Genomic DNA, 40,650 nt, shown 5'->3' with positions numbered 1-40,650 from the left:
CGCCGACCAAGCCCGCGATGCGGCGCTTGGGCGGGGGACCGCCGATTCCTCTGGCTGTGATGCTCGTCATGTTTATACCCACAATTGCGGCGACTAGACCGGCCCCTCCCCGCCTTGTGAGCGGGCGGAGCCGGCGCGGCCGCCATTTGCCACTCCGGCCTTCGCGCGAAAGCCGGTTCCTGCGTCCTCCCTCCAGCCGGGGCGGCGCAAGGCCGTCCCGGCATGGCGGAGTTACATCTTGTAGCTGGCCTTCACGAAGTAGGCTCGGCCCACCGCGTCGGTAAAGCGCGGGTCATAGCCCTGGGGCGTGGTTTCGCCCTGATTGCTCCACGGCGGCAGTTGGTCGAACAGGTTCTTGATGCCGGCGGTCACGGTCAGTTGCTTGTTCCAGGCGTAGGATCCGGACAGGTTCCAGGTGGAGTAAGGCTTGACCATGTGGCTGGGGTCGGAATCGGTGTAACCGGACTTGTAAGCCTGGGCCAAGATGCCGCTCCACGAGCCGCGCATCCAGTTCAGCGCCAGATTGTGCTGCCAGCGGAAGGTGGGGCTGCCGTTGACATAGGCGCCCAGATCGCTGTGGTAGTCTCCGCCCTTCTCGTACTGGAAGCTGTGCTTACTGATGTAAGTGCCGTCCAGATTCACCGTGAAATCGCCAACCGAGGTGCGCGGCAGACGGTAGGAGAAACCCAGGTCGACGCCGGCGGCGCTGGTGTTGCCCAGGTTGTCGGTGAGGTCGGTCACGTACAGCAGATTGTTCTTCGAATCCCGGACGAACAAATTGGCGTATTTGCCCGGGTTGGCGAAGATGGTCTGCTCGTTCAGCGAACCGATGGAGTTCTGGATATTGGTCCACCAGAAGTCCACGCTGGTGGTCAGGTCCTTGACCGGCTCCAGCACCATGCCGAAGGAGATGGACGAGGATTTTTCCGGCTGCAGGCTCTTGTTGCCGCCGGTCAGCAGATTTTGCTGCGTCTTGACGCAAGAGGACGAACCGGCGCCCGGCTGCGCCACGCCGCCCGGGCACAATACCGGGTCGGTGTAGTTCTTGGCGGTCAGCTGCTGCTGGGCGGGCTGATTGATGTCGTACAGCGACGGCGCGCGGAAGCCGGTGCTGGCCGAGCTGCGCAGCAGCAGCTGCGGCACCGGCTGGTACTTCAGCGACACCTTGGGATTCACCGAGCTGCCGGAATCGCTGTAGTGGTCGTAACGCACCGCCAGGTTGGCGTCCAGATGCTTGATCACCGGGATGTCCAGTTCGCCGTACAAGGCCTGGGCGCTGCGCTGGCCGCTGCCGTCGTTGGTTTTGGTCAGGCCGGTGCTCAGCGTGTCGGTGGACAGCGCATGGTTGTAGGTATGCTCGATGGTTTCGCGGCGCGCCTCGGCGCCGATGGCCACCGCCAGCATGCCGGCCGGCAGTTGCAGCACTTCCTTGCTGACCTTGAAATCCGCGAGATCGAGTTTGGACTTGGCCTGCTCGATGCGGCCGCTGGACGAGAACGGTTTCCAGGCGGCCGGATCGGAAGTCCCTGGATCGAAGCCGCTGTTCAACGCGTTCTGCAGCTTGCTCTGGCTCAGGTAGCCGCCGTCCAGATCGTGGGTGACCTTGCTTTCCGAGTGGCCGAGGCCGGCGCGGTAGTCCCAACCGGCGATCAAGCCCTCCAGATTCATCTGCAAACGCTGGGTGGTGGCGGTGGTGCTGTCCACGCGCGCGCCGGCCGGCACCGAGCGGCCATACACCGGGAACGGGCCGTCCGCCGGGTTCTGACCCGGCGCGGTCGGCGAAGTCACATCGCCGGAGAACGGCGTCGGCGCCACCCAGGTGGTGTTCTTGGTTTCGGTCACCAGATATTGCAAGGACAGCTCGTGGTCGCCGATGCGGGTGGTGCCCTTGAGCACGCCGGTCTGCTGCTCGACCTCGGGCTGGATGGACGGATACAGCGAATACAGCTGCGAACAGGCGCCGCTGCCGTCCGGCGTCGAATACGGCGGCGCGCAATTGGGCGAGCCGGTAATCAGGTCGCCGCTGGGCAACAGGTAGTTGGGGGGAAAGCTGTTGACGCTGCGCTTGGTGCTGCTGGTGATCTGGGACGCGAAATCACGCTGGGTGGCCATGATCTTGTTGGTCTTGTGATACTCGTAAGCGCCGTAGATATTGAAGCCGTCCTTGCCCAGATCGCCGTAGCCGTAGGACAGGTTGACGCTGCGCTCCTGGCCGCCGGAACGCTGCGGGGACAGAAACTCGCCGCCGATGGACAGGCCCTGCATGGTTTTCTTGGTGATGAAGTTGATCACGCCGCCGATGGCGTCGGTGCCGTAGATGGCGGAAGCGCCGTCGCGCACCACTTCGATGCGGTCTATCACCGTCAGCGGAATGGCGTTGAGGTCGACCGAGGTGCCGTCCATTGGCTGGTTCACGATGCGGCGGCCGTCCAGCAGGATCAAGGTGTACTGGTGACCCAGGCCTCGCAGGCTGGCGTAGGAAGCCCCCCCGGTGGAAGCGCCCACCGCGGCGTTGGCCCCCTGGGAGGACTGGTTGGCGGCTAGGCTGTTGACCACTTGCTCAACCGACGTCATGCCCTGTTTGATCAGGTCGTCGGTCTTGATGATGGTCATCGGGATCGCCTGCTCCTGCTTGATGGAGCGCTTGATGTTGGAGCCGGTGATCTCCACTCGGTCCAGGGTGCCGCTTGCGTCGTCCGCATGGGCCAGAGGCATGGCTCCGGCGCCGAGCATGGCGAGCGCCAGCGCGATTCTCTTCTTGCGATAGTTCATGATTCTCCAATCCCTTGTAAGTTCATCCGGCCACTGACCTCGTCGGGTTTATGGCTCTATTCAGAGCATCGTTGTGCTCATTTTTTGATCTGAACCGAAGGCGATCCGAGTGTGCGAATTAATCATGATCAGCGTCAATAAACTTTTCCGCGGCGGCCCCCCGCCATCTTCAGAGCGAGCAGGCACTATGTTTTAAGCAATGATTCTTAAGGGCTCAAAACCTTTATTAAACAAGCGTCTAACCGGTATTAGAAATCCAATATACAAAAACCCTCATCGCATACTTAGAGCAGAAACTACAAAAAAAAGGCATGCATCTATCCCGTAAGCATGTTGCTTTTTTGCAATTGCGTTAAAAACAGCGCAGCGTAAATACTTCTTATTCTGTGTTTTTAATACTTGTTACATGTAAAAAGCTGGTGGCTGCCATGCATTATTCAGATGCCACTTTCTAAATCTCCTCCGGCAGGCGGCGCGGCCGCGGATTACGCCACGCCGGCCAGCCGGCCGCCCTCGCCCCGCGCGCCGGCCCGGCATGAAGCGCGCTCATGCAAGACCCGCCGCCGGCGCCGCTCTCTCGGGCAAACGGCCCACGCGGCGCGACCGATCCGCCACAGTTCACCCCTGTCCTGATTGCCATTTTCAAAGTTTGTGATTGACCGGCTAAATGATAACGATTATCATTTCTAAAAATTCACCCAGGAGGGATGTCCAATGAATGCCATGCTTGTGGGAGCCGATACCCTCGGCAATATTCCGGATGTGCTGCGCGATTTCGGCATCAACATCCATCGTCACGTCAGCGGCCGCAACAGCTCGCACCAGCGCAAGGTGGACCGCCTGCCGGCCGGCACCGACCTCTTGATTCTGTTCACCGATTTTCTGGGCCACAACGTGATGCGCCATTTCCGCGAACTGGCCTCGGAAAACCAGATCCGCTTCATCGCCTGCCGCCGCTCGGTCTGTGCGCTCAAGCAATCGCTCACCGGAGCCGGCCTCAACGACAGCCAATGCGCCGCCTGCCCGCACCAGTGCGCGGCGGCCAAGAGCGGCGGCGGCAAGCGCAAGCGCTGATTTTTTCTTACCACCCTTGAAGTTAAAAGCCGGCTTGCGCCGGCTTCTTTTTATCCCGCGCCGCGGGCAAGAAAAAACCGGCCAGAAGGCCGGTTTCCCCTTGCGCTTTCAAATGGCTACTCCCCGCGCCCCGCCTTGCGCGCGGCCTCCCCCAACTGCTTCAGCTGTTGCGAGAAATTGCGGCAATTGCCGCACATGAACAGGTGTACGCGCAGACGCACGTGTTCCCACTGGCTCAAGGGACGATCCTGTGAGGCCGAGATCAAACGGCTGGCCTGACGACAACTCAACTTCATACGCTAGCCTCCCGGCTCCAGCGAATCGAAAAACATTCCCGCAAGCTCATGCGGGCGCGATACAGCAATACGGAACAGTTGGTCGCGCTGATCTCCAGATTCTTACAGATCTCCGCGATCTCCATTCCCATCACCTCGCGCATCACGAACACCATCGCGGTGCGGCGCGGCATCACTTCCGAACACTGCTCGAACACCTCCCAGAACTGGCGCGAGATCAAGGACTGCTCCGGCCCGCTCCAGGCCTTGACCGGCTCGCGCCAGTGGCCGTCCCGGCTGAACAGGCCGTCGAAATCGCCGTCGTCGGCCTCGTTCTCCAGCGATTCGAACAGCTTCTCCTTGCCCTTGCGGCGCAAGGCGTCGATCAGCTTGAAGCGCAGGATGGAGGTCAGCCAGGTGCGCAGCGTGGATTTGCCGCTAAAGGAGGCGCGGGACTCCAGCGCCGCCAGCAGCGTTTCCTGCACCGCCTCGTCGGCGGCGTCCTTCTCGCGCAATTGCGCCAGCGCGTAGCGGAACAGATAAGGGCGTTCCGCTTCTATGTCTCGGTCTTCTATCATTCGCTATCCGCTTTCTTAGAGTCTGTTTACGATCTCGCGAGCTAAAGCGAGACGCAGCAGATCGTAAACAGGCTCTTGCCGCTCACTCACGGCAGAATTCCACCGCCTGATCCAGGCGCTCCACCGCGATCACCCGCAGCCCTTCTATCGGCTGGCGCGGGCTGTTGGCCTGCGGCACGATGGCGCGGGTGAAGCCCAGCTTGGCCGCTTCCTTCAAGCGCTCCTGGCCGCGCGCCACCGGGCGCACCTCGCCGGCCAGACCCACTTCGCCGAACACCACCAGCTTTTCCGGCAAGGGCTTGTTGCGCAAGGAGGACACCATGGCCAGGATGATGGCCAGATCGGCCGCCGGTTCGTTGATCTTGACCCCGCCCACCGCGTTGAGGAACACGTCCTGGTCGAAGCAGGCGACGCCGCCGTGACGGTGCAGCACCGCCAGCAACATGGCCAGGCGGTTCTGCTCCAGGCCCACGGTCAGGCGCTTGGGCTGGAAGCCGTGGCAGTCGTCCACCAAGGCCTGGATTTCCACCAGCAAGGGCCGGCTGCCCTCCTGGGTGACCAGCACGCAGGAGCCGGACACATCGTCGCGGTAGGAGGACAGGAAGATGGCCGAGGGATTGGACACGCCCTTGAGGCCGCGGTCCGTCATCACGAACACGCCCAGCTCGTTGACCGCGCCAAAACGGTTCTTGATCGCGCGTATCATCCGGTAATTGGAGTGGGAATCGCCCTCGAAATACAGCACGGTGTCCACCATGTGCTCCAGCACGCGCGGGCCGGCCAGCGAACCTTCCTTGGTGACGTGTCCCACCAGCAGGATGGTGATGCCGGTCTGCTTGGCCATGCGCGTCAGCTGCGCCGCGCATTCTCGCACCTGGGACACCGAGCCGGGCGCCGAGGTCACCTGGTCGGTGTACAGGGTCTGGATGGAGTCGATCACCGCCACTTCCGGCTGCTCGCGCTTCAGCGTTTCCAGGATGGTTTCCAGCCGGATTTCCGCCAGCAGGTTGACGCGCTCGGTGGCCACCGCCAAACGGGTGGCGCGCAGCGCGATCTGCTGCGGCGATTCCTCGCCGGACACGTAGAGCACTTTGCGGCGCGCGCCGATTTCGGACAGCGCTTGCAGCAATAGCGTGGATTTCCCGATGCCGGGATCGCCGCCGATCAGGATCACCGCGCCGCGCACCACGCCGCCGCCCAGCACCCGGTCCAGCTCGTCGATGCCGGACGGGTCGCGCGGCACTTCCTCGGTTTGCACATCGGACAGCTTTTGCACCTGGGTGGCGCTGTCGCTCCAGGACTGGAAACGGGCGTTGGCCGCCGGCGCGGCCTGCACCGCCTCGGTCAGCGTGTTCCAGGCGTTGCAATGCGGGCATTGGCCCTGCCATTTGGGCGTTTGACCGCCGCACTCGGCGCAACTGAATACGGTTTTGATTTTTGCCATCAGGACAACGGAAAGAAGTGGGCGGGCTCAGCCGTGCGAACCAGGCGCAGGGCTGTTCTTATTGAGTTCATTGATGATGTTGAGCAGGCGTTTCTGCTCCGGCTCCGCGCCGGAGGCGGCCTTGGATTTTTCCCCGCCTTCGCCGGCGGGCTTGTTGCGGATGGCCGCCAGCACCGCCTCCACTTGCGGATCGGTGCGCGCGGCGCGTTCGGCTTCTTCGTTGCTCAGCGGCCTGGGGCCGGAGGGAGAGGTGTTGGCGCTGGATTTTTCCGCTGGGGCGGACGCGGCGCCGTGGCCGCTGGCGGTGGGCGCCGGCATGCCGGCGGAGGCGGACGCTTCCCGGGGCGGCTCCATGGTGTCCAGCTTGTTCTTGGCCATGTACTCGTTCATCTCGCGCCAGCCGGCGTAAATCGCCGCCTTGTCGGCTTCGGGATTGCGCAGATAGCACTCTTCCAGCGAACGGCCGGTCTGACGGCAGGCCGCGCCTATCGCCTTATTGGCGTCCTTGGTCAAGCCGGTGACGTTGCCCACCCAGTTGCAGCCGGTCAACGCCAGCAACAGCGGCAACCATAGCCATCGCCCTATGCTCATGCCTCCCCCTTCCCCTCAAGCGCGCCGGGCGCGCAAATCCAGTTCCACGATCTCGCCGCTGCGGCCCTGGCTGGCGGGCCCCAGCCAGTACAGCAAATGCGGCATCAGTTCGGACAGATTGCCGCGTTCGGACTTGTCCTCGCCCGGGTGGGTGCGGTTGCGCTGCGGCGAATTCACCGGCCCCGGGATCAGCTGGTTGACGCGCAACTGCGGGTAAACGTCCCATTCATTGGCCGCCACCTGGGTCAGGTAGTTGAGGCCGGCCTTGGACGCGCCGAAACCGCCCCAGTACGGCGCCGGGTGCAAGCCGTGGGTTTCGCCGACGAACAGCACCGCCGCGTCCGGCGAATCCTTCAACAGCGGCAGACAGGCCCGGGTCAGCGCGAACGGCGCCACGGTATTGATCCGGTACTGGTCCATCCACTCTTCCACCGTCTGATTGGACAGCGGCGACAACGCGTAAAAATGCGAGGCGCAGTGCAGAATGCCGTCCAGGCGGCCCAGCTCGCGCTTGATCATCATCGCCAGATTGTTGAAATCGCCCTCCGCCGCCTTCAGCAGGTCCAGCGGCACCGCCGCCGGCTCCGGCCCTCCGGCGGCCGCTATTTCATCGTAGACCTTCTCCAGGCCTTTGACGCTGCGCGCCAGCAACACCACGGTGGCGCCGTGACGCGCCAAAGTCAGCGCGGCCTCGCGGCCTATGCCCTGGGAGGCGCCGGTAATCAGCACCACGCGGTCCTTGAATGCGTTAGAGGCGATATCTGTCGTCATTTTTTTTCGCTATCTTGTAATCAGGGCCATCGGCGGCGCGCCCCTGCGGCCGCCGGATGGCTCACAGTCTTCCAATCACCGCGCGGGCGGCTGCGACGCCGCTTCGGACGGCCCCCTCCAAAGTGGCAGGATAATCAGCATGCGTCCAATCTCCCGCCAAATAAAGCGATTGTACCGGGCTTGGCTGCGCCGGTCGCCTCATATCGACCAAACTGGCAAAAGTGGCCCGCCGCTCCGCCAGCACCCGGAAATCAAGCCGCCGGCCGGCGCGCGGATCAAGCCGGCGCACGTCGGCCTCCACCAAAGCAGCCAGTTCCTCTTGCGCAAGCGCGTCCAGATGCTGCGGCGCGCTCATCACCGCGGCCACCCAGCCGGTCTCGCCCATCAGCGCGCCGCGGTCGAACAGCCAGTCGCCGACGCCGCCGCTGCAGGCGCACATCGGCGCCGGCAAACGGACCGCGCCTTCAAACTGCAGGTAGACGGTGTAGATGGGCCAATAACGATAAGCATCGGTCAGCTGGCGCAGCGCTGGATCCGCCGTCAGTTCCGCCGCGTGATACGGCGCCACCGCCAGCACGGCGGCGTCGAAGCGCTCGCCGTCCACGCTCACCCCCGTTGAATCCGCCGCCACGCCGCGCACGCGCCGGCCGGCGCGCAGATCCGCGCCACGCGCCGCCAGCCAGCGCCAGGCCGGCTCCGGGAACAGGGCGGACAAGTCCACTTTGGGCAGCAAGAGATCGCTGGCGGCGCGCTCCGCGCCCAGGCTGTCGCGCAGCACCGCGGCCAGCACCCGCATCGACGCCTGCTCCGGCGGCGTGTTGAGGCCGGACAACACCAGCGGCCGCCAGAATTCGCGGATCAGCGTTTCGGACTGACCTTGCTCCAGCAGCCATTGCGTCACCGCGCAATCCGGCTCCACCCGCCAGCCCTGCCCTTTCAAACGCTGCAAGGCCAGCGCCAGCCGCGCCTTGTCGCGCCAGCTTATGCCGCGCGCCGTCAGCAGGCCGGCCGCCAGATGCAAGGGCGCCGGCAGCCGCGGGCAGCTCAGGCTGATGCCGCCCTGGCGCCGCCAGTTCATCGGCAGGCGCAGCAAGGCCCGGCTCTCGTCCACGCCCACCGCGGCCATCAGCCGCAGGCATTCGCGATACGCGCCGATCAGGATGTGCTGGCCGTTGTCCAGCCGGCTGCCGGGCACGCCGATGCGGCGCGCGCGGCCGCCCGGCTCGCGGCCGGCCTCGAACACGGTCAGCTCCGCCCGCCCGGCCAGCTCCACCGCGGCGGCGAGGCCGGCCCAGCCGGCGCCGATCACGGCGACGCGCGGCCTGCTCATGCGCAGCTCACGGCCGGTAGCCGAAAGTCCAGGTTTTCCATGCCAGCCACAGCTTGCGGATGGGCGTCAGCGACAGCCGCTGATTGAGCACCTTGGCCGGGCCGTCCAGCTTGATCTCCTCCAGCGTGGCGCGGTAGATCGCGGCCATCAGCAGGCCGGGGCGCTGAGACTTGCGGTCCGCCGCCGGCAGCATTTCCCAGGCCTGACGGTAGTATTGCTGCGCGCGCTCGATCTGGAATTCCATCAAGTCCTTGAAGGCCGGGCTTTCCTCGTAGTGCAGGATGTCCATCGCCGGGCAATTGAAGCGCTGCAACTCCTCCATCGGCAGATAGATGCGGTCGCGGCGCGCGTCCTCGCCCACGTCCCGGATGATGTTGGTCAGCTGGAAGGCGATGCCCAGCTCGTGCGCGTACTCCAGCGTCTTCTCGTCGCCGTAGCCGAAGATGCGCGCCGCCAGTTGCCCCACCACGCCGGCCACGCGGTGGCAGTACAGCAGCAGGTCCTGGAAACGCTGGTAGCGCACCATGCTCAGGTCCATGGCCATGCCGTCTATGATTTCTTCCAGCTCGCTCTGCGGCAGGCCGAAAGCCCGCGCGTGCGGCTGCAGCGCCTGCATCACCGGGTGCTCCGGCGCGCCCTGGTAGAGCTTGGCGATTTCGCCGCGCCACCAGGCCAGCTTGGCGCTGGCCACGCCGGGGTCGTGGCATTCGTCCACCACATCGTCCACCTCGCGGCAGAAGGCGTACAGCGCGGTAATCGCGCGGCGGCGCGACTCCGGCAAGAAGCGGAAGCTGTAATAGAAGCTGGAGCCGCTGGCGGCGGCCTTGTCTTCGCAATACTGATCAGGCGTCACGCGCCACTCCTGTCCAAGCGGCGGCCGCGGCGGGCCGCCGTCCTTCAATCATATTCATCGTCGTCGCGCCGCGGCGCTCACTTGGCGCGCGCCGCGCGCCACAGCATGTAAATCCAGTCGCGCCATCCCAGCACCGGACGGCGGCGGAACACGTCGCCGCCGGAGTCGTGCAGCTTTTTCAGTATCCGTTCGCCGCCCAGGATGATCAGCCTCAGTTCCAGCCCCATCCGGCCCTTCAACACTTTGCCCAGCGGCGCGCCGGCCTGCAACATCTTGCGCGCGCGCTCGATCTGGGCGCGCATCATAGGCTGCCACAGGCCGCCGGCGTCGCGCGCGGCGATCTGCGCCTCGCTCACCCGGAAACGCTGCAAATCCTCCTGCGGCAAGTAGACCCGGCCCTTGCGCCAGTCCAGCTCGACATCCTGCAGGAAATTGATCAGCTGCAAGGCGGTGCAGATGCCGTCCGACATCGCCAGCGAGCGCCTATCGTTCTCGCCGTACAGCGCCAGCATCAGCCGGCCCACCGGATTGGCGGAACGGCGGCAGTAATCCGCCAGTTCCGCATAATCGCGGTAGCGGGTTTTCCCCACGTCCTGGCGGAAGGCCGCCAGCAGATCGTGAAACGGCTGCAAGTCCAGGCTGTGCTCGGCGATCGCCGCCGCCAGATTGCGCATCATGGCCGTGTCCGGCGTCTGGCCGGCGCCGATGCGCTCCAGCTCCGCGCCCAGGCGGTCCAGTTCGGCCAGCCTCAGCTCGGGGGCGTCGTCGCCCTCGTCCGCCACGTCGTCGGCGTAACGCGCGAAATGGTAGATGGCGTGCACGGCGCGGCGCATCCTGCGCGGCAGCAGGATGGAGCCCACCGGGAAATTCTCGTAATGCCCAACCGACATCGGCTTGCTTCCTGTTGTATGGCTGGCGAATGGGCGATTATAACCGAGCGCTCCGGACCCTCCTATGCCGGCGGCCGCGCCGCCGCCGGAAAATTATCCAAAAAAAGTGGCGGAGGCTATTTACACGCTCCTGCCGCTGCCATATACTGCGCAGCACTGTGAAACGCAGCCGGTGCGGGGGTATAGCTCAGTTGGGAGAGCGCTTGCATGGCATGCAAGAGGTCAGCGGTTCGATCCCGCTTACCTCCACCAAAAACTGCTTCACAGCGAGACGCCGCCCAGCGCGGCGCGCAGCAAAAGCCGATTCCGAGGAATCGGCTTTTTGCATTGTCCCCGCCCTTTTCCCGCTTGCCTTTTTTTGTTGCGGCGCAAATAACTAAAGCAAGTCCATCCCTTCCCGTCGCGGAGCTTCCGTATGCCGCGTGCCCGCCTGATCTTCCTGCTGCTGTCCCTGTGCGCCTTCGGCGCCGCGGCCGAGCCGCGCCCGGCCAGCCTGCGGCTGTGCACCGAAGACATGGACGCGCCGCCGTGGCGCAGCCAGAACGGCCCCAGCCTGAGCTTGCAGATACTGAAGTCCGCCGCCCAAAGAAGCAATATCAAGCTGGAAATCCGGGAGATGGCCTGGGTGCGCTGCCTGAACGAGGTGCAGAACAATCAGTTGGACGGCGTCTTCGAGATCAGCTTCAAGCCGGAACGGCTGCGCATCGGCGTCTATCCGATGAAAGGCGACGCCGCCGACCCGGCGATGCGCATGCATCTGGACAGCTACAGCCTGTACCGGCTCAAAGGCTCGCCATTGGAATGGGACGGGCAAAGCCTCAGCCACCTGGAAGGCGCCGTCGGCGCGCAGACCGGCTTCTCCGTCATCGCCCAGCTTCAGGCGCTGGGCGCGCAGGTGGACGACAGTTCGCGCAATCCGGAGCAGAATCTGAACAAGCTCTTGGCGCGCCGCATCGGCGCCCTGGCCTTGCCCACACTGACCGGCGACAGCCTGCTGGCGGGCAATCCGGCCTATAGGGACAGGATAGAAAAAGTGGGGCCGGACCTGGTCGCCAAGCCTTACTACCTGATTTTTTCCCACCGCTTCGCGGACGGCCACCCCAAGCTGACCCGCCAATTCTGGGAAGCCATCGCCCAGACGCGGGACACCCCCGAGTACCGCAAGGCCCTGCAAGACGCGCTGCGCCAGCTCAACCGCTGACGCCGCCGTGTTGCGCTCCCGCTATCCCAAATCGGCAAAACGCCGTCCGTCCGCTTGCCCCCAAACGCGAATCTTGCGAGCGTAAGCTCTGGTTCACCACTCGCCCGCCGGGGGAAACATGAGCGTTCGTCTGCCCGCCCACACCGTCGCGCCCGTCCGCGGCGGCGCCTTGATCGCCCTGATCGCCTTCGCCGCCGTCGCGCCGCTGGTGCTGATGACCGCGCCGGCGCTGGCCGGCCAATTGGCCAGCCAGTTCGGCCTGGGGCCGGAACGCATCGGCCGCCTGTTCGCGGTGGAGCTGGGCGCGATGAGCCTGGCGACGCTGCCGGCCTATTTCTGGCTGCCGCGCGTGGACTGGCGGCGCGCCGCCGCCTGCGCCGCCTGGCTGTTCATCGCCGCCAATCTCGCCTCCTGTTTCGCCGCCACTTACGCCGAGCTGCTGCCGCTGCGGCTGCTTAGCGCGCTGGCCGGCGGCTCGCTGATGATTTTATGCCTGTCCACCGCCGCGGCCAGCGCCAATCCCGAACGCGCCTACGGCCTGTGGGTGTGCGGCCAGCTGGCGCTGGGCGCCCTGGGCCTGCTGCTGTTTCCGGCCTGGTTCGCCCGTCACGGCGTCGCCGCCTGTTATCTGAGCCTGGCGGCGCTGATGGCCCTCTGCCTGCCGCTGGCCCGCTGTTTTCCGTCCGCGGCGGCCCGGCCCGCCGCGCCGTCCGGCGCGGGAGCGACGCCCTGGCGCCCGGCGCTGATCGGGGCGGCCGCCACCTTGTGCTTCTACGTCAGCCTGAGCGGCACCTGGACTTTCATCGGCAGCATCGCCGCCCAGGCGGGGCTGAGCCCGGAGCAAAGCGGAGACTGGCTGGCCCTCGCCACGCTGATGGGCATCGCCGGTTCGGTCTGCGCCGCGGCGATCGGCGGCCGCGGCGCGCGCCGCCGTCTGCTGATCGCCGGCTACGGGCTGATGCTGCTGGCGCTGGCCCTGCTGCTGGGCGCGCCGCGCGCCGGCCGCTTCGCCGCGGCGGCGCTCGTCTTCAAATACGCGTGGACCTTCATCCTGCCCTTCATTCTGGCCACGCTGGCCGCGCTGGATCACAGCGGCCGGCTGATGAACACCGTCAATCTGGCGATAGGCGGCGGCCTGGCGCTGGGACCGGCGCTGGCCGGCGAATTGATGGCCGCCCGCGGCCAAAACCCTCAAACCCTGCTGCTCGTCGCCATGGGACTCGCCGCCTTGTCGCTGGCCCTGTTGCTGACGCTGCGGCCCGCAAGCGTCAGGAGTCCGCAATGACCGCCCGCACCGCGTTTTTCTTCGACGAACTCTGCCTGTGGCACAGCGCCGGCCCCCACGCTCAGATCCTGCCGGTGGGCGGCTGGGTGCAACCGCCTTCCGGCGGCGGCCACGCCGAATCCCCGGACAGCAAGCGCAGGCTGAAAAGCCTGATGGACGTGTCCGGCCTCGGCGCCCGGCTGCAAGCGCGCGGCGCGCCGCCCCTGGACGAGGACGCGCTGCTGCGCGTGCACACGCCCGCCTATCTGCAGCGCTTCAAGGCGCTCAGCGACGCCGGCGGCGGCGAGCTGGGACCGCAGGCGCCGATAGGCCCCGGCAGCTATGAAATCGCCAAACTGTCCGCCGGCCTGGCCTGGGCCGCGGTGAACGCCGTGCTCGCCGGCGAGGCGGACAAGGCCTACGCGCTGTCGCGCCCGCCCGGCCATCATTGCTCGGCGGACGGCGCGATGGGCTTCTGTTTTCTGGCCAACGCCGCCCTCGCCGCGGAGCTGGCCATCGCCCGCCACGGCCTGAGCCGCGTCGCCATCGTCGATTGGGACGTGCACCACGGCAACGGCACCCAGTCCATTTTTTACCGGCGCGGCGATGTGCTGACCCTCTCCCTGCATCAGGACGGCTGTTATCCGCCCGGCTACGGCGGGGCCGAGGACCGCGGCGAGGGCGAGGGCCTGGACGCCAATCTGAACATCCCCTTGCTGCCCGGCGGCGGCCACCAGGCCTATCTGGACGCGATGCGGCTGCTGGTGCTGCCGGCGCTGCGGCGCTTCCGGCCCGAGTTGATCATCGTCGCCTGCGGCTACGACGCCAACGCCGTCGATCCCCTGGCCAGAATGCAGGCGCACAGCGACACCTTCCGCGAGATGACGCGGCAGCTGGCCGACTACGCCGACGCCGAGGCGGGCGGACGGCTGGTCCTGCTGCACGAGGGCGGCTATTCCGAAGCCTACGTGCCCTTTTGCGGCCTGGCCACGCTGGAGGCGCTGTCCGGCGTCCGCACCGAGGTGGAGGATCCGCTGCTGGAACTGATCATCGCTCAACAGCCCGGCGCGCCGCTGCGCGAGCTGCAAACGCGCCTGCTGGAAGCGCAGGCCGAGCGGCTCGGGTTTTGAGCGCCCGCCCCAAAACGAGCCGAGTCCGCCATTTAGCCATCGATAAGGAGCCGCCCATGTCCAATCCCACTCCCGAATTCATCCAGGTCGGCGCGCTGGCCGACGGCTTCGCGCCCGACAGCCTGACCCTGCCCCGCTGCGCCGAGCTGGACGGCCGCAGCCTGCGGCTGTGCTTCGACGACGACAGCGCCGCGGACTGCCGGCTGGACTCCGGCGGCGACGCCCGCGTCGTCCTTGACCGTCCGGGGCGAGCCTCGGCGCTGGCGGAGATAGACGGCTTCCACGCCAGTTCCTTGCGCGCCGGCGTCTATTTCATCGATTTCCGTCACCAGGGCCCGGCCGCGCAGTCTCTCAGCCTGATCCTGGACCTGGCGCAGCGCCGCTTCACCCTGGTTCTGGGCCGGCTGCCCGACGCCGACGCCGCGCGGATCTGCGCTTTCGACCGGGTGGAGCGCCAACTGGAATTGACCGGCGTAGACGTCGAGTTCCTCCACGGCGCCGTCGACCAGGCCGCCGCGAGCGTCCCGCCGCATCCGCCCAGCGCGGAGCTGATCGGCATGCGCAACCGCTACCGCTACAGCCCCACCGAGTGCTACGAGCACATTTATCTGAACGACAGCTTCTACGCCTGGCACTGCCTGGAAGGCGTGGAGCGCGGCCTGGCCGACGTCGACCGCTGCCACTGCCTGCAAGTGGCGGAGCGGCTGTATTTATTCGTCTGGCGCGAAAAAATCATCCCCACCCTGGGCGTGATCCTGATCGATCTGGAACGGATGCGCACCGACGGCAAGATCTTCGGCTATCAGGACGGCGGCTTCGGCGCCACCCGCAACTTCCGGGTGGGCGCGCGGGCCAGCGTCGTCAACCACGTTCGCGGCTGAGGAGCCGCGCCGGGCTTCAGTCCCGCTCCAGCCGGGAGTACGCCAGCGTCGGCACATCCACCGCCGTCGCGCCGCCGTCCGCCGTCAGGCAGGCGCCGCTGACCATGGCCGCCTCGTCGGACAAGAGGAAACGGCAGACCGCGGCGATGTCCTCCGGCGTCGCCGGCCGCCGCAACGGCACATCGGCGGTGACGCGCCGGTAGGCGGCGTCCAGGTCCTCGCCATAAGCCGCCATCAGCGGCAGCATCTCCTCGTCCGCCATCGGCGTGCGCACCCAGCCCGGACACAGCGCGTTGACCCGCACCGCCGGCCCGTAGTCGCGCGCCAGCGACCGGGCCAGGCCCAGCAAGGCGTGCTTGGCCGTCACATAGCCGCAGGCCGCAGGCCCGGCCGCCAGACCGGCGATGGAGGCCAGCAACACCATGCTGCCGCCCTGCCGGATCAGGTCCGGCAGGCAGGCGCGGGCGCTGACGAAGGCGGTGTCCAGATTGGCGCGCATCGCGGCGCGCCAGGCCGCGTCGTCGGTGTCCAGCGCCGCGCCCATGCCCAGGCCGCCGGCGCAAGCGGCCAAGCCGTCCACCCTGCCCCAGCGCGCGCGGATGCGCGCCAGGAAATCCTCCCAGGCCGCGGCGTCGGCGGCGTCGCCGGCCAAGGCCAGACCGCCGGTTTCCTCCGCCAGCGCCAGCAAGGGGCCGGCCCGCCGGCCCACCAGGGCCAGCCGCGCGCCTTCGGCGGCGAAGCGCCGCGCGCAAGCCGCGCCGATGCCGGAGCCCGCGCCGGTGATCACTATGGTTTTATCGCGCAAAGACATCTCAGCCTCCTTGTCGTTCGCCGTCTAAACCCGACGGCATTATGTTAATATATTCATTTAAAGTAAACAGGCCGCCCCCCTTACCCTACCGCGACTTTAAACCAAGGAGCCGCCATGGACCCTACGCAGCGTCCCTACCAATACCAACTGCCGCAACGCCTGCTGCGCGCGCGCGAAGCGGTGATGTCCTACTTCCGTCCGGTGCTGAGCCGTCACGGCCTGTCGGAACAGCAATGGCGCGTCCTGCGCCTGCTGGCGGAACGCGGAAACATGGAAGCCGGCGAGATCGCCCAGCGCGCCGGCATCCACCCGCCCAGCCTCAGCGGCATCCTGGCGCGCATGGAAAGGGACGATCTGGTTTACCGCCACCGCGCCCAAGCGGACAACCGTCGCTTGATCGTCACGCCGACGCAGCGCGCCAAGACGCTGACCCAGCGCATCATCCCGCTGTCCAACGACTGTTACCGCCAGATCGAAGCCCATTTTTCCCAGGCCAAGCTGCAAGCCTTGCTCGCCTTGCTGGATGAGTTGGAAAGCCTGCCCGCGCCGTCTTAGAACCTGTTCAAGAGCGGACCGCCCGCCAGACCTAGCCCCGCCCCGCCTCCGCCGCCAGCAAGACGCGGCGGCAGGCGGCCAGGCTGGCCAGCACCGCCAGGCCCTGCACGCCGCGCAGGCCGATGTAGCGCCGCAAGGGCGGCAGCCGGCACGCCACCTCGCTGGCGCCGTAAGGCTCCAGACACAGCAACCAGCCGTCCTGGCCGCCGTGCAGCTCGCAACGCTTGAAATCCAGCGGCGACAGCGCGGCGCGCACATCCGCGTCCGCGCGCAAGCGCTCCAGCAGCGGCGCCAGCGCCGTGGCGTCGCCGTCCAGCAAATCGACGACGATGCCGCGGCGACGCCAGAAGCCGCCGTGACGCAGACGGATGCGCGCGCGACCCGGCGCGCCCGGCACCGTCAGCCGGAACTCGCAAGCCACCATATAGGCCAGCCAGCCCGCCTCCACCCGCTCCCGCGCCGAAAAACTCCACTCCCCGTGCGGAAAGCGAAAACGCCGCTCCGCCTCCTCTTCGGCCTGGCAATCCAGCTCCGGCCAGTCCAGGCTCAGCCGCGCCAGCGTCGCGCCCGGACGATAGCCGCCCGGCCTGCGCCAGGCCTCAACCAGCCGCGGCCACACGTTCCAGCTCCCGCCGCAAGGCCTCGTCTTCGCCCTGGCACTGCGTGTCCAGAATCCGCTCCAGCGGCACCGGCCGGAACGGGTTGACCTTCTGCACCAGCAAGGTCCACAGCAGCGCGTACACCAGGGTCAGGCCCAGCATCCAGCCAAAGGGCAGGTAGATGTCGCGCGCCTGCATGCCGGGCGGAGTGATGAAACAGATCGCCAGCACGATGCCCAGCGCGGAGCCTATCTGCGGCAGCGGAAACCACGGCGAGCGGTAGGCGCGCGGGAAATCCGGCCGCGTCAGCCTCAGCCGCACCACGGACAGCGTCACCAGCAGATAGGCCACGCCCCAGGAACAGACCGCCGCCAGCACCAGGGGCATGATGCGGTCCAGATCGCCCTGGATCAACCAGGCGTGGACACAGGGGATGAGCACCGCCGCCGCGATGCCGCACCACGGCGTGTTGAAACGCGGATGCAGATAGGCGAAGCAGCGCGGCAAGGCGCCGTCCTGGGCCATGCCGTACAGGATGCGCGGCAGCGCCGCCATCAGGGTGTTGATCGTCGCCGCGCCGGCCAGCAGCAGGCCGACGCCCAGCCAGATCTTGCCGAAGGGCCCCATCACCCGCTCGGCGAAGGCCGGCAGCGCCATCGGCGTGTCCAGCAGCCGCGGGCCGTCCGCATGGGCCGGGTCCAGCGGCGTATTGGCCACCTGCCTCACCATGGCCGCGCCGTACAGCAGCATGGTGACGGCCACGCCGCTGAGCCCCATCTTCAAAGCCCGCGGAATGGCGCGGCCGGAATCGCGCAGCTCCGGCGCCAACGGCGTCACCAGCTCCGCGCCGACGAACATGAACATCGCCATGCCCACCAGGCTGAGCAGCAGGCCCGGATCATCCAAACGCAGCGGCGCGCCGAACCAGCCGCCCAGATCCACCGCCGGCGCGCGCAGCAGGCCGACCACGCCAAACACCGTCAGCGTCGCCCACATGCCGAAGGTCAGCGCCACCTCGGCCTTGCCGAACAGGGTCACGCCCAGCGCGTTGAGCGCGCCGAAAACGATGACCAGGCCCACGCCCACCATCCAGGCGCTGCCGCTCTTTTCCAGCATGGTGTTGAGATGGTCGAAATTCACCAGCGCCATGATGCCGGACAGTATGGTCTCGGCGGTGCCGGCGAACACATGCACCAATAGATAGGCCGACAAGGTGCCGGCGATGGCCAGGCCGCGGCCCAGGCCGGCGCTGATGTAGTCGTACACCGCGCCGGAAGTCGGCAGCATCGCCGCCGCTTCGGCGAAAGTGGTGGCCTGCGCCTGCATCATCAGATAGGCGATCAGCATGGCCAGCGCGAAAGTGCCGCCGGCCATGCCGAAGCCGCTGGTGGCGGTCAGTATCACCGGGCTGGCCATCACTACGCCCACCGAACTGGCCAACGCCACCGGAAAGCCCACCACGCCGCGGCTCAGGCTGCGGCTCAAACGTTCGCTAACAGACATGGTTCTCCTCCCTCTTCCATCCGCCGCCGCGCCGGCCGCCGCTCTCTGTCTTCCTGGCGGCGTGCCGGCGCGGCCGGCTGCTCCCCGTTCGGGCCGGGCCGTTCAGGCCTCGGCCAGCCCGGCTTCCAAGGCCGACGCGATCACATCGGCGTGCTCGCGCTGCAACACCAGCGGCGGCGACAGAATGATCTTGCTGCCCACCGGCCGCACCAGCGCGCCGGCCCGGCGCGCGATCTCCGCCACCTTGTCGGCGTAGCCGCTTTGCGGGTCTATCGGCTCCCGGCTGGCCTTGTCCTTGACCAGGTCCAGGGCCAGCATCAGGCCCTTGCCGCGCACCTCGCCCACCGCCGGATAACGCTCGGCCAGCGGCAGCAGCCGCCGCAGCAGGTAATCGCCCGTTTCCGCCGCGCGGGCCGGCAGGTCTTCCTCCTGCACGATGCGCAGATTGGCGAGGGCGGCGGCGCAGGCCACCGGGTGGCCGGCGTAGGTGTAGCCATGCATGATGACGCCGCCGAAATCGCCGTTGGCGGCGAAGGCGTCCGCCACGCGCTGATTGACCACGGTGGCGCCCAGCGGCAGATAGCCGGAGGAGATGCCCTTGGCCAGGCACATCATGTCCGGCTTCACCCCCCACAGCCGGCTGCCGAACATGGCGCCGGAGCGGCCGAAGCCGGTGACCACCTCGTCGGCGATCAGCAGCACGCCGTGGCGGTCGCACACCTCGCGTACCCGCGGCCAATAACTGGCCGGCGGCACGATGACGCCGCCGGCGCCCTGTATCGGCTCGGCGATGAAGGCCGCCACCGTGTCCGGGCTCTGGAACAGGATCTCGCGCTCCAGCATCCGCGCGCAGATTTCGGCCAGCTCCTCAGGGTCGTCGGTAAAGGGGTTGCGGTAGGGCCACGGGGTCTCCACATGGAAGCAGCCGGGCAGCAGCGGTTCGTAATTACGGCGGAACACCGTGTTGCCGTTGACCGAGCCGCCGCCGAAGTGGGTGCCGTGATAGCCCTGCTTCAAGGAGATGAACTTGACCCGGTCCGGCTGGCCCTTGAGCCGCCAGTATTGGCGCGCCAGCTTGAGCGCGGTTTCCACCGCGTCCGAGCCGCCGGAGCTGAACACCACCCGCGCCATGTCTTCCGGCCGCAGCATGTCGATCAGCAGCGCGGACAACTCCTCCGCCCGCGGATGGGAGATGCCGTCGAAAAGCTGGAAATACTCCAGTTCGTCCAGCTGCCGGGCGATGGCCTGCTTGATTTCGGCGCGGTTGTGGCCGACGTTGACGTTCCACAGCCCGGCCACGCCGTCCACCAGCTTGACGCCCTGGTCGTCGAACACATGGCAGCCGTCGCCGCGCACGATGCGGATGGGCGGCCGCTCTTTCATTGCGTTGGGATGCAGCATGGGGTGCCAGAAACGGGCCTTGTCGTAGGACATGTCTTTCTCCTGAATCTAAAGTGGAAGCGCGTCCGCGCTCAATGGGCGATGCAGACCGACTTGATCTCGGTGAAGCTCTCCACCGCGCCCTTGCCGAACTCGCGGCCGAGGCCGGATTCCTTGTAGCCGCCGAAGGGCATGCCCGGGTCCAGCGGTATATGGCTGTTGACCCAGACCGTGCCGGCCTGCAAGCGCGGCACGATGTCCAGCGCCGCCGACAAATCATTGGTCCACACGCTGGCGGCCAGGCCGTAGCGCGTGTCGTTGGCCAGCGCCACCGCCTCGTCCACCTCGTCGAAGGGCATCAGCGCCAGCACCGGGCCGAAGACTTCCTCGCGCGCCACCGGATTGTCCGGCGCCAGATCCGCCATCACCGTGGGCTGCACGAAATAGCCGGGCAAGTCGGCGGCGCCGCCGCCCGTCAGCACGCGGGCGCCGGCGGCGCGGCCGCGCTCGATCAGCCGGCACACCGCCTGCTGACGCCGCTGCGACACCAGCGGGTTGACCTGGGCGTCCAGATCCATGCCCGGCCCCAGCCGCATGCCGGCCACGGCGGCGGACAGCGCCTCGGCGAACAGATTGAACTTGCTGCGGTGCACGTACAGCCGCGAGGCGGCAGCGCAGACCTGGCCCTGATTGAGAAAGCCGCCCAGCAAAGCGCCCCGCACCGCCTGGTCGATGTCGGCGTCGCCCAGCACCAGCATCGGGTTCTTGCCGCCCAGCTCCAGCGCCAGCCGGGTCATATTGTCCAGCGCGGCGTGGCCGACGGCCTTGCCCACCTCGGTGGAGCCGGTGAAGCTGACCTTGCCGATCAGCGGATGCCCGGCCAGCGCGCGGCCCGCCGCCTCGCCGCGCCCGGTCACCACATTGAACACGCCCGGCGGCACCCCGGCCTCCAGCGCCAGCTCCGCCAGGCGCAAGGCGCTCAGCGGCGTCTCGCTGGCCGGCTTCAACACCGCCGTGCAGCCGGCCGCCAGGGCCGGCACCGTTTTCCACAAGGCGATCATCAAAGGAAAGTTCCACGGCGCGATGCCGGCGGCCACGCCCACCGGCTCGCGCCGGGTGAAGGCGGTGAAACGCGCGCCCGGCGGCGCCGGAATCGACACGTCCAGGGTTTCGCCGGTGATCTTGGTGGCCCAGCCCGCCATATAGCGCACGTATTCGATGGAGCCGCCCACTTCGATGGCCCGCGCCAGATGGATGGACTTGCCCTGGTTCAGCGTTTCCAGCTGCGCCAGCTCCTCGGCGTGCGCTTCCAGCACATCCGCCAGCCTCAGCAACACGCGTTCGCGCTCGGCCGGCCGCAGGCCGGACCAGACGCCGGATTCGAAAGCCCGCCGCGCGCTGCCCACCGCCGCGTCCACATCGGCGGCCTCGCCGTCCGCCACGCTGGCGATCACCGCGCCGCAGGCCGGATTGCGCACGTCCTTGCGCCGGCCGGACAAAGCCGCCCGCGGTTTGCCGTCTATCCACAGCCCGTGCTCCCGTTCCAGAAAGGCCCGCACTGAATCCAGCACCGGCACCAGGTTTTGATCCATCCTCGTCTCCTTTTCGATCAAGCTTGCCGCCGCGTAGGCGCGGCCGGCGATGGCCCAATATACCCAGCGCCGCCGCCGCGGCTGATCCCAAATCGGCAAAGCGCGACCCGGCCCTTCTCGTTGCGGCGCAGCATGTCGCCAGATGGAAACATGCAGTAAAAACAATGCTTAAGCGACGCAAAGAGCGCTGGACATTTCGATTTAAATAACATATTAATCATTTTGAGATCCAGAGAATGGACCGAGAACAGGCGGACTCCCCCCACCCACCGGAGAAAGCAGATGATTGCCGCAGCCCGTTGCTTTGACGACGCCCACCTGCACGCCGAGGCCCTGCCCGGCTGGGAGCAGCTGTACAGCCAGATCAGCGGCGGCCGCTTCCGCAGCACCTTGAGCCGGGTGCGCACCGCGCGCCTGGATATTTTCCGCGAAAGCTTCAATCAGCGCGTGGTGCAGCAAGGCCGCGCGCCCGGCGGCATGATCCATTTCGCGCTGCCCATCCGCGCGCCGTCGCCGCTGAGCCTGCAGGGCGTCGCCGTGCCCGACGACGCCCTGATGGCGCTGCGCGGCGGCGAGGACTTCGTCCTCCACCTGCCGCCGGGCTCGGACTCCGTCCAGGTGTCGGTGCCTTACGAGGATCTGGCCGAACTGACGCCCGCGCTGTGCCGCCCGCTGCGCGAGGCCCGCGGCAAAACGCCGGTGTTTCCGGCCCGGCCGGCGGCGCTGGCGGCGCTGCGCGCGCTGCTGAACGGCGTGTTCGAACAGGCTTTATTGGACCCGGCGCTGCTGTCCTACGCCGGCAACCAGAAAGTGATCCAGCACCAGTTGCTCAGCCTGCTGCAAGACGCCTTGGCGGACGGCGCGCTGGGCGAGCGCCGCGGCAACCTGACCTTCGCCACCCATTGCGACATCGTCAGGCGCAGCCAGGCGCTGGCGCTGGCCAAGCCGGACGAGCCGGTGACGGTGCTGGAGCTGTGCAGCCGGCTGCGCGTCAGCCGCCGCACGCTGCAAAACAGCTTTCAACTGGTGGCGGACACCACGCCGGTCGATTATCTGCGCTCCATCCGCCTGAACGCGGTACGCCGGATGCTGCTGAACCCGGCGCGGCCCGGCCACGGCGTGCGCGACGCCGCCGGCGCCTGGGGCTTTTACCACCTGGGCCATTTCGCCGCCGATTACCGCAAGCTGTTCGGCGAGGCCCCGTCGCACACTCGCGGCCGGGCCCTGGCCCATCTGGGCGCGCCTCCCGGCGCGCGCGGACTGGAGCCGGTCAACGACCCGGCGGACTAGACGCGAGCTCAGGCCTGACGGCGCGCGCGGTAGTCGCTGGGCGAGCGCCCGGCCATGCGCTGGAAGAAACGGGAAAAATAGGCCGGGTCCTTGAAGCCCAAATCGTAGGCGATGGCGTGCACCGAGGCAGCGGAGTAGATCAGCAGGCGCTTGGCCTCCTGCAACAGCCTATCGTGCGCCAGCCGCTTGGACGGCAGGTCCGCCAGCCGGCGGCACACATCGTTGAGCCGCGCCTCGCTGACCCCCAGCTCGGCCGCGTAGCGGTCCAGGCTCCAGTGTTCGCGGTAATGCGCTTCTATCAAGCCGTTGAAGCGATGGTAGAGCCGCCACTCGTCGCGCCGCGGCCCGCGGCGCGGTCCCGGCAGGCCGGACAGCCGCAGCACGTCCACCAGCACCAGCTGGGCCAGGGCTTGCCGCGCCAGCTCCGCGCCCGGCGCCGGCACCTCGCTCTCCCGCTGCAACTGCGCCAGCCGCTCGGGCAGGCGCCGCGCCATATCGGCCCATTCCGCCGGCACCTCGGTCAGCTCCACGCAGAACGGCGCGCTCAAGGCGTCCGGCCCCGCCTCCGCCAGCCAGCCGCGCGCCAGCTCCTGGCGCAAGGTCAGCACATGGCCGTCGGCCTCCGGCCCGGTGATGAAGGCGTGCGGCACCGTCGGCGGGGTCAGGAACAAGAGCGGGGCGCGCGCCTGGTAATGGTCTTCCTCCAGTTGCAGACGGATGTCGCCGCTGGCGAGATAGTGCAATTGCAAAAAGCGGTCGTGCCGATGCACCGGCATATTGCGGCCGAAGAAGGCCGCCAGCCGGCCAAAGGATTCGCAATGGATGTCGACGGACTCGTAGGGGCTGTCGTAAGCCTTGCCGATGTCGATATTGGGTATGCGCGCGCCCAGACCGCGCGGGATTCTGCTCATCGCCGCCCCTCCCTTGTGACATTTTCGCCATAGTCGGCCGCCCTCGCCCTCCGCTCTCGCCAAAAGGCCACCGCTCAGGCTTTCGCGCCGGATCGGCGGCCCGGGCCGCCGCCGCGCAAACGCGGCTTTTGACGATATTACCCGCAACGCAGCATGGATAAACATTGACAGCGGGCCGCCGTCATCGTTATAAACTTTAACATGTTAATGAATATTTGAACAACGGCGATTCATTCAATAACAAGGAGTTAAGCATGAGTCTGGTCCTAGACGCCGCGACGGAGCGGCCGGCGGCCATCTACGGCGCGGCGCTCAACCACCGTCGTTTGCAGGCGGCGCTGGCGGCGGAGTTCGAACAAGCGCCCTATCAGCGCCCGCCGCAAGCGCCGGTCTTGTTCGTCAAACCGCGCAACACCGTCAGCGTCGCCGGCGCGCCCATCCCCTTTCCCGCCGACGCGGACGCCGTCTACGCCGGCGGCGCGCTGGGCGTGCGCATCGGCCGCGACGCCTGCCGCGTCAGCGCGGCCGACGCGCTGTCCCACGTTGGCGGCTATGCGGTGGTCAACGAGGTCAGCCTGGCGGAAACCAGCTTCTACCGTCCGGCGATCCAGGCCAAATGCCGCGACGGCTTCTGCCCCGTCGGCCCGGAGGCCGGCCCCGACGCGATCGACCCGCAACGGGTGCAGGTGCGCACCTACGTCAACGGCGCGCTGGCCGAAACCAACGACAGCGCCGACTGGCTGCGCGGCGTCGCCCAGTTGATCGCCGACGTCAGCCAGTTCCTCACCCTCTACGCCGGCGACCTGCTGATCGTGGCCACGCCGCCGCGCGGCGCGCGGCTGCGGCCGGGCGACGCCGTGGCGGTGGAGATAGACGGCATCGGCCGCCTGGAAAACATCGTCGCGGCCGAGGAGGACATGCAATGAGACACGCCCGCATCCGTTATCAGGGCCGAACCTGGCGCGCGCAGGCCGACGCCGATGGCGCGCTCTTGCTGCCGGACGGCCGCCGCCTGGACGAAACCGAGGCGGAATGGCTGCCGCCCTGCCAGGGCACCCTGTTCGCGCTGGGCCTCAACTACGCCGACCACGCCGCCGAGCTGGATTTCAAGCCGCCCAGCGAACCGCTGGTGTTCCTGAAGACGGCCGCCGCGCTGACCGGCCATCGCCGGCAATCGATGCGGCCGGACAATGTTGAATATATGCATTACGAGTGCGAACTGGTGGCGGTGATCGGCAAGACCGCGCGCAAGGTGAAGCGCGCCCAGGCGATGGACTACGTCGCCGGCTACACCGTGTGCAACGACTACGCGGTGCGCGACTACCTGGAAAACTACTACCGGCCCAATCTGCGGGTGAAAAACCGCGACGGCCTGACCCCGATAGGCCCGTGGCTGGTAGACCGCGACGAGGTGGCGGACCCGCACAGCCTGGAGCTGGCCACCTATGTCAACGGCCGCCGCGTCCAAAGCGGCAATACCCGCGACATGGTGTTCGACATCCCCCATCTGATCGAATACCTGTCCGCCTTCATGACGCTGCAAGCGGGCGACATGATCGCCACCGGCACCCCGCAAGGCCTGTCCGACGTGCGCCCCGGCGACGAAGTCGTCGTAGAGGTCGAGGGCGTCGGACGGCTGCTCAACCAGATCATCAGCGAAGCGGACTGGCTCGCGCGCCGGAACGCGGAAAAGGAAACCCCATGATCAAACACTGGATAGACGGCCGCGAAGTGGCCAGCCAAGACAGCTTCGTCAACTACAACCCGGCCACCGGCGAAGCGCTGGGCGAAGTGGCGGCCGGCGGCGCCGAGGAAATCAATCTGGCGGTGGCCGCCGCCAAGGCGGCTTTTCCCAAGTGGGCGGCCACCCCTGCCAAGGAGCGCGCGCGGCTGATGCGCCGGCTGGGCGAATTGATCCAGCGCGATGTGCCGCGGCTGGCGGAACTGGAAACGCTGGACACCGGCCTGCCCATCCACCAGACCCGCAATGTGCTGATCCCGCGCGCCTCGCACAACTTCGACTTTTTCGCCGAAGTCTGCACCCGGATGAACGGCCACAGCTACCCGGTGGACGAGCAGATGCTCAACTACACGCTGTACCAGCCGGTGGGCGTGTGCGCGCTGGTGTCGCCGTGGAACGTGCCCTTCATGACCGCCACCTGGAAGACCGCGCCCTGCCTGGCGCTGGGCAATACCGCGGTGCTGAAGATGTCCGAGCTGTCGCCGCTGACCGCCAACGAACTGGGCCGGCTGGCGCTGGAGGCCGGCATTCCGCCTGGCGTGTTCAACGTGGTGCAGGGCTACGGCGCCAGCGCCGGCGAAGCCCTGGTCAGCCATCCGGACGTGCGCGCGGTGTCCTTCACCGGCGGCACCGCCACCGGACGGCGCATCATGCAGAACGCCGGGCTGAAGAAGTACTCGATGGAGCTGGGCGGCAAATCGCCGGTGCTGGTGTTCGACGACGCCGACTTCGATCGCGCGCTGGACGCCGCGCTGTTCACCATTTTCTCCCTCAACGGCGAACGCTGCACCGCCGGCAGCCGCATCTTCGTGCAGAACGGCATCTACGACCGCTTCGTCGCGGAATTCGCCGCCCGCGCTCAGCGCTTGATCGTCGGCGACCCGCAGGACCCCAACACCCAGGTGGGTTCGATGATCACCCGCCAGCATTACGACAAGGTCACCGGCTATATCCGCATCGGTCTGGAAGAAGGCGCGCGGCTGGTGGCCGGCGGCCTGGAACGTCCGGCCGACCTGCCCGAATCGCTGGCCTCCGGCCACTTCATCCGCCCCACCGTCTTCGCCGACGTCGACAACCGCATGCGCATCGCCCAGGAGGAAATCTTCGGCCCGGTGGCCTGCCTGCTGCGCTTCAGCGACGAGGCCGACGCGCTGCGTCTGGCCAACGACGTCGATTACGGCCTGGCCTCCTATATCTGGACCCAGGACATCGGCAAGGCCCACCGGCTGGCGCGCGGCATCGAGGCCGGCATGGTCTTCGTCAACAGCCAGAACGTCCGCGATCTGCGCCAGCCCTTCGGCGGCGTCAAGGCCTCCGGCGTTGGCCGCGAGGGCGGCGAATACAGCTTTGAAGCCTTTGCCGAGGTGAAAAACGTCTGCGTCTCCATGGGCGGCCACTTCATCCCGCGCTGGGGCGTGGAACAAGCCTGAGGCGCCGCCGGGGCCCAGGCCGCGCAGACGGCCGGCCCCGGTGCGACACCGATCCAAGCAGCAAGACTGCGCCGGCCCCGCGGCCCAGTCGCACCGAGGAGAACGCAATGGGAACCCTAGCCCTGGCGGCCAAGATCACGCACGTGCCGTCCATGTATCTGTCGGAACTGCCCGGCCCGCATCAAGGCTGCCGCCAGGCCGCCATAGACGGCCACAAGGAAATCAGCCGCCGCTGCCGCGAACTGGACGTGGACACCATCGTGGTGTTCGACACCCACTGGCTGGTCAATTCCGGCTACCACGTCAACTGCGCGCCGGCTTTCGAAGGCGTGTACACCAGCAACGAGCTGCCGCACTTCATCAAGAACATGCCCTACGCCTATCCGGGCAACCCCGCGCTGGGCAAGCTGCTGGCCGAGGCGGCCACCGCCGCCGGCGTGCATACCCGCGCCCACGACGCCACCACGCTGCCGCTGGAGTACGGCACCCTGGTGCCGATGCGCTATATGAACGCCGACCGGCGTTTCAAAGTGGTGTCGGTGGCCGCGCTGTGCACGGTGCACGATCTGGCCGACAGCGCGCGGCTGGGCGCGGCGATGCGCGAGGCGGTGGAGCGCGATTACGACGGCCGCGTCGCCTTCTTCGCCAGCGGCTCGCTGTCCCACCGTTTCGCCCAGAACGGCACCGCGGATCAATTCCTGCACAAGGCCTGGAGCCCCTTCCTGGAAAGCATGGACCAGGAGGTCATCGCCATGTGGCTGGACGGCGATTGGAAAACCTTCTGCGACATGCTGCCGGAGTACGCCGAGAAGTGTCACGGCGAAGGCTTCATGCACGACACCGCCATGCTGCTGGGCGCGCTGGGCTGGGGCGATTACCGCGGCCGCGCGGAAATCATCACCCCCTATTTCGGCAGTTCCGGCACCGGCCAGATCAACGCGGTGCTGCCGGTGGAACCGCTGGGAGAGCGCCATGCCGCACTTCATCGCTGAGTGCACCGACAATCTGCGCGCGCAGGCCGATCTGCCGGAGCTGTTCCGCCAGGTGCACGACTGTCTGGCCGCCAGCGGCCTGTTTCCGCTGGCCGGCATCCGCAGCCGCGCCCACTGGCTGGACACCTGGCGCATGGCGGACGGCGAGGCCGACTACGCCTTCGTCCACTGCACTTTGCAGATCGGCAGCGGCCGCAGCGAGGCCGATCGCCGCGCCACCGCCGAACAGCTGTTCGCGCTGATCCAGCGCCACTTCGAACCGCTGCTCGCCCAACGCTATCTGGCGCTCAGCTTCGAACTGACCGAACTGTCCGCCACCCTCAACTTCAAGCGCAACAACGTGCATCAACGCTTCAGCCCGCCGGGCTGAAACGGCCGAAACCGATCACGAAGCTCAGCGACCACCATGAAAGACTCCATGCTCAGCCCCGACCTGATTCGCGGCGCCGCGCGCCGCCTGCACGACGCCGAGCGCGAACGCCGGCAGATCCGCCAGCTCTCGCTGGACCACCCCGAGATCACCATAGAGGACGCTTACGCCATCCAGCGCTGCTGGGTGGAGATGAAGCTGGCGGAGGGACGCCGCCTCAAGGGCCACAAGATAGGCCTGACCTCGCGCGCGATGCAGATGTCCTCGCAGATCAACGAGCCGGACTACGGCGCGCTGCTGGACGATATGTTCTTCAACGACGGCGCCGACATCCCGGTGTCGCGCTTCATCGTGCCGCGGGTGGAAGTGGAGCTGGCCTTCGTGCTGGGCCGGCCGCTGTCCGGCCCCGGCGCCACCTTGTTCGACGTCTACGACGCCGCCGATTACGTGATCCCGGCGCTGGAAATCATCGACGCGCGCAGCCAGTCCATAGACCCGGACAGCCAGCGTCCGCGCAAGGTGTTCGACACCATAGCGGACAACGCCGCCAACGCCGGCGTGGTGCTGGGCGGCCGGCCGGTGCGCCCGCGCGAGCTGGACCTGCGCTGGGTGGCCGCGCTGATGTACCGCAACGGCGTGATCGAGGAATCCGGCGTCGCCGCCGCCGTGCTCAACCACCCGGCCAACGGCGTGGCCTGGCTGGCCAACAAGCTCTCGCCTTTCGACGTGGAGCTCAAGGCCGGCCAGGTGATCCTGGCCGGTTCCTTCACCCGGCCGGTGCCGGCGCGCGCCGGCGACACCTTCCACGTCGACTACGGCCCGCTGGGCGCGATCAGCTGCCGCTTCGTCTGAACCCGCTCGAGGAACCTCCATGCAACTTCCCGCCAACCCCTTCAAGGCCGCGCTGCGCGACGGCCGCCGCCAGATCGGCCTGTGGCTGGGCCTGGCCAGCCCCTACAGCGCCGAACTGCTGGCCGGCGCCGGCTTCGACTGGCTGCTGATAGACGGCGAACACGCGCCCAACGAACTCAGGGACGTGCTGCTGCAACTGCAGGCCGTCGCGCCCTATCCCAGCCACCCGGTGGTGCGCGCCGCCAGCAACGACCCGGTGCGCATCAAGCAGTTGCTGGACATCGGCGCGCAAACGCTGATGCTGCCCATGGTGCAGAACGCCGACGAGGCGGCGCGGGCGGTGGCCGCCACCCGCTATCCGCCGCGCGGCGTCCGCGGCGTGGGCAGCGCGCTGGCGCGCGCCTCGCGTTGGAACCGCGTGCCGGATTACCTGACGCGGGCCGACGATGAAATCTGCGTGCTGGCCCAGGTGGAAACCCGCCAGGCCCTGGCCGCGCTGGAAGGCATCGCCGCCACCGACGGCGTGGACGGCGTCTTCATCGGCCCGGCCGACCTGGCCGCCGACATGGGCCATCCGGGCCGGCCCGACCACCCTGAAGTGCGCGCGGCGATGGACGACGCCATCCGCCGCATCCGCGCCCAGGGCAAGGCCGCCGGCATCCTGATGGCCGACGAGGCCGAAGCGCGCCGGCTGTTGGCGCTGGGCGCGGGCTTCGTCGCCGTCGGCGTCGACACCACCTTGCTGGCGCGCCGCGCCGAAGCGCTGGCGGCGGCCTTTCGCGACGAAGCGCCCGGCCGGCCGCCGACGCCATCCGCCTACTGACTGACCCGCGGCGACCACACAAGAACAAGGCGCCGCCCGGAGCCGATCCCGGCCCCACCCCCGAGGAGAACGCAAGATGAGCCACACCCCCGCCGCCGCAAGCGCCCACGCGCGCAAAGTCGCCTACGCCACCGTGATCGGCACCGCCATCGAGTGGTACGACTTCTTCATCTACGCCAGCGCCGCCGGCCTGGTGTTCAACAAACTGTTCTTCGCTCCGGCCGGCGACCGCTTCGCCACCCTGATCGCCTTCGCCTCGGTCGGCGTCAGCTTTCTGTTTCGGCCGCTGGGCGCCTTTCTCGCCGGCCACTACGGCGACCGCCTGGGCCGGCGCGCGATGCTGGTGCTGACCCTGGTGCTGATGGGCGCCTCCACCGCGCTGATCGGCCTGTTGCCCACTTATGAATCCGCCGGCCTGCTGGCGCCGCTGGCCCTGATCCTGCTGCGCGTGCTGCAAGGCATTTCCGCCGGCGGCGAATGGGGCGGCGCGGTGCTGATGGCGGTGGAGCACGCGCCGCGCGGCCAGCGCGGCCGCTACGGCGCCTTCCCGCAGATAGGCGTGCCGCTGGGCCTGCTGCTGGCCTCCGGCGTGTTCGCGCTGATGAGCGGCGTGGTCTCCCCCGGCGACGCCTTCCTGGAATGGGGCTGGCGCGTGCCCTTCCTGCTCAGCGTCGTGCTGCTGTTCATCGGCCAATGGGTGCGCCGCTCGGTGGAGGAAAGCCCGGTCTTCGAGGAGATCAAGGCGCGCAAGGCCGGATCGCGCACCCCGGTGCTGGACCTGTTCCGCCGCCACGCGCCGCTGGTGCTGCTGGCCGCGCTGCTCTTCGCCGGCAACAGCGCCGTCGGTTACATGACCACCGGCGGCTTCATCCAGAACTACACCACCGACCCCGCCGGCGCGCTGCGCATGGAGCGCACCCCGGTACTGCTCGCCGTCGCCTTCGCCTCCGCCTGCTGGATGGCCTTCACCTGGCTGGCCGGCGTCTGGTCGGACCATATCGGCCGCCGCAGCGTCTACCTGATCGGCTTCGGCGTGCAGCTGGCCGGCGTGCTGACGCTGTTCCCGCTGATCAATAGCGCCAGCCTGCCGGCGGTGCTGCTGGCGCTGTGCCTGCTGTCGGTGGGCACCGGCCTGACGTACGGCGCGCAATCGGCCTTCTACGCCGAGCTCTTCCCCGCCTCGGTGCGCTTCTCCGGCGTCTCCATTTCCTACGCGCTGGGCGCCATCCTCGGCGGCGCCTTCGCGCCGATGATCGCCAAGGCCTTGATCGCCCAGACCGGCTCCACCGCCGCGGTGACCGCCTATCTGAGCGGCATGACGCTGATCGGCCTCGCCTCCGCGCTCTTGCTGCGCGACCGCCGCGACATCCCGCTGGGGCCGGAGCACGAGGCCGAGCAAGCCGCGTCGCCGATACGCTGGCGCCGGCCCGTCGTCGCCGCCGTTCATGCTGAAGCGCCATGAAAAGTACCTAAGACAGCTTGGAAGATGCATTCCAGTGCGTGGTGTCGCTATCCATAATGCAAATTCGCTGAATGTATTCATTATTGAAACGCCCGCCGCCAAAGGCGGGCCGCTTCAGCGCCATCAAGCACAAAGGAGACCTCCATGCGCCACCCCAACCCCTTGCTGGAAACCCTGCTCCCCATCCTGCCCGCCATCGCCGCCAACGCGGAGCGGGCGGAACGCGAACGCACCGTGCCGGCGGAAAACATCGCCCTCTTGAAAAGCGTGGGCTTTCATCGCGCCTTTCAGCCCAAGCCCTACGGCGGCCTGGAAATCAGCCTGCCCGAATTCGCCGATTGCGTGGCGGCGCTGGCCGGCGCCTGCGCCAGCACCGCCTGGGCCGCCAGCCTGCTGGCCACCCACAGCCATCAGATCGCGCTGTTCTCCGCCCGGCTGCAAGAGGAAGTCTGGGGCGGCGCGCCGGACGCCACCGCCAGCAGCAGCATTGCGCCGCTGGGCCGGGCCGAGGCCGCGGACGGCGGCGTGCTGCTCAGCGGAGAAATGGGCTGGAGCAGCGGCTGCGACCACGCCGAATGGGCGATCCTGGGCTTCCGCCGCCCCGGCCCGGACGGCGAGCCGCAATACTGCTTCGGCGTGGTGCCGCGCGCCGATTACCAAATCCGCGACGACTGGCGCGCCGCCGGCATGCAGGGCAGCGGCACCAAGACCCTGCTGGTGGACAAGGTCTTCGTGCCGGAACACCGGATCGAAGCGGCCAAGGACATGATGGAAGGCCGCTCCGCCGGCTTCGGCCTGTACCCGGACAGCAAGATCTTCTACGCGCCTTACCGGCCCTACTTCGCCAGCGGCTTCGCCGCCATCAGCCTGGGCGTGGCCGAGCGCATGCTGCAAGTGTTCAAGGAGCGCAGCCGCAACCGCATCCGCGCCTATACCGGCGCCCAGGTGGGCGCGGCGCTGCCCGCCTATATGCGGCTGGCCGAATCCACCCACCAAGTGCTGGCCGCGCGCGCCTTGCTGGAAGCCAGCTGGCGCGAGCACGCCGAGCACGGCGCGGCCAAACGCTATCCCACGGCGGAAACGCTGGCTTTCTGGCGCACCAATCAGGCTTACGCGGTGAAAATGTGCATCCAGGCGGTGGACCGCTTGTTCGAATCCATGGGCGGCAATTGCTGGCGGCTGGAAAACGAGGCGCAGCGGCTGTTCCGCGACTCGCACATGACCGGCGCCCACGCCTACACCGACTACGACGTCTGCGCCCAGATTCTGGGCCGTTCGCTGCTGGGGCTGGAGCCGGACCCCGCCATGGTCTAGACGAGCCGTTTACGATCTTCGCTGAGGCCCGACAGGGTGAACGCCGCTTCGAAACGTTCATGCGCCGTATGAGCAAAGCCGCTGTCCCAGTGGTTTTCGCCCTGCCCCGTTCCCGCCCGCGAAATCGCGAACAGGCTCTACCGACATTAGCCCCTCCCACCCGCGCCGCGCCGGCCCCGCGCCGGACGGCCCCGAGGACACGCCATGAACGCACCCGCCCCTGCCCATGACGCGCGCGCGCTGCGCCGCGCGCTCGGCAACTTCGCCACCGGCGTCACCGTCGTCACCGCGACCGCGCCGGACGGCGAACGCGCCGGCGTCACCGCCAACAGCTTCAACTCCGTCTCGCTGGACCCGCCGCTGGTGCTGTGGAGCCTGGACAAGCGCTCCGCCAGCAACGCGGTGTTCGAACAGGCCGGCCACTTCATCGTCCATGTGCTGGCCGCCGACCAGATCGAGCTGTCCAACCGCTTCGCCCGCCCCGGCGCCGACAAATTCGCCGGCCTGACGCCGGAAACCGGCCTTGGCGGCGCGCCCTTGCTGGACGGCTGCGCCGCCCGCTTCCATTGCCGCCTGCATCAAAAGCTGGACGGCGGCGACCACTGGATTCTGCTCGGCCTGGTCGAAACCTTCGACGACTGCGGCGCCGCGCCGCTGCTCTACCACCAGGGTGTGTACGCCGCCGCGCTGCCGCGCGCCCGCCCGGCCGCCGCCGCGGAACCGCTGCCCGGCTGGCTGGGCGACAATCTGCTCTATCTGCTGACCCAGGCGCTGCAGGCCTACCAGGCCAGCTACCGGCCGCGCCAGCTCGCCACCGGGCTGAGCGGCGGCGAAGCGCGGCTGCTGCTGGTGCTGGAACAGCAAGCGGAACAGGATGCCTGCGCGCTGCAACGCGAGACGGCGATGCCGCCGGAGGCGATAGAACTGGCCGAGGCCGAGCTGCGCCGCAAGGGGCTGCTGAGCCGCGACGCCGCCGGCTGCCGCCTCAGCGAGGCCGGCCGCGAGCAGGCCGCCACGCTGTGGCGCATCGCCGGCCAGCAGCAGCGGGAGATTCAGTCCGGCCTGGACGAACAGGATCTGGCCGCCTGCAAGCGCGTGCTGCGCGCGCTGATCCGCCAGGGCTGAGCCCGCCTCCCGTCGCCGCGTCCGCGGCGGTCAAGGTCCGGGGCGCGCCGGGTCAAGGCCGCCGCGCGCGGCCGCCCTATGCTGGAGCGACCGCCCATCCTCAAACAGTCCAAGGGCGGCGCGACCACAAGGGAGACGCCATGCGCGACTACGACTACATCCTGATCGGAGCCGGCTCCGCCGGCTGCGTGCTGACCCACAGGCTGATCCAGGCCGGCAAGCGCGTGCTGCTGCTGGAAGACGGCCTGCCGGACGACAACCCCTACATCCGCATGCCGGCCGCCTTCATCAAGGTGCTGGGCAGCGAACGCACCGTCACCTACCGCAGCGAACCGCAGCCGGAAGCCGCCGGCAGACGCATCTTCGTCCCGCAGGGCCGCACCCTGGGCGGCGGCAGCTCGGTCAACGCCATGGTCTATATCCGCGGCCAGGCCGCCGACTACGACGACTGGGCCGCCCTGGGCTGCGCGGGCTGGGAATGGTCGCAAGTGCTGCCCGCCTTCAAGAAGGCGGAAAGCCATATGCGCTTGTCCGAGCCCTACCACGGCGTGGACGGGCCGCTGAAAGTCAGCGACACCCGCTACCGCCATCCGCTGAGCCTGGCCTTCGTCCAGGGCGCGCAGGAAGCCGGCCTGGCCTACAACGACGACTTCAACGGCCGCGAACAGGCCGGCGTCGGCTTCTACCACACCACCACCTTCGACGGACAGCGCGGCAGCACCGCCGCCACCTATCTGGCCGCGGTCCGCCAAGACCCCAAGCTGGACCTGCGCACCGGCTGCTATGTGCAAAAAATCGGGTTCGACGGCGGCCGCGCCTGTCAGGTGGAATGGCGCGACGCCGGCGGCGTCCAGCGCGCGCGCGCCGCGGCGGAAATCGTGCTCTGCGCCGGCGCGCTGTCCAGCCCCAAGCTGCTGATGCTGTCCGGCATCGGCCCGGCGGCGCAGCTGCGCGAACACGGCGTCGCCGTGCTGCGCGACGCGCCGCAAGTGGGCGCCAACTACCAGGACCATCTGGAAGTGTCGGTCTACGGTCGCGCCCGCGCGCCCATCAGCCTGCTGGGCCAGGACCGCGGCCTGGCCGCGCTGCGCCACGGCCTGCAATGGCAGCTGTTCCGCACCGGCTTGCTGAGCTCCAATGTGGTGGAGTCCGGCGCTTTCGTCGACACCGCCGGCGGCGGCCGGCCGGACATCCAGTTCCACGTGCTGCCCACCCTGGTGGGCGACGTCGACCGCGAGCCCTTGCCCGGCCACGGCATTTCCATCAATCCCTGCCTGCTGCGTCCCAAGTCGCGCGGCAGCGTCGCGCTGGCCTCCGCCGACCCGGCCGCGCCGCTGCGCTTCGACAGCGGCGCCCTGCGCGAGGCCGAGGACCTCGCCGGCCTGCTGCGCGGCGTCAAGCTGGCGCGCCGCGTCCTGCGGGCGCCGTCCATGCGCCGGCTGATCGCCGAAGAACTGCTGCCCTCGCCGGCCGAAGACGCCGACGACGCGCTGCTGGAACAACACATCCGCCAGTTCGCCAAGACCGTCTACCACCCGGCCGGCACCTGCCGCATGGGCGCCGACGCCGACGCGGTGGTGGACCCGAGGCTGCGCGTCAAGGGCGTGGCCGGCCTGCGCGTCTGCGACGCCTCGGTGATGCCCGCCATCGTCTCCGGCAACACCAACGCGCCGGTGGTGATGATCGCCGAGCGCTGCGCGGAATTCATGCTCAGCGGCCAGTAAGCGCCGCCCCCCTGCGTTTCAAGATCCTGCGACGGCGGGGATGGAAACATCCAAGCCGCGCAAGATGCGGCCCGCCATGGCCGCGGCGTCAAAACCCGCGGCGAAGGGTTAATCCGCTCCGGCGCGGCTTGCCTTCAAATGAAATTCCGTGATCAGCATGCCCAGAATAATCAGCCCGGCCCCCAGTAAATTCAGAGGCGACAAGCGGTCGCCGGCCAGGAAATAAGCAAAAACACCGCCAAACAGCGGTTCCAGCACAATGATCAATGCGATTCGATTGGGCGAAGAGGCCACTTGGGCCCGGGTCTGCACATAAAAACCTACTGCCGTTCCCAATAGGGCGATGATAAGAATCGCCGTCATCGTCTCGCTTCGAAAGGGAAGCGAGAACTCATTCAAAGCCAATGACTGCAGCAAGGACAAGCCCCCCACGACCGCGACCTGGACAAAGGCGATGTTCAATACCCGCGCTGTCTTGCTGACCTTGGACAAAACAACAATGTGCAAAGCGAAGGAAGCCGCACAGAGCACAACCAGCATATCTCCCCAATGAATGGCCAGATTTTTCAAGGTCAGCAAAGCAAGCCCAATCGTCGCCGTGGCTGCGCCGAATAGCTGACGTTTTTCCGGGCGCACCTTTAACAGCCAATAAGCAAACAGCGGAGTAAAGACAACGGCCAAGCCCGTAATGAAACTGGCATTGGAAGCGGTGGTGTAAGCCAAGCCCTTGGTTTGAAAAAAGAAGGCCAGATATAGCGCGACGCCAGCGGCGACGCCTCCGAAAACATCCTGCCGCGAGAATCGACTCCCTTTGACCCGCACCACGATCCACATCGCCAGCGCGGCGATGAGAAAACGGTAGGCGTTAAACGCCGAGTCGCTTAGATCGTTCAGCGCATCGTGAATAGCGACAAAGGACCACCCCCATAAGGCGGTGACTAAAATCAGCGCGATTTCCCATCCCTGTCTGTGATGGCGTGGATCAAGCTTACTCATGGATTTTCTTTCCAACTCAGCGACAAGCTGCGGGGAGATGCGCAATAAGCGATCAACTTGCCCGCCATGACGAATTTGGGACCGCCAGGCCTGCGGCGGGCAGCGGTCATCCGGACTGCGTCGCGGAATGGGAAGCGCACTGGATTGCACAAGAATTCCAATCATGCGGCATCTCGATGACGGCGCGGTGAAGAAAGAAGAAGCAAGAGAGGAAAATGAAAACGAGCGCGCGCGGGAGCGCGGCTCCGCCAAGAAAAAAGCCGGACGCAAGCGCCCGGCCGTGTTTGCAAGCCCCATGTCCGCCCGCTACAGCGGCAGCACCAGCTTGGCCCAGACTGCGCTGCCCTCGGGCCGGTTGCGCACATCGAACTCCTTCAACCACCTCAATTCCAGACCGGCCTTGTCGAACTGGTAGCGCAGCGCCGGACCGATGGCGAAAGCCTGGCCGCGAAAACCGTTGCCCGCCACCGCCCGGCCGTACTGGACATCGTCCGTGGTCTGCTTGATGAAGTAGCCGTTCAAGCCCAGCCTCCAGGCCGGGCCGGCCGCGTAGCTCAGCGAGTAATCGAAGTGGAACAGCTGGCCGGACTGGTAATCGGTATCGCGGTTCTTGCCGTTGAAGGTGTAGCTGATCTTGGACGACAGCTCCCAGCCGGACGCCGGCAGATAGGAAAAGGCGAATACCGGACGCAGCGAATAATGATGGGCCCCCAGGTTCAACATCCGATTGCGGTCGTAGTCGCCGGTGGGCAGCACGATGTCGGCCGCCAGCGCCGTGTGCAGCGGCCCGGCGTCGCCCCAGGCCAGCACCGGCCCCAGCACCGCGTCGCCCAGGCCGCCGCGGCTCTCATGCGCGCCGCCGGCGTCCAGGCTCAGCCTGGGCAGCGGCGCCAGCGCGAAGCCGCCCAAGCGCCCGCCCCACAGCGTCCGGTCCGACATATACAGCAGCCGCGGCACCAGCACGTCGGCGCTCAGCTTGAAGCCCGGCGCAGCGGAACGGCCGGCGTCGTCGTTGAAGCGGTCCGCCTGGTAATGGGTGTAATAGAACACGCCGTACCAGCCGGCCGGCGGCAGCGCGCCGGCGAGAAAACCCTCGGCGCCGGCGCCTATGGTGTCCGCGCCGGACTGGGTGGCCTGAGCCGTCGCGCAGGCCAGCGCCGCCGACAGCCCGGCCAGCGCCTTGATCAAGGTCTTGTGCATGATGATCTCCGTCAGGGAGTGCGGCGTCCCGGCGCAGCGGGACGCGCAATGAGAATGGCGGCTCAGGTCGGTGCCCGGTCGGCTTCCAGCGCGGCCCCGCCCGGCTTCAGCCGCAGCGGCGCGGTTTCCCGCAGGCCCAAGGACAGCAAGGCCGGCAGCAGCGCGCCGGCCATGGCGATCCACATCACGATGGACAGGCCGTAGCGGTCCGCGGCGAAGCCGGCCACCGTGGGCGCGACAAAACCGCCCGCCAGTTCGCCCACCCCCATGATCATGCCCAGCGCGGTGGCGATGCGCCGCGGCGACACCGTCTCCGCCGGAATCGTGGCCATGAACAGGGTGAAGCAACCCAGGCCGGTGTAAGTGAGGAAGACCAGCGGCAACAGCCAGACCATGCGGTCCACGTTCAGCAACACCAGCGGGCAGCAGGCGGCGATCAGGGAAAACGCCACCATGGCCGGCTTGCGGCCGATGCGGTCCGAAATCGCCGGCACCAGCCCGCCCCACGCCACCCAGGCGAAGCCCAGGCTGCTCATTACCGCCCCCATCGCCTGCGGGCTCATGCCCTTGACCTGGATCAGAAAGGTGGGCGTGAAGGAAATCAGGATGATGAACCAGGTGATGTAGCTGCAGGCGATCAACACGCACAGCAGGATGTTGCGCTCGGCCAGCAACGAAGCGAAGCCGCCGCCGCGGCCGGCCGGCGCCGGCGCGGGCGCCGGCTCGCGCACATGCCGCCACACCAGCCAGGCGATCAGCAGGCCGGGCAGGCAGGACAGATAGAAGGCCGCGCGCCAGCCGTAGGCCTCGGCCAGCGCCACCAGCAACGGCGGCCCCAGCACCGCGCCCAGCAAGCCCGGCGCGGAGCCGTTGACGATGCCCATATTGAAGCCGCGCCGCGCCGGCGTGGACCCCGCCGCCAGCAGGGATTGGGAAATGGGCAGCACCGGTCCTTCCGCCACGCCCATCAGCGCGCGGAACAGCAGCAAGGACAGAAAGCCGGCCACCAGGCCGGAAGCGGCGGAGAACAGCGAAAACGCCAGCACCGCCGCCACCAGCATCGGCTTCTTCGCGCCGCGCCGGTCCGACCATGCGCCCAGGCCCAGGCCGGACAGCGACCAGGTCAGCGCCAGCGCCGACGCCAGCATGCCCAGATGCGCGGGGCTCAAACGCAGTTCCGCCGCCATGAAGGGAAACAGGAAGGACAGCGCCAGCCGGTCGAAAAACACGAAACCGAAGCTCAGCGCCAGGATGGCCAACAATTTGTTTTCATAGGAGAGGCGCATGGCGGGCCTCTCTTTCGCCAGCGGCGCGCGCGCGGCCGCCCGGCGGCGAACCGCCCATTCGTGTGTGCATGATGGTGTCTCCTCTTTATTAGTTGGGCGTCCGCCGCGCCAGAAAGCGCTGCGGACCCGTCCACTCTAACGATGGGGAGAACGCGAAATTTGCCTAATGAGGACAGTCTTGTTGTCTGGGAAGGACGCGCGCGGCCAGGGCCTCGGCTCGAGTATGACTCGGCGTTTCGCCGTAACGGCGTTTATAGCTGCGACAGAAATGGGCGATATGGTTGAAGCCCCAGCGGAAAGCCAGCTCGCTCACCGATAAATGGCGCAAGGCCGGATCGGCCAGGTCCACGCGGCAGCGTTCCAGCCGGCGGCCCCACAGGTGGCGCGTCACCGACTCGCCCTCCTGCTCGAAGATGCGGGCCAGCTGACGTGCGGACACGCCCACCGCGCGGCTGATGCGCTCGCAATCCAGATCGTCCTCGGCCAGATGCCGCTCGATATAAGCCTTGGCCCGCCACAGGCTGCACAAGGTGGAACGGGAGGCCGGCAGGCCCAGGCGCGCGCTCCACAAGGAATGCAGCCATTCCAGCAACTGGCTGGCCAGATGCCGCCGCGCGGCCTCGCCGCCGCTGAGCAGGCGATGGGCGGCCAAGGCGTCCATGCCGGCGGCGCGCTCGATGCGCACCAGGCCGCGCTCGTTCCACACCCCCACCTGCTCCTGGAACAAGGACCGCGGAATGTCCAGCACCGCCATCGCCATATCGGCCGGAAAGCCGTGGCCGTAAGGGCGGGCGGTATCGTACAGCACCACATCGCCCGGGCCGTGGCGGGCGCACTCCACGCCCTGATGGCTGAAGCCCTGCCCCTGCAGCATCAAACAGGCGAAGATGGAGTCCCGGCCGTCCCGGCTCAGGCTATGCCCGCTGCGCGTCACCGCGTGCTGGTTGGCCCGTATCGTGGCCATGCGCAGCAGGCCGAAATCCTGCCAGTCCAGCGAAGCCTCCAGCCGCTCTTCCGGACGGCGGTCGCACTCCACCCGGACCAAGAGGCGGTCCACCTCGCTCAGCCAGAAATCCAGCTTGTCGCCGTCCGCCGCCTGGCGTGTGGAAAGATGAATGTCCCCGGCGTAACGCGTGTCCATGGCGGGCCTCCTCCTGACGGCCGCCCGGCTGGGCGGCGATGGCTGAAACGGCATCGGCAAATCATGGCACAATATTTAATACATTAAAAATCAAACCCACGGCCGCCTTCCGCGCCGGGCCAGGGGCTGTCTCGCCGCCGCCACAAGCGCGGCGGCTAGCCCTCGGCCAGGCTGGAGCCCCGCACCACCAAACGGCCGGTCAGCACCACCTTGCGCGTGGGCCGCTGCGGCTGTTCCAGCCGTTCCAGCAGCATCGCCATCGCCGCGCGGCCGATCTCGTCCACCGGCTGCTCGATCACCGTCAGCCCCGGACCGGCCAGCTCGGTCCAGCTGTCGTTGTCGAAACCGGCCAGCGCCAGCTGGCGCGGCAAGGCCAGGCCCAGCGCGCGCACCGCGCGCATCGCCCCCAGCAGCAGCAGGCCGTTGCTGATCACCAGCGCCCGCGGCGCCTCCGCCTCCGTCAGCCAGGCGGACACCGCCTGCTGCGCCGCCTCGGCCG

Annotated in this window: 38 protein-coding genes and 1 tRNA gene; 19 read left to right on the top strand and 20 right to left on the bottom strand. The window is 67.7% G+C overall.

Translation table 11 applies throughout. The annotated features are described in order from the left end of the window. Positions 1-231: 231 nt before the first annotated feature. On the bottom strand, positions 232-2,772 hold the full coding sequence (locus tag NK214_RS18985; RefSeq protein WP_227107750.1) for a TonB-dependent receptor: 2,541 nt from the start codon (positions 2,770-2,772) through the stop codon (positions 232-234). Positions 2,773-3,486: 714 nt separating this feature from the next. Here NK214_RS18985 and NK214_RS18980 point away from each other — a divergent pair. Then, a complete protein-coding gene (locus NK214_RS18980; RefSeq protein WP_019104007.1) occupies positions 3,487-3,846 on the top strand; it encodes a DUF2325 domain-containing protein in 360 nt (119 codons plus the stop codon). Positions 3,847-3,962: 116 nt separating this feature from the next. On the opposite strand, the gene NK214_RS18975 is transcribed toward NK214_RS18980, so the two are convergent. The 8 genes from NK214_RS18975 to hpnC form a co-directional block, all read right to left on the bottom strand. Beyond that, the gene (locus tag NK214_RS18975) at positions 3,963-4,142 is read right to left on the bottom strand and encodes a zf-HC2 domain-containing protein (RefSeq protein WP_107798721.1); all 180 of its coding nucleotides are present in this window, start codon (positions 4,140-4,142) and stop codon (positions 3,963-3,965) included. Further along, positions 4,139-4,699, bottom strand: a complete 561-nt coding sequence (locus tag NK214_RS18970) for a sigma-70 family RNA polymerase sigma factor (protein WP_107798720.1) — start codon at positions 4,697-4,699, stop codon at positions 4,139-4,141. Before NK214_RS18970 ends, NK214_RS18975 begins: the two co-directional genes overlap by 4 nt. A gap of 82 nt (positions 4,700-4,781) precedes the next feature. Beyond that, positions 4,782-6,143, bottom strand: coding sequence for a DNA repair protein RadA (gene radA, locus NK214_RS18965; RefSeq protein WP_107798719.1), 1,362 nt, complete (start codon positions 6,141-6,143; stop codon positions 4,782-4,784). A 27-nt stretch (positions 6,144-6,170) separates the two neighbouring features. Beyond that, positions 6,171-6,734, bottom strand: coding sequence for a hypothetical protein (locus NK214_RS18960; protein ID WP_107798718.1), 564 nt, complete (start codon positions 6,732-6,734; stop codon positions 6,171-6,173). A gap of 15 nt (positions 6,735-6,749) precedes the next feature. Continuing rightward, positions 6,750-7,505 (bottom strand): SDR family oxidoreductase, encoded by a 756-nt coding sequence (locus NK214_RS18955; RefSeq protein ID WP_227107746.1) that lies wholly within the window; start codon positions 7,503-7,505, stop codon positions 6,750-6,752. Positions 7,506-7,566: 61 nt separating this feature from the next. Further along, positions 7,567-8,835, bottom strand: a complete 1,269-nt coding sequence (hpnE, locus tag NK214_RS18950; protein ID WP_253315227.1) for a hydroxysqualene dehydroxylase HpnE — start codon at positions 8,833-8,835, stop codon at positions 7,567-7,569. A gap of 7 nt (positions 8,836-8,842) precedes the next feature. Then, complete coding sequence (hpnD, locus tag NK214_RS18945; RefSeq protein WP_107801710.1) at positions 8,843-9,688, bottom strand: presqualene diphosphate synthase HpnD; 846 nt, start codon at positions 9,686-9,688, stop codon at positions 8,843-8,845. 77 nt (positions 9,689-9,765) lie between these two features. Beyond that, a complete protein-coding gene (hpnC, locus tag NK214_RS18940) occupies positions 9,766-10,578 on the bottom strand; it encodes a squalene synthase HpnC (protein ID WP_253315226.1) in 813 nt (270 codons plus the stop codon). A 176-nt stretch (positions 10,579-10,754) separates the two neighbouring features. Here hpnC and NK214_RS18935 point away from each other — a divergent pair. The 5 genes from NK214_RS18935 to NK214_RS18915 all read left to right on the top strand — a co-directional run bounded on the left by NK214_RS18935 (position 10,755) and on the right by NK214_RS18915 (position 15,054). Next, positions 10,755-10,830 (top strand) — tRNA-Ala (locus NK214_RS18935). Between the two features lie 163 nt (positions 10,831-10,993). After that, positions 10,994-11,779 (top strand): ABC transporter substrate-binding protein, encoded by a 786-nt coding sequence (locus NK214_RS18930; protein ID WP_253315225.1) that lies wholly within the window; start codon positions 10,994-10,996, stop codon positions 11,777-11,779. 118 nt (positions 11,780-11,897) lie between these two features. Next, positions 11,898-13,064 carry an MFS transporter gene (locus tag NK214_RS18925; RefSeq protein WP_253315224.1) on the top strand — a complete coding sequence of 389 codons (1,167 nt, stop codon included), beginning with the start codon at positions 11,898-11,900 and terminating at the stop codon, positions 13,062-13,064. Next, entirely contained in the window at positions 13,061-14,173 is a 1,113-nt protein-coding gene (locus NK214_RS18920; RefSeq protein WP_253315223.1) for a class II histone deacetylase, read from the top strand. The genes NK214_RS18925 and NK214_RS18920 overlap by 4 nt, the downstream gene beginning before the upstream one ends. Before the next feature lie 56 nt (positions 14,174-14,229). Then, on the top strand, positions 14,230-15,054 hold the full coding sequence (locus tag NK214_RS18915; RefSeq protein WP_253315222.1) for a MoaF C-terminal domain-containing protein: 825 nt from the start codon (positions 14,230-14,232) through the stop codon (positions 15,052-15,054). Between the two features lie 16 nt (positions 15,055-15,070). On the opposite strand, the gene NK214_RS18910 is transcribed toward NK214_RS18915, so the two are convergent. Further along, the gene (locus NK214_RS18910; RefSeq protein ID WP_253315221.1) at positions 15,071-15,865 is read right to left on the bottom strand and encodes an SDR family NAD(P)-dependent oxidoreductase; all 795 of its coding nucleotides are present in this window, start codon (positions 15,863-15,865) and stop codon (positions 15,071-15,073) included. A 114-nt stretch (positions 15,866-15,979) separates the two neighbouring features. Between NK214_RS18910 and hpaR the strand changes: the two genes are divergently transcribed. Next, complete coding sequence (gene hpaR / locus NK214_RS18905) at positions 15,980-16,420, top strand: homoprotocatechuate degradation operon regulator HpaR (RefSeq protein ID WP_253315220.1); 441 nt, start codon at positions 15,980-15,982, stop codon at positions 16,418-16,420. A 31-nt stretch (positions 16,421-16,451) separates the two neighbouring features. Here the strand turns inward: hpaR and NK214_RS18900 are convergent, their stop codons facing one another. The 4 genes from NK214_RS18900 to NK214_RS18885 form a co-directional block, all read right to left on the bottom strand. Further along, positions 16,452-17,039 (bottom strand): DUF3156 family protein, encoded by a 588-nt coding sequence (locus NK214_RS18900; RefSeq protein WP_253315219.1) that lies wholly within the window; start codon positions 17,037-17,039, stop codon positions 16,452-16,454. Continuing rightward, the gene (locus NK214_RS18895; protein ID WP_253315218.1) at positions 17,020-18,522 is read right to left on the bottom strand and encodes an APC family permease; all 1,503 of its coding nucleotides are present in this window, start codon (positions 18,520-18,522) and stop codon (positions 17,020-17,022) included. The genes NK214_RS18900 and NK214_RS18895 overlap by 20 nt, the downstream gene beginning before the upstream one ends. 102 nt (positions 18,523-18,624) lie before the next feature. Further along, on the bottom strand, positions 18,625-19,956 hold the full coding sequence (locus tag NK214_RS18890) for an aspartate aminotransferase family protein (protein WP_253315217.1): 1,332 nt from the start codon (positions 19,954-19,956) through the stop codon (positions 18,625-18,627). 38 nt (positions 19,957-19,994) lie between these two features. Beyond that, positions 19,995-21,494: an aldehyde dehydrogenase family protein gene (locus NK214_RS18885; RefSeq protein ID WP_253315216.1), complete on the bottom strand. Its 1,500-nt coding sequence runs from the start codon at positions 21,492-21,494 to the stop codon at positions 19,995-19,997. Positions 21,495-21,776: 282 nt separating this feature from the next. On the opposite strand from NK214_RS18885, the gene NK214_RS18880 reads away from it, so the two are divergent. Further along, positions 21,777-22,784 (top strand): helix-turn-helix domain-containing protein, encoded by a 1,008-nt coding sequence (locus NK214_RS18880; RefSeq protein ID WP_253315215.1) that lies wholly within the window; start codon positions 21,777-21,779, stop codon positions 22,782-22,784. An 8-nt stretch (positions 22,785-22,792) separates the two neighbouring features. Here NK214_RS18880 and hpaA read toward each other — a convergent pair whose 3' ends face one another. Then, positions 22,793-23,695 (bottom strand): 4-hydroxyphenylacetate catabolism regulatory protein HpaA, encoded by a 903-nt coding sequence (gene hpaA / locus NK214_RS18875; RefSeq protein ID WP_253315214.1) that lies wholly within the window; start codon positions 23,693-23,695, stop codon positions 22,793-22,795. A gap of 254 nt (positions 23,696-23,949) precedes the next feature. On the opposite strand from hpaA, the gene NK214_RS18870 reads away from it, so the two are divergent. The 11 genes from NK214_RS18870 to NK214_RS18820 all read left to right on the top strand — a co-directional run bounded on the left by NK214_RS18870 (position 23,950) and on the right by NK214_RS18820 (position 35,528). Beyond that, a complete protein-coding gene (locus NK214_RS18870) occupies positions 23,950-24,621 on the top strand; it encodes a fumarylacetoacetate hydrolase family protein (protein WP_107798702.1) in 672 nt (223 codons plus the stop codon). Next, entirely contained in the window at positions 24,618-25,400 is a 783-nt protein-coding gene (locus NK214_RS18865) for a fumarylacetoacetate hydrolase family protein (RefSeq protein WP_107798701.1), read from the top strand. The genes NK214_RS18870 and NK214_RS18865 overlap by 4 nt, the downstream gene beginning before the upstream one ends. Continuing rightward, entirely contained in the window at positions 25,397-26,866 is a 1,470-nt protein-coding gene (hpaE, locus tag NK214_RS18860) for a 5-carboxymethyl-2-hydroxymuconate semialdehyde dehydrogenase (protein ID WP_253315213.1), read from the top strand. Before NK214_RS18865 ends, hpaE begins: the two co-directional genes overlap by 4 nt. 107 nt (positions 26,867-26,973) lie before the next feature. Next, positions 26,974-27,858 (top strand): 3,4-dihydroxyphenylacetate 2,3-dioxygenase, encoded by an 885-nt coding sequence (hpaD, locus tag NK214_RS18855; protein ID WP_107798699.1) that lies wholly within the window; start codon positions 26,974-26,976, stop codon positions 27,856-27,858. Next, positions 27,839-28,228, top strand: coding sequence for a 5-carboxymethyl-2-hydroxymuconate Delta-isomerase (locus NK214_RS18850; RefSeq protein WP_227107731.1), 390 nt, complete (start codon positions 27,839-27,841; stop codon positions 28,226-28,228). The genes hpaD and NK214_RS18850 overlap by 20 nt, the downstream gene beginning before the upstream one ends. A gap of 48 nt (positions 28,229-28,276) precedes the next feature. Then, positions 28,277-29,080 carry a 2-oxo-hept-4-ene-1,7-dioate hydratase gene (hpaH, locus tag NK214_RS18845; protein ID WP_107798697.1) on the top strand — a complete coding sequence of 268 codons (804 nt, stop codon included), beginning with the start codon at positions 28,277-28,279 and terminating at the stop codon, positions 29,078-29,080. Positions 29,081-29,099: 19 nt separating this feature from the next. Then, complete coding sequence (hpaI, locus tag NK214_RS18840; RefSeq protein ID WP_253315212.1) at positions 29,100-29,903, top strand: 4-hydroxy-2-oxoheptanedioate aldolase; 804 nt, start codon at positions 29,100-29,102, stop codon at positions 29,901-29,903. Positions 29,904-29,979: 76 nt separating this feature from the next. Beyond that, positions 29,980-31,365 carry an MFS transporter gene (locus NK214_RS18835; RefSeq protein WP_253315211.1) on the top strand — a complete coding sequence of 462 codons (1,386 nt, stop codon included), beginning with the start codon at positions 29,980-29,982 and terminating at the stop codon, positions 31,363-31,365. 144 nt (positions 31,366-31,509) lie between these two features. Beyond that, a complete protein-coding gene (locus NK214_RS18830; protein ID WP_253315210.1) occupies positions 31,510-32,679 on the top strand; it encodes a p-hydroxyphenylacetate 3-hydroxylase oxygenase component in 1,170 nt (389 codons plus the stop codon). A 204-nt stretch (positions 32,680-32,883) separates the two neighbouring features. Further along, positions 32,884-33,804 (top strand): p-hydroxyphenylacetate 3-hydroxylase reductase component, encoded by a 921-nt coding sequence (locus NK214_RS18825; RefSeq protein ID WP_107798693.1) that lies wholly within the window; start codon positions 32,884-32,886, stop codon positions 33,802-33,804. Positions 33,805-33,944: 140 nt separating this feature from the next. Then, positions 33,945-35,528, top strand: coding sequence for a GMC family oxidoreductase (locus NK214_RS18820; RefSeq protein WP_253315209.1), 1,584 nt, complete (start codon positions 33,945-33,947; stop codon positions 35,526-35,528). A gap of 108 nt (positions 35,529-35,636) precedes the next feature. Here the strand turns inward: NK214_RS18820 and NK214_RS18815 are convergent, their stop codons facing one another. The 5 genes from NK214_RS18815 to NK214_RS18795 all read right to left on the bottom strand — a co-directional run. Then, positions 35,637-36,821, bottom strand: a complete 1,185-nt coding sequence (locus tag NK214_RS18815; RefSeq protein WP_253315208.1) for a DMT family transporter — start codon at positions 36,819-36,821, stop codon at positions 35,637-35,639. 9 nt (positions 36,822-36,830) lie between these two features. Beyond that, the gene (locus tag NK214_RS18810) at positions 36,831-37,724 is read right to left on the bottom strand and encodes a transporter (RefSeq protein ID WP_253315207.1); all 894 of its coding nucleotides are present in this window, start codon (positions 37,722-37,724) and stop codon (positions 36,831-36,833) included. A 62-nt stretch (positions 37,725-37,786) separates the two neighbouring features. Beyond that, positions 37,787-39,010: an MFS transporter gene (locus NK214_RS18805; RefSeq protein WP_107798690.1), complete on the bottom strand. Its 1,224-nt coding sequence runs from the start codon at positions 39,008-39,010 to the stop codon at positions 37,787-37,789. 163 nt (positions 39,011-39,173) lie between these two features. Continuing rightward, the gene (locus tag NK214_RS18800; RefSeq protein WP_107798689.1) at positions 39,174-40,151 is read right to left on the bottom strand and encodes a helix-turn-helix domain-containing protein; all 978 of its coding nucleotides are present in this window, start codon (positions 40,149-40,151) and stop codon (positions 39,174-39,176) included. Between the two features lie 155 nt (positions 40,152-40,306). Further along, the coding region (locus NK214_RS18795) for a substrate-binding domain-containing protein (protein ID WP_253315206.1) at positions 40,307-40,650 on the bottom strand (344 nt) is incomplete at its 5' end.

It is taken from the genome of Chromobacterium sp. S0633 (assembly GCF_024158805.1).
Taxonomy (GTDB): domain Bacteria; phylum Pseudomonadota; class Gammaproteobacteria; order Burkholderiales; family Chromobacteriaceae; genus Chromobacterium.
The sequence above is the reverse complement of the archived record's forward strand: the minus strand, read 5'-3'. Positions and strand labels throughout refer to the sequence as shown.

Coding starts and splice junctions, on each gene's coding strand:
- NK214_RS18975 (WP_107798721.1), bottom strand. CDS start 4,142: ATGAAGTTGAGTTGTCGTCAGGCCAGCCGTTTGATCTCGGCCTCACAG.
- hpaI (WP_253315212.1), top strand. CDS start 29,100: ATGCAACTTCCCGCCAACCCCTTCAAGGCCGCGCTGCGCGACGGCCGC.
- hpaR (WP_253315220.1), top strand. CDS start 15,980: ATGGACCCTACGCAGCGTCCCTACCAATACCAACTGCCGCAACGCCTG.
- NK214_RS18810 (WP_253315207.1), bottom strand. CDS start 37,724: ATGCACAAGACCTTGATCAAGGCGCTGGCCGGGCTGTCGGCGGCGCTG.
- NK214_RS18835 (WP_253315211.1), top strand. CDS start 29,980: ATGAGCCACACCCCCGCCGCCGCAAGCGCCCACGCGCGCAAAGTCGCC.
- NK214_RS18970 (WP_107798720.1), bottom strand. CDS start 4,699: ATGATAGAAGACCGAGACATAGAAGCGGAACGCCCTTATCTGTTCCGC.
- hpnE (WP_253315227.1), bottom strand. CDS start 8,835: ATGAGCAGGCCGCGCGTCGCCGTGATCGGCGCCGGCTGGGCCGGCCTC.
- NK214_RS18890 (WP_253315217.1), bottom strand. CDS start 19,956: ATGTCCTACGACAAGGCCCGTTTCTGGCACCCCATGCTGCATCCCAAC.
- NK214_RS18865 (WP_107798701.1), top strand. CDS start 24,618: ATGAGACACGCCCGCATCCGTTATCAGGGCCGAACCTGGCGCGCGCAG.
- NK214_RS18985 (WP_227107750.1), bottom strand. CDS start 2,772: ATGAACTATCGCAAGAAGAGAATCGCGCTGGCGCTCGCCATGCTCGGC.
- NK214_RS18955 (WP_227107746.1), bottom strand. CDS start 7,505: ATGACGACAGATATCGCCTCTAACGCATTCAAGGACCGCGTGGTGCTG.
- NK214_RS18960 (WP_107798718.1), bottom strand. CDS start 6,734: ATGAGCATAGGGCGATGGCTATGGTTGCCGCTGTTGCTGGCGTTGACC.
- NK214_RS18925 (WP_253315224.1), top strand. CDS start 11,898: ATGAGCGTTCGTCTGCCCGCCCACACCGTCGCGCCCGTCCGCGGCGGC.
- radA (WP_107798719.1), bottom strand. CDS start 6,143: ATGGCAAAAATCAAAACCGTATTCAGTTGCGCCGAGTGCGGCGGTCAA.
- NK214_RS18805 (WP_107798690.1), bottom strand. CDS start 39,010: ATGCGCCTCTCCTATGAAAACAAATTGTTGGCCATCCTGGCGCTGAGC.
- NK214_RS18850 (WP_227107731.1), top strand. CDS start 27,839: ATGCCGCACTTCATCGCTGAGTGCACCGACAATCTGCGCGCGCAGGCC.
- NK214_RS18815 (WP_253315208.1), bottom strand. CDS start 36,821: ATGGGGCTTGCAAACACGGCCGGGCGCTTGCGTCCGGCTTTTTTCTTG.
- NK214_RS18800 (WP_107798689.1), bottom strand. CDS start 40,151: ATGGACACGCGTTACGCCGGGGACATTCATCTTTCCACACGCCAGGCG.
- hpaH (WP_107798697.1), top strand. CDS start 28,277: ATGCTCAGCCCCGACCTGATTCGCGGCGCCGCGCGCCGCCTGCACGAC.
- NK214_RS18820 (WP_253315209.1), top strand. CDS start 33,945: ATGCGCGACTACGACTACATCCTGATCGGAGCCGGCTCCGCCGGCTGC.
- hpaD (WP_107798699.1), top strand. CDS start 26,974: ATGGGAACCCTAGCCCTGGCGGCCAAGATCACGCACGTGCCGTCCATG.
- NK214_RS18895 (WP_253315218.1), bottom strand. CDS start 18,522: ATGTCTGTTAGCGAACGTTTGAGCCGCAGCCTGAGCCGCGGCGTGGTG.
- NK214_RS18910 (WP_253315221.1), bottom strand. CDS start 15,865: ATGTCTTTGCGCGATAAAACCATAGTGATCACCGGCGCGGGCTCCGGC.
- hpaE (WP_253315213.1), top strand. CDS start 25,397: ATGATCAAACACTGGATAGACGGCCGCGAAGTGGCCAGCCAAGACAGC.
- NK214_RS18885 (WP_253315216.1), bottom strand. CDS start 21,494: ATGGATCAAAACCTGGTGCCGGTGCTGGATTCAGTGCGGGCCTTTCTG.
- NK214_RS18825 (WP_107798693.1), top strand. CDS start 32,884: ATGAACGCACCCGCCCCTGCCCATGACGCGCGCGCGCTGCGCCGCGCG.
- NK214_RS18930 (WP_253315225.1), top strand. CDS start 10,994: ATGCCGCGTGCCCGCCTGATCTTCCTGCTGCTGTCCCTGTGCGCCTTC.
- NK214_RS18870 (WP_107798702.1), top strand. CDS start 23,950: ATGAGTCTGGTCCTAGACGCCGCGACGGAGCGGCCGGCGGCCATCTAC.
- hpaA (WP_253315214.1), bottom strand. CDS start 23,695: ATGAGCAGAATCCCGCGCGGTCTGGGCGCGCGCATACCCAATATCGAC.
- NK214_RS18830 (WP_253315210.1), top strand. CDS start 31,510: ATGCGCCACCCCAACCCCTTGCTGGAAACCCTGCTCCCCATCCTGCCC.
- NK214_RS18920 (WP_253315223.1), top strand. CDS start 13,061: ATGACCGCCCGCACCGCGTTTTTCTTCGACGAACTCTGCCTGTGGCAC.
- NK214_RS18880 (WP_253315215.1), top strand. CDS start 21,777: ATGATTGCCGCAGCCCGTTGCTTTGACGACGCCCACCTGCACGCCGAG.
- NK214_RS18915 (WP_253315222.1), top strand. CDS start 14,230: ATGTCCAATCCCACTCCCGAATTCATCCAGGTCGGCGCGCTGGCCGAC.
- NK214_RS18980 (WP_019104007.1), top strand. CDS start 3,487: ATGAATGCCATGCTTGTGGGAGCCGATACCCTCGGCAATATTCCGGAT.
- hpnC (WP_253315226.1), bottom strand. CDS start 10,578: ATGTCGGTTGGGCATTACGAGAATTTCCCGGTGGGCTCCATCCTGCTG.